Origin of the sequence: Amycolatopsis panacis, from assembly GCF_003600245.1 — a bacterium.
GTDB classification, from domain to species: domain Bacteria; phylum Actinomycetota; class Actinomycetes; order Mycobacteriales; family Pseudonocardiaceae; genus Amycolatopsis; species Amycolatopsis sulphurea.
Genome location: NZ_QZFV01000067.1, coordinates 57,002 through 100,439 on the forward strand (window position 1 = coordinate 57,002; position 43,438 = coordinate 100,439).

Below are 43,438 nucleotides of genomic sequence, written 5' to 3' on the forward strand. Positions count from 1 at the left end.
CGCCGCCTTCCCGGCCCGAGCCGGCCGCGGCCCGTTCGCCCGTACCTGGTGGGGCCGCGCGTGGGTCCAGGCAATGGAGGACACCGCGCTGGACCTGCGGCAGCTGCGCAAGGGACGGCGGTACGCCGCAGCCGGGCTCGTCGGCCCGATCACCGTCGGCCCCGGCCGGATCACCGCGACCACCGAGGACGCCGGCGAAGGCCCGTTCCGCACCGCGGTGCAGCTGGCCGAACTGTCCACTGCGGACTGGGAACTGCTGCTGGACCGAGCCGGCGCGCACGCCGGGCACCTGGCCGCGCTGCTCGATCGGCAGCTGCCCCCGGAGCTGGCCGAAGTGGTCCCGCTGCTGCCCGGCATCGGCGACCTCGACCCGGACTGCGACTGCCCAGGCTGGGAGCTGCCCTGCCGGCACGCCGCGGCCCTGTCCTTCCAGGTGGCCTGGCTGCTCGACGCGGATCCGTTCCTGCTGCTGCTCGCCCGCGGCCGCACCGAGACCGAGGTGCTCGACGACCTGGGCATGCGGACCAGGACCCGCACCGGGGTGCCCGCCGCCGAGGCCTACGCCCGGGTGGTGCCGCCACTGCCCGAACCGGCCGGGTTCGTGCCGCGGCGGCGCTGACGAACGGTCACACCGAGCGTGGCTTCCGCGCAGTGACATACGCCTGCGGCGTCGACTCGAAGTCGCCCTCCGGCTCCCGAACCAAAACCGACTGAATCACGAACCCCGCATCGGACAACACATCGCGCACGAAATCCACCGGCAGGCGATGCGCGTCCGCGGAGATGTCGTGGCCATAGGCGTGCTCCAGATGCCGGACCTCATCGCCGACCTGGAACGCGGTCAGCAGCAGGCCGCCGGGCGCCACCACCCGGTGCAGCTCGGCGGCCAGGACCGGCAGATCCGGCCGCGGCGTGTGGATCAGGGAGTACCACGCGAGCGCACCCGCCAGCGCACCGTCGGGGAGGTCCAGCGCGGCCATCGAACCCACGTCGAACCGCAGCCCCGGATGCGTCCGGCGGGCCACCTCGACCATGCCGGGGGAGAGGTCGACACCGAACACGTCCAGCCCCAGCTTCGCCAGATAACCGGTCAGCCGCCCGGGGCCGCACCCCAGATCCCCGACCAGCCCGTCGCCCACGAGTTCGGCGAATGCACCGAGCATCGCCCGGTCCCACGTGCTCTCTTCCAGCAATCCGCGCAACATTTCGGCGTAGGACTCGGCGACGGTGTCATAGGCGGTCCGGGTCTCGGACACGTAAACGGGCTCGGTCATGAGGCGTCACCCTAACGAGCAAGCGCACACCACGGCCGCAGCGACACGAGCTAGCCGCAAGCACGCGCGATGATCGCCGAGGTGTCCGTGCCCAGCGGCAAAGTACCGAACGCGACACCCCCGTCACCACCGAACCTGGTGGCACAGAAGGCATCCGAGACCGCGGCAGCCCCATGACGGACCAGCAGCGAACCCTGCAGGACCAGCGCCATCGACTCCACCACCCGCCGCGCACGAAACTCGATACCATCCACATCGGACAGTTCCTTCTTCAGCGCGCCGACCGCCTCGTCCAGCCGCCCATCCCCACCGGCCGCCTGCCCGGCCTCGGCGAAGAACGCCTCCACCGACTCCGGCTGCCGGACCATCGCCCGCAACGCATCCAGCGCGGCGACATTGCCCGAACCCTCCCAGATCGACATCAACGGCGCCTCCCGGTACAGCCGCGGCATCCCGGACTCCTCGACGTACCCGTTGCCCCCGAAGCACTCCAGCGCCTCCGCGGCATGCATCGGCGCCCGCTTGCACACCCAGTACTTCGTCACCGCCAGCCCCAACCGCCGGAACGCCCGCTCCTGCCCGTCACCCGGCCGGTCACCCGCGGCCGCCAGCCGCATCGCCACCGTGGTCGCCGCATCGGACTCGACCACCAGATCCGCCAGCACGTTCGCCATCAGCGGATGATCCACCAGCGCCCTGCCGAACGCGGACCGGTGTCTCGCGTGATGCACCGCCCGCACCGCACCCAGCCGCATCCCGGACGCACTGCCCAGCGCACAGTCCAGCCGGGTGCTGTTGACCATCTCGATGATCGTGCGGACACCCCGGCCCTCCTCGCCGACCATCCAGCCCACCGCATCGTCGTACTCGATCTCCGCCGACGCGTTCGACCGATTGCCCAGCTTGTCCTTCAACCGCTGCAACCGGATCCCATTACGGGCACCGTCCGGCAGCACGCGGGGGAGAAGGAAACAGGACAACCCACCAGGCGCCTGCGCCAGCGTCAGGAACACGTCGGACATCGGGGCACTCGTGAACCACTTGTGCCCGACCAGCCGATACGTGCCATCACCCCCCGGACGCGCCGCAGTGGTGTTCGCACGGACATCGGACCCGCCCTGCTTCTCCGTCATCGACATGCCCGCGATCAGACCGCGCTTGCCACTCGGCACACGCAACCCGAAGTCGTACTCCGTCGCCGCAAGCAGCGGCTCGTACTGCGCAGCCAGCTCGGGATTCGCCCGCAACGCAGGCACCGCCGCATACGTCATCGAAATCGGACAGGTGTGCCCAGCCTCCGCCTGACCCCACACGAACAACTTCGCCGCACGCGCCGCATGTACGCCCACACGCTCGTCCCGCCACGGCGCGGCCTGCAACCCGTGCGACACAGCAACGCGCATCAAGTCGTGCCAGCGCGGATGGAACTCAACCTCGTCGATCCGGTGCCCGTACCGATCATGCGTACGCAGCACGGGCTCATTCTCATTGACCAGCCGGCCCCAATCCTGGACCTGCTCGCTCCCCGCCAGCCGGCCCAGCTCATGCAGCTCCCCGGATGCCCACCCCGCATCCGCCCGCCCGAGCGCCGACAGCAGCGCCGGATCGTCCGCCACGTCGTACACCAGCGGCGGAACCTGATTGGTCACCTCATGCGTCGCACGCATCCGAACCTCCCAGCGACCGCACAACGACCGTGCGCAACTCGACGACCTCCACCGGTCCGCCCTCGGTGAGCGGACCGACCAGCACCTCCGCCCCCGCCCCGACCAGCGCGGCCGCAGTCACTCCGGCATCCTGCGCGGGCAACACCCCCGACTGCAAGCCGGTGGCCGAGCGTGGCACCCTCGAAGCCGACCTGCCGGCCCACAGGATGCCGCTTGCGATCTACGGTTACGGGACCAACACCGGGATCCGCGACGTCCGCCGCCGCTACCTCACCCCGAGGCCGCGCGCACCATCGCGGTGGAGATCGCCAACGCAACCTTCGCCGCCTGCTCGGCCACGGCGGCCTCTTCACCGATCCTGCAGGCGGCCGTGAACACTTTGACGGTCCAGGACGTGCTGGCCGAGCCGGAATGAGGGCCGGGCTGACCCCGCTGTTCTGGTCCCACGTCCTGCTCTAGGGGAGCCCAAGCTCACCATGGACGCCCGTCTCACCCTCAGCGACTGGTCGTCCGCCGAGATTCACAACTTCAGTCAACCGCGTGGTTCAACCGGGCCGCCTGACGCAGGAGATGATCACGCTCAGGCAGATTCGGCGCCTTCCGAGCCGCCTCCGCATACAGCCGCGCCGCCACCGCCACCTCACCATCGCGCTCGTGCAAATACGCCGACACCGCGGTATGCCGGGGGAGCGAAGCGTCCACCTCCGCAAGCGCGGCAAGACCCGCCCGCGGACCATCCGCCTCGCCGACCGCCACCGCGCGGTTCAGCCGCACCACCGGACTGTCCGTCAACGCGACCAGTTCGTCGTACCACTCGACGATCTGCACCCAGTCCGTCTCGCCGGCGGTGGGGGCGTCCGCATGCAACGCCGCGATCGCGGCCTGTGCCTGGAACTCACCCAGCCGGTCAAGCGCCAGCGCAGCCTGCAGGATCTCCACACCCTCCGCGATCAACGCGGTATCCCAGCGTGACCGATCCTGCTCGGCGAGCGGGACCAGGCTCCCGTCCGCCGCCGTCCGAGCCGCCCGCCGAGCGTGCTGCACCAACATCAACGCCAGCAGCCCGGCCACCTCGGGATGATCGGACACCGCCGCCAGCTGCCGGGTCAACCGGATCGCCTCGGCCGCCAGGTCGACGTCACCGGAATACCCCTCGTTGAACACGAGGTACAGCACCCTCAACACCGTCGCGACGTCCCCGGGCTGCTCGAACCGCACCCCGGACACGGTCCGCTTCGCCCGGCTGATCCGTTGCGCCATCGTCGCCTCCGGCACCAGATACGCCTCGGCGATTTGCCGCGTCGTCAACCCACCGACCGCCCGCAACGTCAGCGCCACCGCCGAAGACGGCGTCAACGACGGATGCGCACACAGGAAGTACAGCCGCAGCGAGTCGTCCACCGCAGCCGCCGGACCAGACGCAGGCTCTTCGTCGACGAGTTCTTCCCGCCGCCGCCGAGCCGCATCCGCCCGCGTCGCATCGAGGAACTTCCGCCATGCGACGGTGACCAGCCACGCCTTCGGATCACGCGGGGGAGCGGACGGCCACACCCGCAACGCCTCGACCAGCGCCTCCTGCACAGCGTCCTCGGCCGCCGCGAAATCCGCACCGCGGCGGACGAGGACGCCCAACACCTCCGGCGTCCGGCCACGGAGCACCGCCTCGTCCATCGATCACTCAGCCGTCGCGGAGTGATCGCCCAGGAACGGCCGCAACTCCAGCCACTCGTGGATCGGCTTCCCACCCGCGCCGGGCGCCGCGGACAGCTCACCGGCCACCGCCAGCGCCCGCTCGTAGGAGTCCACATCGATCACCATCCAGCCCGCGATCACGTCCTTCGTCTCCGCGAACGGACCGTCGGTCACCGGTGGCCGCCCGGCACCGTCGTACCGCACGAACGTGCCCTCCGGAGACAGCGCCTGACTGTCGACGTACTCACCGGTCTTCTCCAGCCGGGCCGCGAGATCGTTCATGTACTGCACGTGCGCCGAGATCTCCTCGGGCGTCCACTGGTCCATCGGTTCGGGATTCACCGAGGCCGGCGCGCCGCGGTAGTGCTTGAGCAACAGGTACTTCGCCATCGTGGTCCTCCTTGACGTGGTGGTTCTGAACTGGTGGTTCGCAGCAGGGACGGAGCCGGCCGCGGGTTCTCGACATCCGGCCCGGAGAAAGTTATCCCGACATCGCGGGTCCTGCCGTGGGGAGACGGCCGCCGGCGAGTTACTTGACATAATGTACATTATCGGCGTACGGCCGACCTGCCGATCGGGGCCAAGAGGGGCTCCTGATCAGCTGTGCAACCAGTGCTGGGAGCAGGCGAAGTCCTCGGTCGGAACGACATCGTTGTCTCCCTGGGCTCAAGGTTCAGACGGGCAACACCACCGCGACGTTCGCGCAAGTGCAGTTCCCGGCGCTGTCACCCGAACTTTTCCCGAGTTAGCCTCCCTGCACAGCAAAGGAAGGGTTTACTTTCCGTAGTTTTTCTATTGCTTTGAGGTGATCATGCGTTCAAGAACAAAGGTTGTCGGGGCTGCTGCCGCGGCAGCAGCGATGGTCTTCACGTTGACCGTGCCTACCGGAGTTTCATTCGCCATCAACGGGAAGCCTTGCAACACCGGAAGCGACTACCTGGAGGTTTGGTACCGAAAAGGAGATAATATCACTATACACGAGTGCTGGGCGAACGCCGGGAGAGTCGCTTTTGAAAAACGTGATTGGATCCACCGGATCAAGACGGGCAATAACAACGTTATCTATCAAGATCGAAACGGTGCGCCACCCATCAGAATCGGCCGCTGGCAGGATCGCTCATTCCCGAATCGCCCGGCGAACGTCGAGTACATCGCCATTGAATGATCTTCAGATCGGCGCGCGACAGTGTCATCGATGATGACGTCGGTGGTTTCCTGCCGAACTGCGCCACTTGGGGTCCCCAAGGTCCTGCACCCGGCCGGCCCCGGGCAATTCGTCACCGTGACGTAACAACCGAGACTGTCGGGACATGGAAGACGGGTGCTTGTCGGACCTTTCCGGCCCGTCGGAGGTCGCCGCGGATCGGAATATCACGCGGCAATCACCCGAATAGACGAACGGCTCCCGCTCCCCGTGAAGTTCTGCCTTCCGGAGTCGTGCATTCAGATCAAACACCCCGGCGACAGTGGAGCCGGATCGAGAACTGATCGCAGGAGTTCTTGTCCCCCAAGGGATCCCGCTCCTTCCAGGCCTTGTTTCATGCATAATTGCTATTATGCATGAAACAAGGCCTGAACCGGGCGGGTGGCGGAACTGTCGGTGCCGTGCGGTACAAGATCCTCATGCTGGTTTCCGAAGCGCAGCAAGCATTCTTCGCGGCACGACGGCCCCGTAAGGACTCGCCGCACACCACTGCCGCCTATCGACGGGATCTTGCCGGGATCACCACTCTCCTGGTGGCCGAGCTGAGCCGTACCGACTTCCGCGTCGACGAGCTGACCGCGCCGGTGCTGCGCGCGGCGTTCGGCGCGTTCGCGGACACGCACGCCAAGAGTTCGGTGCTGCGTGCGTGGTCGACGTGGAACCAGTTTCTCACCTTCTGTGTGTCGGACGGGCTGCTCGCGGGCAATCCGATGGGTGCGGTCGCGCGGCCCCGTACTCCCCCGCTGACGCCGAAACCGTTGCGTGGCGAGGAAACTCCGGAGCGGCTGCTCACCGCGGCCGCGGACGGTGCCCGGCGGGCGCGGGACCCGTGGCCGGAGCGGGACGTGCTGGTACTGGCACTTGGGCTGGTCGCGGGGTTGCGTGCGGCGGAGATGCGGGCGTTGACCCGGCGTTCGGTGGTGGGCCGGTCCGGAGAACTGCGGCTGCATGTCAACGGGAAAGGCAGTCGCGATCGTTCCATCCCGGTGCAGCCCGCGCTCGAACGGCTCATCGAGGAGTATCTCGCGTCGTGCCGGCGCAGGTTCCCCCAGCAGCGATTCCCGGCCGGCGAGCCGCTGCTGCGTGACCGTGGCGGGAATCCGATCGGGCGGGGTGCGCTGGAGTACCTGGTGAAGTCCTGTTACCGATGGGCGGGGCTGCACGACCGGGTGCCGTCGGGGGCGAATCTGCACGCGCTGCGCCATACGTTCGCCACGCGGCTGGCCGAAGACGGCGCGACCGCTTCGGAGATCATGGCGCTGCTGGGGCATGCCAGCCTCGCCACGAGTCAGAATTACATCGAGGCCACCGGCCGGGAGCAGCGGGCGGCGGTGGCGAGCAACCGTACGTACCGGGCTCTCGATGGACTAGTGCGGGAGGGGTGAGCGCTGTGCTTGCATGAGGGGATGGACGAGGAGATCCGGATAGTGCGGGCTGACCGGGTGATCGAGGCGGACGCGGCGTCGATCTTCGAGCTGATCGCGGATCCCGCGCGGCAGCCACGCTGGGACGGCAACGCGAATCTGGCCGAGGCGGAGCCCGGGCAGCGGGTGCACGCGATCGGCGAGGTGTTCCGCATGGTGCTGACGACCGGTGCCACGCGGGAGAATCATGTGGTGGAGTTCGCCGAGGGCCGCTGTATCGCGTGGCGGCCTTCGGAGCCGGGCAGCCGCCCGCCGGGGCATTTGTGGCGGTGGGAGCTGGAGCCGGTGGCAGGTGGTGGCACGCGGGTCACGCACACCTACGACTGGACCGGCCTGCCCGCGTCCGAAAGCACCCGGATCGAACGGGCCCGCGCGACGACGGCGGACCGCTTGCAGGCTTCGCTGGACAACCTGGCGGCGGTGGCCGAGGGCGGGTGATCGACCGTCCAGTGTGGACGGGATGCGGGGCTTGAGGGTGTGGTTTGCGGGTTGGGCAGGTGTGGGCGGTCGGTGACGATCGGGGAGGTCCGGCCCGGGTACGTCGGGTCCGGCCGGGGCCGGGCTGGAGAGACGCCGGGCGGACCCGGGTAGCTGCTTCGGTCAGCTACCCGGTTGGTCCGGGGCTGCTCTGTCCTGGACCCGGCATGTTCCCGGGCACGTCTGTGAAGGGTCCCTTCACGGATTCTGAGTCCGTGAAGGGACCCTTCACAGCTTGGCAGGGCTTCGGGACATCGGGACGACAGTGGGGGTCGATCGCGGGCGAGCCGGGCTCGTCACCGGAGTTGTTCGAGGTCCTTGGCCGCGTGTGCGATCTCTCCCGCCAGCTGGCGGAGTTCGGTGGCGTCGGCGCCGTCCGCGGCGGCGGTGACGATGTCCTCGGCGGCGCAGCGGAGCTGGAAGAGGCGGTCCTGGAGGGCGGCGATCTCGGTGTCGGAGAGCACGACCGCGTCTTCGGGCAGGCCGCTGCGTTGCAGGGCGGTGCGGCGTTCGTAGGCGCGTTGCCGGCAGGACTGGCCGCAGTAGCGCCGCCGCCGGCCGACGTTGCCGGCTTCGGGCAGGGGGCGGCCGCACCAGCCGCAGTGTTTCGGGGCGTTGGTGCGGCGCGGGACGACGCGTTCGTCGCCGGTCAGCGCGTGTTCGGCCAGTTCCCTCACCCGCCGGACTTTAGCCGTCCACCGTGATCTCACACCGGGGCCATGCCGAGCGGGCAGACTGGAAAGTATGCGTCCACCGTTTCCGTATCTCGCCGATCCGCTCCCCCGCGCCTTCGCCCACCGCGGGTGGCATCTCGGTGATCTGGCCGGGCTGGAGAATTCGCTGCCGGCGTTCCGGCAGGCGGTGGCGGAGGGGTACCGCTACGTGGAGACGGACGTGCACGCGACGGCGGACGGGGTGGTCGTGGTACACCATGACGACACGCTCGATCGTACGACCGACGGTCGCGGGTCGATTTCGGCGCAGACCTGGGCGCAGATCAAGCGCGTGAAGATCGGTGGCCGGGCGCCGGTTTCGCGGTTGGAGGACGTGCTGGAGGAGTTGCCGGAGGCGTGCTTCAACGTGGATGTGAAGGCCGGTTCGGCGGTGACGCCGTTCGTGCGGGTGCTGGAGCGGATGGGGGCGTTCGATCGGGTGGCCGCGGCGTCGTTCTCGGATGCGCGGCTGGCTCGGTTGCGGCGGCTGGCCGGGCCGAGGCTGGTGACGTCGATGGGGCCGGGTTCGGCGTTTCTGTTGTGGCTCAACGGCTGGGTGCCGCCGGTGCCGGTGGGCCGGCTGGCGCGGGGGTGGATGGCGCAGGTGCCGGTGCGGCAGGGGCCGTTGACTGTGGTGGACCGGGCTTTCGTGAAGTCCGCGGTGCGTCGCGGGTTCGAGGTGCACACGTGGACGATCGATGATCCGGCGCAGATGCGGGCGTTGCTGGACCTGGGTGTGCACGGGATCGTGACGGATCGTCCGGATCTGCTGCGTACGGTGCTGCGGGAGCGGGGCAGCTGGCCGCAGGGCGGCTGAGCGGGTCCGGCGTGCTGTACGCAGCAGATCCGCGGTGGTCAGCCGGCTTTCCGGCCGTCGAGGGTTTCGCGGATGATGTCCGCGTGGCCGGCGTGCTGGGCGGTTTCGGCGATGACGTGCAGCAGGACGCGGCGGACGCTGTGGGCTGCGCCGGGTTCGTGCCAGGGTGCGTCCGGTAGTGGGTGGGTTGCGGACAGGTCGGTGTGGGCGTTGATGATCTCTTCGCTGTGGGCGGCGACCTGTTTGTAGTGTTCGAGCACGTCGGCGAGGGTCTCCCCCGGCTGCATGCGGAATCGTTCGGCGTGTTCGATCATCCACTGTGGGAGTTCACGGGCGGTGCCGGCGGCGATGTCGCCCCAGGTGACGCCCTCGGGTAGCGCGTAGGTCAGGGCGGTGGGTCCTTCGACGGTGAAGCGCAGCCAGTTCTCCTCGACCTGCGCGACGTGTTTGATCAGTCCGCCGAGGCAGAGTTCGCTGACGGTCGGGGTTTCGCCCGCCTGCGCGTCGGTGAGGCCCTGGGCCGCGCCGGTGAGGGCGGTCCGGGCGGCGGCGAGTTCGGCGAGCAGGTCGGCTCGTTCGCCGTGGTGCGTGGCGGGTGCGGTGGTCACGGTGGTCGGTTCCTTCCGTTCCGGTGTCCGGTTCGGGACCACTGTGGCAGGGGTTGCGGTCAGGCTCTGTCCGCGTTAGCGGGGTGCTTTGCCCTCCCAGGCGGCTTTCCAGGTTTTCGGGCCGAGCCGGCCGGAGTCGTTGATGCCGTTGGCGTTCTGCAGGTCGAGCACGGCGGTGCGGGTTTTGTCGTAGTAGCAGCCGGTGCCGCTGAATCCGTAGCCGAAGGCGTTCATGCGGAGCTGGAAGGTGCGCAGTGCGGGGGCGCAGTCGCCGTAGGCGTAGACCAGGCCGGGCCAGTCCGGCATGCCACCGGAGGGTGGCGCGGGTGCTGGGCCTGGTTGCGTCGCGGGTGGGGCGGGCAGACCGCTGCCACCGATGTAGGCGGACTCGTCGTAGGAGGGGACGCGCTTGCTGCGGGCGTCGCGGTCGCCTGAGAGGCCGAGTTTGCCGCCGCATTCCCAGGGCTGCCAGCCGCGCATCCGGTACAGGTAGAGCGCGCGGTAGTCCTGTTCGCGGGGGCTGGCCTGGTCCGGTCGTCCCCCGCCGCCGACGCTGCGCCAGGTCGGCAGGTCGAACTGGTAGGCGCCGTAGTAGCCGTTGCCGGTGTTGATCGAGTACCGGCCGCTGGACTCGCACATGCGGAGCTTGATCCAGGAGGTGGAGCTCGGGTCCGCGGAAGCGGCGCCGGTGACGACGAGCTCCAGTCCCAGTACGGCGACCACGAGCAGCAGGGCTCGGGTGGCCGCGCGCCGGGCGGTGCGAACGCGGTTGGTCATGGGGGCACAGTAAGCACGCGACTCATTGACCACAACCGTCACAACACGCACTTCAGTCTCACATGAAACGCCGGACGGTCCGGGCAGCGACACGCCCGGGTGCGCATTGCGCGCGGTCCGGGAAAGCCCGCCGGAGCAGAAAGAAGTGACGAATCGGACACTGCCGGCGGACGGCCGGGCGGGTCGCGGGCCGACCCCGTAATGTGCGCGCCGACCTGGAGTTTCGGCACCGACGAGGAGCCTGGATGACGGTGGCGCGCCCGCGGGACGGTAAACGGGAACGGCGGGGCTGGTACTTCTACGACTGGGCGAATTCGCCGTTTTATTCTTCGACCACAACGGTGTTCGGGGCGCTCTATATGAGCACGGTCGCGGCGGCCGAGGCGAAGCAGAACATCACCCTTAACGGGGACAACCCCTGTGTGGACGCCGAGGGGCTCGACGACAAGCTGAACCGGTGCGACGTCTCGTTGCTGGGTCTGCACTTCCCCGCCGGTTCGCTGTGGGGCTATCTGCTCGCGGTCGCGACCGTGGTGCAGGTTCTGGTGCTGCCGATCGCCGGGGCGGTGGCCGACCGCAGCCGCAACAAGCGCCGGATCCTCGGCTGGTTCGCCGCGCTGGGGGCGCTGGCCTCGGCGCTGATGTTCTTCATGGCCGGTTCGAACTGGCAGCTGGGTGCGGCGTTGTTCGTGGTGGCCAACATCGGGTACGGCGGTTCGCTGGTCGTCTACTACTCGTTCCTGGTGGACATCGCCGGGCCGGACGAGCGGGACGAGGTGTCCGCGAAGGGCTGGGCGTTCGGTTACCTCGGCGGCGGGCTGGCGCTCGGGTTGCAGCTGGCTTTCTATCTCAGCCGCGACGCGCTCGGCGTGGACACGGCCACCGCGGTGCGGATCTGTTTCCTGACCTCCGGTCTGTGGTGGGCGCTGTTCACCATCCCGACGGTGCGGGCGCTCCCCCGCCGGCACGAGCCGGTGGCGACGGTCCCGGGCCAGGGTGTGCTGGGGGCCGGGTTCCGCGAGCTGGGACAGACGCTGGCCGCGGCCCGGCAGTTCCCGCTGACGCTGGCCTTCCTCGGCAGCTACCTGCTCTTCGCGGACGGGATCAACACCGTGGTGACGGTGTCCGCGCAGTACGGGAAGGACGAGCTGCGGTTCTCCGACGAGGTGCTGATCGTCACGGTGCTGGTGATCCAGTTCCTCGCCTACGCAGGCGGGGTGCTGCACGGGCAGGTCGCGCGACGGCTCGGGGCGAAACGGACCATTCTCGGCAGCCTGGTGCTGTGGGTGGTGGTGCTGGTCGGGGCGTATTTCGTGCAGCCCGCGCAGCCGGTGCAGTTCTACGCGGTCGCCGTCGGTATCGGGTTGGTGCTGGGCGGGACGAACGCGTTGTCGCGGTCGCTGTTCAGCCAGATGATCCCGGCGGGCAAGGACGCGCAGTACTACTCGCTCTACGTCGTGGGTGAGAAGGGCACGTCGTGGCTGGGGCCGCTGGTGTTCGCCGGGGTCGGGCAGGCGACCGGGTCGTTCCGGTTGGCGATCGTGGCGCTGGTGGCGTTCTTCGTGCTGGGGTTCGTGTTCGTCGCGCTGGTGCCGGTGCGGCGGGCGATCGTGGCGGCCGGGAACCGTCCGCCGGACGTGCTGTGAGGTCCCGCTAGGGTCGGGCGTCGTGACCGCACCCGACGAAACCGTGCCCGACGACCCCACCGACGCGCTCTCTGCGGCGCCGCCGGCGGGTGTCCGCCGCAACGGGGCCCCGCGGGGACGGCTGAAGTTCTGCTACGGCCCGATGGACTGCGGGAAGTCGACGCTCGCGTTGCAGATCGATCACAACCACGCGCGGCAGGGACGGCGCGGGCTGGTGCTGGTGCGGCACGACCGGTCCGGTGCGCCGCAGATCACCAGCCGGATCGGCATCGCGCGCCGGGCCACCGAGGTGGGCACCGGCACCGATGTGCGGGAGCTGGTGCGCGCCCGGTGGGCGCAGGGCGGGCACGTGGACTACGTGATCGTGGACGAGGCGCAGTTCCTCTCCCCCGCGCAGGTGGACCAGCTCGCCGAACTGGCCGACGAGGTCGGGGTGGATGTGTACTGCTTCGGCATCGCGACCGATTTCCGCAGCCGGCTCTTCCCCGGTGCCGGGCGGCTGTTCGAGCTGGCCGACGAGCTGCAGCCGGTGCAGGTGGAGGTGCTGTGCTGGTGCGGGCTGCCCGGCCGGTTCAACGCCCGGGTCCGCGACGGCGAGATTCTCCGGGAGGGCGACACGGTGGTGGTCGCCGACATCGTGTCGGACACGATCGTGGAGGACGCTGCGCCGACAAATGCCGAACAATCCGTAGTTGAATCTTCAGCTTCATCACGGTTCGGAGGGGATCCGGCTACCTTCCGTTATCAGGTACTGTGCCGACGACATTTCCGGATGGGGGACCTGGGGCCGGCTGCCGCGCAGCACGGTCAGTTACGGTTGTCCTAGTCGTGACCCGGATAGCCCAACTGGGGGATATCCGCACTAGGAAGGCGGTAACGGCGTCACGACGAACGGCACAACGTCTCCCACTGGAGGAAGCTGAAGACCTCGGGTGACGCACCTCATCGTGAGCAGCGACATGGTGAACCGGGAATCCCCCGGACGCCACGTTCGTTGCATAGGGTGAGCATCACCCTGGCTCCACCCGGAGCTGACTGAAAGGACCCATCATGGCCGACCGTGTTCTCCGTGGAAGCCGGCTGGGGGCGGTCAGCTACGAGACCGACCGCAATCACGATCTCGCCCCGCGCCGGACCGTGCGCTACGCCTGTCCCAAGAACCACGAGTTCGAGGTGCCGTTCTCCGACGACGCCGAGATCCCGACGGTGTGGGAATGCCGGCTGCACGGCAGCGAGTCCGAGATCGTCGACGGCGGGCAGCCCGAGCAGAAGAAGACCAAGCCGCCCCGGACGCACTGGGACATGCTGCTGGAGCGCCGCTCCATCCCCGAGCTCGAGGACCTGCTGAACGAACGTCTCGCCGAGCTCAAGGGACGCCGGACCAGCCGGTCCGCCTGAGCCTCGGCCCGTAGCTGGCTTCCTGACCGACGACCGATCCGCCGCTGCCCCCGCGCACTCGTGCACGGGGGCAGCGGTCTGTCCGGACTCCGCAGGCGCCGGTCAGCGGCCCAAGAGCCGCCGCAGCTGGGCCACCCGCCGCTGCGCACCCCATTCCGCGACGCGGAAGAACGCCTCGCGCATGATCGAGCCGCTCATCTTCGACTGACCGATCTCGCGGTCGGTGAAGGTGATCGGGACCTCGACGATCTCGAAGCCGGCGTCCGCGGTGCGGCGGGTGAGGTCGATCTGGAAGCAGTAGCCGTGCGAGGCGACCTCGTCCAGTTCCAGCTTCTCCAGGACCGGACGGCGGTAGACGCGGTAGCCGGCGGTCATGTCCGCGACCTTCAGCCCGAGGGCGAACCGGGAGTACAGGTTCGCGCCGCGCGAGAGCAGCTGACGGCGCAGCGGCCAGTTCACCGTGCTGCCGCCGGGCACGTAGCGCGAGCCGATCGAGAGGTCCGCGTCCTCTGCCGCGGCCAGGAGCCGGGGCAGGTCCTCGGGGGCGTGCGAGCCGTCCGCGTCCATCTCCACGAACGCGGCGTAGCCGCGGGAGAGGCCCCAGCGGAACCCGGCGATGTAGGCCTTGCCCAGGCCTGCCTTCGCGGTGCGGTGCAGCACGTGTACCCGCTCGTCCGCGGCGGCGCGCTCGTCGGCCAGCTCACCGGTGCCGTCCGGGCTGCCGTCGTCGACGACGAGCACGTGTGCCTCCGGGAGGGCCTGGTGGAGCCGGTCCAGCACCGGGCCGAGGTTGTCCCGCTCGTTGTAGGTCGGGACCACCACCAGCACCGGTTCGATCGTTTCGGCCCCCCGTGGCGCCTGCGCCATCCGTTTCCTCCGAATCCGGCGGTTCAGTCCGCCGTGTCCCCTGCTGTCCTGCCGGCGCGGCCGCGCCGGGTGCGAAAACGGAGCACGACCCCGCCGGCGACACCCGCGATCGCCAGTGCCAGCAGGGCGTACTCCGTCCACGCACCGAGTCGATCCGACAGCGTAGTCGCCGTGCGCAGCGGCACGCGCCCGACCAGGGCGTCCGCCGTGAAAAGTCCGGTTGAGCTGGTGATCGTTCCATCCGGGGCGATCAGCGCGCTGACCCCGGTGGTGGCCGACACCACAGCCGCACGGCCGTGCTCGACCGCGCGCAGCCGGGTCATCGCCAGCTGCTGGTAGCTCATCTCCCCCGGCCCGTACCAGGCGTTGTTGGTGGGCACCACCAGCAGTTCCCCGCCTTCGCGCACGGCGTCGCGGGCGGGGCCGTCGAACGCGGTCTCGTAGCAGATGAACACGCCGACCTTGGTGCCCGCGGCCGAGAGTGCCGCGTTCGTGCCGTCGCCGGCCCGCATCTCCGGGGTGTTGTCCACGAACGGCGTGACCAGCCGGGCAAGCGCGCGGGCGGGCACGTATTCGCCGAACGGGACCAGGTCCTGTTTGGTGTAGCGCTGTCCCGGCCCGGTGCGCGGGTCCCACACCACCGCGTCGTTCTCGTCCTGGCCGTCGGGGCGGCGGACGAGGGCGCCGATCACCGCGGGCACGCCGAACGCGGAGACCATCTGGTCCAGGGCCGGGTCGTCGCCGTAGATCGCGGTCGAGGTCTCCGGCCAGATCAGCAGGTCCGGCTTGGCGACCCGGCCGCTGCGGATGTCGGTGAGCAGACGGGCGCTTTCGGCGAGGCTGTTGTCCCGCAGGACGCCGCGTTGGCCCTGGAGTGCTATGCCGAGGTCCGGGGCGTTGCCCTGCACCGTGGCGACGGTGAGTGAGCCGTCTTGCGCGCCGGTGCCGATCGTGGGCCACACCGCGAGTCCGGCGAGGACGGGGACCAGAGTGAACGCCACCGGCCATACCAGCGCGCGGTCGCGTACGTGCCGTGTCTGCCACAGCCGGGCCAGTAGTGCGGCCAGCCCGAAGCCGGTGAGCACGACGGCGAAGCCGACCAGTGGTGCGCCGCCGATCGAGGCGAGGGACAGGAACGCGCCTTCGGGCTGGCTGAATCCGACCCGGCCCCACGGGAAGCCGCCGAGCGGGAACCAGGTACGCGGGGTTTCGAGCGCGATGAACGCCAGGGCGCCCCACAGCGGCGCCAGCGGCAGCCGGGACACCACCGTGATCAGAAACCCGCCGAGTCCGAAGTAGAGCGCCAGCGTGACGCTCAGGCCCAGCCAGGGCCACGGGCCGAACTCGCGGCCAAGGAAGTCCTGCAGCCACAGCAGGTGCGTGAGGAAGAACGCGACGCCGAAGACGAACCCATAGCCGAACCCGCCGCGGAACTTCCGTCCACGAAGGACCAACGCGAACGCGGCGAACGCGATCGGCGCGAGCCACCACAGTGGACGCGGCGCGAAGCTGAGGTAGTACAGCAGCCCGGCGGACGCGGCGACGGCGAGCCGGATCAGCCAGGCCCGCCATGCCCGTTTCGGCCGGCGGGGTTCTGCTTCGCGCGGAACGCCGGGTTCGGAGTCCGCCATTGTCACTGCCACGACAGAAACTCTAGGTGGCGGGGGTGAACTCGTCGTAGAGGACCGTCCCGCCGCGTACGGTGCGCAGGCAGCGCGGCAGCGGGCTGTCCGGATCCAGCCGCGGCAGCGGGGGTACGCCGGAGCGCAGATCGGTGGACCAGCGCTGCACGCGGCTGTCCGCGGTGGCGACGACGAGGTCGGTGGCGTCCCAGATCGCGTAGTGCGCCGGGGCGCCGGGAACGAGTGTGCCGGTGAGCCCGTCGTTGATCCCGGCGGCGCGGTGCCCGGCGCGGGTGTGCGCGGTGAACGCCGCGCGGGCGGACAGCCGGGCTTCAGGGGTCCGGTGGTGGATCGCGGCGCGTACGGTGGCCCACGGATCGAGGGCGGTCACGGGGGTGTCGCTGCCGAAGGCGAGCACGATCCCTTCCGCGGCGAGGGTGGCGAACGGGTTCAGCGCCGGCGCGCGATCCATGCCGAGCCGCTCGGCGTACATGCCCGCGGTGCCGCCCCAGGCGTGGTCGAACAGCGGCTGCACGGACGCGATGACGCCCCATCCGGCCAGTGCGCGGGCCTGGTCGGCGGTGACCATCTCCAGGTGTTCCAGCCGGTGGTGGCGGGCGGCCAGTGCCCGCTGCCCGACCTGTTTCTCGGCCAGCCGGAACCCTTCCAGCACCTCCGCGGCGGCGGCGTCGCCGATCACGTGGAAGCCCGCCTGCAGCCCTGCTTCGGTGCACGCGGCGAGGTGGTCGCCGATCGTGGCCGCGTCCGTGTACAGCGTGCCGGAGGTCGTCGGGTCGTCGGTGTAGGGGTTGGTCAGCGCAGCGGTGCGGGACCCGAGTGCGCCGTCGACGAACAGGTCGCCCGCGGCGCCGCGGGCACCGAGCGCGCGAGCTTTCCCGACGTCGGGTTCGCCCCAGTAGCCGACCACTTCGGGCAGGCCCGGTTCGTCCGCGAGGGCGAGCAGGTCGGAGAAGTCCTCGGCGCCGCCGATGTCCGGACCGCCGCATTCGTGGACCGAAACGATGCCGCGAGCGGCCGCAGTGGCGAGGAAGGTGCGGTGGGCGGCGCGGCGCTGGTCGCGGGTCACGACGGTCCGGGTGGCGGCGCGGACGCGGTGGTGCGCGTCGTGGGTGAGCGGCCCGTCGGCGGACCAGCCTGCGACCGCGTCGATGCCCGGGACGAGCGCGGTCAGCGCGGTCGACACCAGCGCGGAGTGCACGTCCACCCGGCTCAGGTAGACCGGCGTGCCGCCCGCGACGTCGTCCAGTTCGGCGCGGCTGGGCAGGCGGGGGTCGGTCCAGGTGGATTCGTCCCAGCCGTGCGCGAGCAGGATCCGGCCGGGTACGAGGGCGTCGCGTACGGCGGCGAGGAGCCCGGCGGCGCTGCGCACGGCGGTCAGGTCGAGCCCGTCGAAGTGCAGGCCGGTGGCGCCGGCGTGCACATGGCTGTCGACGAAGGCGGGGGCGACGAACGCGCCGCCGAGATCGAGGATCTCCGCGCCGGGGTGCAGGGCCCGGGCCGGCTCGTCCTGGCCGACCCACACGACCATGCCGCCGGAGACCGCCATCGCCGTCGCGTCGGGTGAGGACGGGGTGTAGATGCGACCGCCGAGCAGGAGCGTGGTGCTGTCGTTCGTCACCGTCCGAGTCTCCCCCGCGCGTTCCTGTGATCACACACCCACCCGCTGTGCGAGAAGATTTACGCCATGAGAACGTTGTGACAGGATATTTTTAGGTGAAACCGACGACTAGGAGTACAGATGACTGCGATCCAGGAACCTGTGCCGCCTGCCGCCGCACTGGACCAGCCGTATGAATACGCCCGCACCGAGCTTGTGGAGCCCGACTGGCGCCGGTTCCCCGGCTGGCGGGACGTCACCGCCGCCCAGTGGCGGGACCCGCAGTGGCAGCGGGTGCACTGCGTGCGCAATGTCAAGCAGCTGCGCGCGCTCATGGGCAACCTGCTCGACGAGCGCTTCTACGAGGATCTGGTCGCCGACCAGCACGAGATGGCCACGATGTCGATGCTCGTGCCGCCGCAGATGCTGAACACGATGGCGCCCTCCGCGGGCACCGATCCGGCGAAGGTGACCGAGGCGTTCTACGCCGACCCGATCCGCCGGTACATGATCCCGGTGCGCAGCGACCGCGACCCGGTGTGGCCGAGTCACCCGCACTCCGAGCGGGACTCGTTGCACGAGGCGGAGATGTGGGTGGTCGAGGGGCTCACCCACCGCTACCCCACCAAGGTGCTGGCCGAGCTGATCTCGACCTGCCCCCAGTACTGCGGGCACTGCACCCGGATGGACCTGGTCGGCAACTCCACCGAGCAGGTGCAGAAGCACAAGCTCGAACTCAAGCTGGTCGACCGGCAGGACGCGATGATCGGCTACCTCCAGCGCACCCCCGGTGTGCGGGACGTGGTCGTCTCCGGTGGCGACGTGGCGAACGTGCCGTGGCCGCAGCTGGAGTCGTTCCTGATGCGGCTGATGGACATCGAGACCGTGCGCGACATCCGCCTCGCCACCAAGGCGCTCGCCGCGCTGCCACAGCACTGGCTGCAGCCGAAGGTGACCGAAGGCCTGCAGCGGGTCGCGCTCACCGCGCAGGCCCGTGGCGTCAACCTGGCGATCCACACGCACGTGAACCACGCCCAGTCCGTCACCCCGCTGGTCGCCGAAGCCGCGCGTACGGCGCTGCAGCTTGGCGTACGCGACGTACGCAACCAGGGTGTGCTGATGCGCGGCGTGAACGCGACGCCGGCTCAGCTGCTCGATCTGTGCTTCGCGCTGCAGGGCGAGGCGAACATCCTGCCGTACTACTTCTATATGTGCGACATGATCCCGAACGCCGAGCATTGGCGGGTCTCGGTCGGGGAGGCGCAAGAGCTGCAGCACTCGATCATGGGCTACCTACCCGGGTACGCGACGCCGCGGATCGTGTGCGACGTGCCGTACGTCGGGAAGCGGTGGGTACACCAGCTGGCCGATTACGACCGGGAGCGCGGCATTTCGTACTGGACGAAGAACTACCGGACCGGGATCGAGCACGAGGACCCGGAGGCGTTGCAGCGGAAGTACCCGTACTACGACCCGATCCAGACGCTGCCGGAAGCCGGGCAGCAGTGGTGGCGGGAGCAGCCGCAGGGCTGATCCGGGCGCTGCCGGAGTCAGTACAGCCGGGTGGGGAATCGGTGGGTGTCAGGCCTGCTGGTTCCCCCACCCGGCTTCGTTCTGCCCTCTCGCGAGACAGCCTAATAGGTGTTACCTTAGGTAACAGTGAACCTCGGTAACGCCTAGTCGCCGTCCAGGGAGGACCGTATGACCAGCGCTGATGTGCACCCGTCCGAACGCGGGGACACCGCGCGGCGGCTGCTCGACTCGGCCGAGACGCTGTCCTACGACCCGGTGCGCGAGGTGGACTGGGAAACGCCGCTGGACAAGGATTTCCACGGGGCCAGCCCGGAGTGGAGCACGCTCTACGGCACGAGTTACTGGGCCGAGCTGACCCCGGCGCAGCATAAGGAGCTGACCCGCCAGGAGGCGGCGTCGGTCGCGAGCACGGGGATCTGGTTCGAGATGATCCTCCAGCAGATGGTGCTGCGTGACTTCTACGCCAAGGACCCGACCGATCCGGCGTTCCAGTGGGCGCTGACCGAGATCGCCGACGAATGCCGGCACTCGATCATGTTCGCCCGTGGCGCCGAGAAGCTCGGCGCTCCCCCGTACCGCCCGCGGAAGCTGGCTGTCGAACTGGGCCGGGTGTTCAAGGCGACGGCCGGTGGCGAAGCGGCGTACGCGGCGATCCTGGTCGCTGAAGAGGTCCTCGACGTGATGCAGCGCGACTGGATGCGCGACGAGCGTGTCGTGCCCTTTGTGCGCACCATCAACAACATCCACGTCGTGGAGGAATCGCGGCACATGAAGTTCGCCCGCGAAGAGACGCGGGAACGGCTCGAAGGCGCGGGGCGCCTGCGCCGTCAGTACAACGCGCTGGTGGTGTCGATCGCCTCGTACTTCATCGTCAGCAGCATGGTGAACCCGGCCGTGTACGCGAATGCCGGGCTCGACATGCGTCGCGCGGTCCGCGAAGCGAAGGCAAATGAGCACCACAAGTCGATGATGCGCACCAGCTGCGCGGGGCTGATGGAGTTCCTCGCTTCCTGTGGGCTGCTCACCCGCGCCGCGACCGTGTTCTACAAGCGGGCGAACTTGATCTGACATGGCCTTCGCGATCACCCAGACCTGCTGCAACGACGCGTCCTGCGTCGCGGTCTGCCCGGTCAACTGCATCCACCCGACGCCCAACGAGCCCGACTTCGGCACCACCGACATGCTCTACGTCGACCCCGAGGCGTGCATCGACTATCGACTGCGGGGCATGCGCCGACGCCTGCCCCGTGGACGCGATCCACCCGGTAGACCTGCTTACCGGACCACTTGAGGTGTACGCGGGCATCAACGCGGACTTCTTCACCGGCCGCGTCCCTGCCGCTATGGCCGACCCGGCGCCCAACTTCCATCGGTGGGGTCCGCCGTCGTTCGCCCACGCCGTGCCGAGCGACTTCGCCCCGCCGGACATCGCAGTGGTCGGGACCGGCCCTGCCGGCATGTACGCGGTGGAGGACCTGCTGCTGCACACGAACGCGCGGGTCACCCTCATCGACCGGCTGCCGGTCGCCGGCGGGCTCGTACGTTACGGCGTCGCCCCGGATCACCCGGCCACCAAACGAATCGGCGAGACCTTCTCCCGGTGCCACCGCCATCCCCGGCTGCGGCTCCGGCTCGGCGTCGAAGTCGGTCAGCACGTCACCGTGGCCGAGCTGACCGAGCGGCACGACGCGGTGCTGTACGCAGTCGGTGCGTCGTCCGCGCGCAGTCTCGGGTTGCCCGGCGAGCAGGTGCCCGGCAGCGTCGCCGCAACCACTGTGGTCGGCTGGTACAACGGCCACCCCGACGTACCCGCCGACGCGATCGGCCTGTCCGCGGAACGTGTCGTGGTGATCGGCACCGGCAACGTCGCGCTGGACGTCGCACGGATCCTCACCGCCGACCCGGACGACCTCGCCGGCACCACCATCGCCCCACACGCGCTCGAACGGCTGCGGTCGAGCAAGGTGCGGGAAGTCGTGCTGCTCGCCCGGCGCGGCCCCGAACACGCCGCGTACACCGCCCCAGAACTGCTGGCGCTCACGCAACGCACGAACGTGCCCCTCGTCGTGGACAGCGAGGATTCCCGTACCACCACAGCGATCGACGCCGGGCGCGGCAAAGCCGCCCTGCTGCGCGAGCTGGACCGCGAAGCCGTCGACTGGACGACGCCGACCGCCGAGGGGACACGCCGGATCGTGGTGCGGTTCCACTCCGCACCGTCTGCCGTCACCGGTAACGAGCAGGTGCGGGGACTGCGGGTGACCGGCGCGGGCGAGCCGGTCGAGATCGCCGCGGGACAGGTCGTACGCGCCGTCGGCTATCGCGGAACCCCGGTACCGGGGCTGCCGTTCGACGAGACGACCGGCACCATCCCGCACACCGCAGGCCGGGTCGACGGCCACGTCGGCGCGTACGTGGTCGGCTGGATCAAACGCGGCCCGTCCGGCGGAATCGGCGCGAACCGGACCTGTGCCAGGGAAACGGTGGGCACCCTGCTCGGTGACATCACGTCCGGTCGCCTCCCTGTGCGGCCGCGGAGCCGGACCAGACGGCTGCGGGAGCGGCTGGCCCGTACGTGAGTCAGGCGCCCCGAGCCAGCGCCTGCACCCGGCTGATCGGGCCGTTGTAGTAATTCTGGTCGCCGGGCAGCCCTCCAGCGCGAGCGAACTGCCAGATGCTCTGCTTGTCCCAGCCCGCAGGCAACTCCCCGATCGCCGGGGCGTACCGGGCCAGCCACAGTGGATTCGTGTCGCCGAACCGCGCTGTGTTGCCGGTGCAGCGTTTCCACCAGGACGTCGAGGTGTAGATGATCGCGCTGCGGTGCTGCTTCGCGAGGTAAGTGCTCGCGAAGTCGGCAATCCACGCGGTCATGTCCGCGGCGCTCTTGCCGTAGCAGGCGTCGCCGTACGGGTTGTACTCGATGTCCAGCGCACCCGGCAGCGTCGTGCCGCCCTTGCGCCAGGCACCGCCGTGCGCGATGAAGTACTCGGCCTGCGCGGCGCCGCTGGAAAGATCCGGCCGCGCGAAGTGATAGGCGCCGCGGATCAGGCCCGCCTTGTGCGCGCCGTCGTACTGCTGCGCGAAATGTGGGCTGACGTACCCGGTGCCCTCGGTGGCTTTGACGTACGCGAACTGAGCACCCGAAGCCGCCGCCTTCGCCCAATCCACCGGACCTTGGTGACCGCTCACATCGTGTCCGAGAGCCTGCCCGCCGGCGAGATCCGCGCGCGCCGGGCCGCCCTGCACGCCTTCGTGTACCGCGATCTGTGATCCCGCGGTGTCGTCCGCCGCTTTCGAGTAATCCGCGGCCGCGGCCGGTCCCGCGGTCACGATCGTCCACGGCAGTGCCATCGCGGCGACGGCGAGCGCCGTCCGCCAGGGCCGGCGTCCTCGTTCGATACGGCTCATCTCGCTCCCGTCGGCATCGGCGCGCTGATCCGCCCGTCATGGTGCCCGCCCATGCCTGGCCCCGCGAGGCCGCAGGTCACTCGTTCGTGGTCGGACGGGCACACCTGAGTGGTCCAGACAACCTGTTACGCCCTCGTGACCCGTGGTCCGTGCTCGCGCGGATACTTTCCGCTACTGCCAACCGATCCGGTGAATTCCGACCGCGGAGGTACCACATCGTGGAACCCGCTCTTCGCTCACCACGACGACGGCGCGGCCCGCTCGCCGCACTCGCACTGACCGCGTCGGCCGCATTGGCCGGGCTGGGACTCGGACTGCCCACCGCGCACGCGGCGAGCGTCGCGCACGCCGGCTGCGGGCAGCCCGCGCAACCCGACTTCGGGCCGAACGTGCGGATCTTCGACCCGGGCATGTCCCGCGACCGCATCCAGTCGCAGCTCGACAAGGACTTCGAAACGCAGAAGAGCACGCAGACCGCGCAGTTCGCGTCCGGGCGCGTCGCGCACCTGTTCAAACCCGGCAGCTACTCGGTGCACGACAACGTCGGCTTCTACACCTCCGTCGCCGGGCTGGGGCAGAACCCGGGCGACGTGCAGATCACCGGCGATGTCACGGTGGACGCGTTCAACGAGTCCGATCAGGGTTCGGCGCTGCAGAACTTCTGGCGCTCGGCGGAGAACATGGCGGTCACCCCGACGAGCGGCGACGATCGCTGGGCGGTTTCGCAGGCCGCGCCGTTCCGGCGGATGGACATCAAGGGCGGGCTCCAGCTGTTCCCCGCCAGCTACGGGTACTCCAGCGGCGGCTACATCGCCGACACCAAGGTGGCCGGCAAGACCGCCTCGGTCTCGCAGCAACAGTGGTACACCCGCGACTCCGCGCTGGGCAGCTGGGACGGCGGCGTGTGGAACATGGTGTTCTCCGGCACCCACGGCGCCCCGCCGAACACCTTCCCCACCCCGCCGGAGACCACGCTGGCCACCACTCCGGTCTCCCGCGACGTGCCGTACCTGTACGTGGACGGGGCCGGGAAGTTCCGCGTGTTCCGTCCCGCGCTGCGCACGAACGCCTCCGGCCCGAGCTGGGCCAACGGCGCCACGCCCGGTGATTCGGTGCCGATCAGCCGGTTCCGCGTGGCCAAGCCCGGTGACAAGGCCGCCGACCTCAACCGCTCGCTCGCGGCGGGCTGCAGCCTGTTCTTCACCCCGGGCATCTACCACCTCGACCAGACCCTCAACGTGACCAACCCGGACACCACCGTGCTCGGCATCGGCTACCCCACACTCGTCCCGGACAACGGTGTCGACGCCATGCACATCGCCGACACCGACGGAATGCGGGTGAAGGGCGTGCTGTTCGACGCGGGCACGCGGAACTCGAACGCGCTGCTGACCGTCGGCAAGAAGGGCGAGCACACCGACCACGCGAAGAACCCGATCTCCTTGCAGGACGTGTTCTTCCGCATCGGCGGCGACCTCGCGGGCAAGGCCACGAACAGCCTCGTGGTCAACAGCGACGACACCCTCGTCGACCATGTCTGGGCCTGGCGCGCCGACCACGGCAAGGCCGGCACGGTCGGCTGGACCACCAACACCGCCGACACCGGCGTCCTGGTCAACGGGGACGACGTGACCGCCACCGGCCTGTTCGTCGAGCACTACCAGAAGTTCCAGGTGCTCTGGAACGGCCGGCGCGGCAAGACGATCTTCTTCCAGAACGAGATGCCCTACGACGTGCCGAACCAGGGCTCGTGGAACTCCGCGCCGGGCACCGCCGGGTACGCCGCCTACAAGGTCGGCGACAAGGTCACCTCGCACGAGGCGTGGGGCCTGGGCAGTTACTGCTTCTTCGACACCAACCCGGCGGTCGCCGCCGAGCGCGCGTTCGAGGTGCCCAGAAACGGCGGGGTGAGGCTGCACAGCCTGCTCACCGTGTCCCTGAACCACCGGGGCACGATCAAGCACGTGATCAACGACGTCGGGGGCGTGACCCCGGACGGGACCAAGCCGGTGAACGTGCCGCACTACCCGTGACCGGGTGAGAGAGAGCCGGGCGGCAGTGGGCCGCCTTTCCCGTCATGGAGGGCGGCCCACTGCTTGGGGAACGCTGGGCCGGGCGACGATGCCAGGCCACGGAACCCGCTACCCCCGTCTTCAGCTCTTGCTGACCTTGACCGCGAACGAGTCGATGCTCATCCCCGCGCCCGAGGTGGTGTCCGCGGCCGGTGAGGTGCAGCCGCACACCTTGTTCGGGTAGGAACCGCCGATCGCGACGTCGAAGATCGCGAAGAAGCCGTGGTCCACGGCGGCTTTCCAGGTCTCGGCCGAGACCTGGTTCTGTGTGACCGCGAAGGTCTGCCGCCCGTCGAGGGAGAACTGCAGTTCCTCGGCCGCGGGATCACGGCGGTCGACCACCACCGAGTAGGTGTGGTAGCCGGTCTTGCAGCCGGCGCAGTCCTGCAGGTCGCTGGTGATGCCGTCCGGGTCGTGGCATTCGCCCTGCCACTGGCCGCAGTGGAACGTGCTGGAGTGCTTGTCCAGCGCGTTCACGTTCTCCATGATGTCCAGTTCGCCGATGCTGGGCCAGTTCGTCGCCCCGACCGGGCGGGCGTCGGCGCCCATCGCCCAGAACGCGGGCCAGTAGCCGAGCCCACGCTCGGGATCGGGCAGCTGCAGCGTCGCGCTCATCTCCATCCGGCCGCCCGCCGGAGCACCGAAGTCGGTCCGGGTGCTTTCGATCCGCCCGGAGGTCCACGCGCCGCCCGCGTCCCGGATCGGCTTGATCACCAGGTGCCCGGATCCGTCGTGGTAGACGTTGGCCGTCGAGTCGGTCGAGGTCTCCACCTCTCCGGTGCCCCAGTTCGCCGCCCCGCCGGGATAGCCGGTTCCCTTGTCGTAGAGCCAGTTCTGGAGGTTCAGGCCGGTACCGGCGGCACCGTCGAAATCGTCGGAGAAGACCGTGGTCCAGTCGTCGGCCGCGTGCGCGGGCACCGCGGCGAGCGGCAGGGCCGCCGCGGCGGCCAGCGCGAGGGCTGCCCGGCGCAACCGGGCTCGGCTCAATCGCATGATTCGCCTTTCGTGGGAGGGAGACCGGAGACTCGCGTACCAGGCTCGGACAGCGTGGCGGGCCGGTCAAAACACCGTGCCCCACCGGGACGGACCGCAGGCGCGGGCGGGCAGAACCACCGCCGGAAAGGTTTAAACCACTGCCGGTCCGGGTACGGCCGCGACAGGTCCGGCCACCGCGTCCGGGACCGTTCCGAAGGGTGGGTGCAGCCCACCCCTTTTGTGCCCCCCGAAGCGTGCTCCGCCGTTCTAACCTGGACACATGAGCGATGGCAACCTCCTCGGCGAGTTCCTGCGGGCACTGCGCGAGGTCACCGAACCGGCCGACGTGGATCTGCCGGCCGGGCCCCGGCGGCGGGTCAACGGCCTGCCACTTCACCCGGCAGAAGGGCGGGCACTTCGTCACTGTCGCCTCCATCGCCGCGCACGGGGTCGTCCCGACCGCCGCGGTGTACTGCGGCAGCAAGTACGCGGCCTGGGCGATCACCGAGGGCCTGCGCCAGGAGTCCGACCCGTCGATCCGGGTCACCACCATCTCGCCCGGTGTGGGCACCTCCGAGCTGGCGGACATCATCTCCGACCCGGACGCCCAGGAGGCGATGCGGATCTACCGCAAGGACGCGATCGAGCCGACGGCGATCGCGGACGCCATCGCCGACGCGTTGAGCCAGCCCGAGGGCGTCGACGTGAACGAGATGATCGTGCGCCCGGCGCGGCAGCGCTGAGGAACCACGTGCCGTCGGCCGCGCAGCCCGGCCGACGGCACGCCGTCCCGGCCGGGGACCCGACGGCGACGCTCCGGTCCCGGTGGGGTGCTCTCCACAGTGGACTGTGCAGTCCCGGAGCCGGGTGAGGGGGACCGGGCAGGTCGCGGGCTGGCTAGACTCGGGTGGCGATGCGAAGATTCCGGTGGTGGTGGGGGGCGCTGGTCCTCGCCTGCGTGGCCTTGCTGATCGCCTCGTTCGTGCTCTTCGGGGCGGAGAGCCTGCGGGGGCGGCCACAGCCCCGGCAGGGACCACCCGGCACTGGGCCGCTGACCGTGGTCGCGCTCGGCGACAGCACCGTCTCCGGGGAAGGCGCCGGGGACTACACCCCGGACACCGACGGCCGCAACGGCGACTGGTGCCACCGCTCCCCCAACGCGTTCGTGCAGAAGGTCCGCATCCCGGGGGTCACCGCGCGGGTCAACCTCGCCTGTTCTGGAGCGCCCTCGGCCCAGGTGGCCCTCGGCGGCGCCGACCAGTGGGGTGAGCGTTCACAGGCAGCGCGGCTGGCGGAGGTGGTCAAGAACCACCGGGTGAGCGTGGTCGTGATCGGGGTCGGCGCGAACGACGACCCGAAGTTCTCCGCGCAGGTCAACACCTGTTTCCAGGCCTGGTTCAGTTCCGGGCCGGCCGGCTGCAACGTCCCCTTACGGGAGACCTGGAAGTCCAAAGTGGACGCCATGGTGCCGAAGGTGGTCAACGCGGTCGGCGACGTGAAGAAGGTGCTCGCGCAGGCCGGCTATGTGCCCTCGGACTACCAGCTGGTGCTGCAGTCCTACGCCGCTCCGGTCGGGCCCGGCATCCCGGCCGATCTGCAGAGCCTCAACGGCTGCCCGTTCCGCACCGACGATCTCGACTGGATCGCCGGGCCCGGGATCAGCACCCTGTCGACCGGGCTGCGGCAGGTGGCCACGCAGTCCGGGGCCCGGTTCCTGGACCTGGCCCAAGCCGGAAAACAGCACGAGGCGTGCAGCGGCGGCGCCGATCAGGCCAAGGAGTGGTTCACCCGGCTCACCCTGCACCTCGACGACCTGACCCATCTCGACCGGGCCACGCACGCACTGCAGGAATCCTTCCACCCCAACGCCGCCGGGCACGCCGCGATCGCCGGCTGCCTCTCGGAGTTCCTCGCCACCCGCGACGCCGCCGCGGCCTGCGTCGACGGCCCCGGCGACACCCTGAACGCGAAGCCCGGAGGCTGAGCGGCACCGGCTCCCGGCCGCGTCAGAGGTCGAGCGCGGCACGCAGGGCGACGTCGATCTGCTCCTGCACGTCCGGGCCGATCTCCGCGATCCGCTCGTCGAACCACGGCCGGTACAGCCGGGTCAGGTTGAGCGTGGACACCCAGTAGCGGGCGTCGATGGCGACGCCGAGGATGTCCAGCGGATCGCGGTCGAGCAGTTCGGCGCCGAGCAGCCAGGGCCGCTCGGATTCGTTCACCCCGTCCGAGGAGAGCACGACCACGGTGCGTTGGCGGGCCGGATCGGTCGGCGGATGATAGGTCCAGACCTCACCCCTGCGCACGCAGATCCTTTTCCGCCGCGGCCCGTTCCGCCTCGTCCGCTTCCGCGGCCGCCCGGGCCGGCGCCCGCTGCGGGGTGTACCCGGTGCGCACCGCCTCGCGACGGGCTGCTTTCGACAGCCAGGACGAGACCGAGATGCCATGCGCCTTCGCGGCCCGCTCGGCGAACTCGAGCGCCGTACTGTCCAGCGAAAGAGTCACTTTACGTGTTGCCATACCTTTTATCGTACCACTCGCTGCACCTCTCCGGACCGGCCTGACTCACCAGGTCGAACTCCCCTTCCGTCGGGTGTACAACGCATAGACGGCGTGTACGGAAAGTGTCAAACAGGGCGTATTCCCTGCCCGTTTCTGCCTCACTGGTCTTCGCTTTAGTGCGTCAATATCTCATCCTGATGCAGAAACGACCACTGCGCGTAACGGGATGGATCCAGTGACCGAGACCAGTGCAAACGTCGCGTCCGTGCCAGGACGGTCGTCCCCGCAACGAGGCGTGCGGGCGCTGCTCAAGCACCCCGCGGTGAGTCCCTACGTGCGGCTCGGCGCGGCGGTGCTGGTGCTGAACGCGATCATCGCCGTCCTCGCAGGGCCGGATCTGACTCAGCCGGGCGCGGCCGATCTCGCGCTGGCCAACCTCGCGGCGGCGATCTTCCTCCGGCAGCGGCACGTGGTGAACATCGCCTTCCGGCTGGCCACGCGCATGCCCATGAGCTGGCCGTACGCCTTGCGGTGGGCGGCCGGGAAGGTGTCGCACTACGGCGGATTGCACGTTGGTGCGGCCACGTCAGGTGTCGTCTGGTACCTCGTATCCGTCGGGTTCCTGGTGCTGCGCGGCGAGCCGGTGGTCCTGCCGATCGTCATCGCCGCCGGGCTGGTCGTGCTGACGGCTCTGGCCGTCCGGCCGGTGCGGGAGCGGTGGCACGACTTGTTCGAACGCGCGCACCGCTGGGGCGGCTGGGCCTTGCTGGTCCTGGTGGTGGCCGACACGGTGCGTACATCGGACGGCGCGACCTGGCAGCCGTGGGTCGTGGGGCTCGTCGTACTGAGCGCGGCCTGGCCGTGGCTGCGGCTACGGCGGGTCCCGGTGGAGGTGACCCGGCATTCGCGGCACGCGGCTTCGGTGCGGTTCCCACATCCGCCGACGTTCCCGCCCGGCTCGGCTGTGACGTTGAGCCTCGCGCCGCTGCGGGAGTGGCATTCGTTCGCCGCGATCGGCACCGGCGAGGGTGGCTACGGTCGGGTGCTGATCTCCCGGGCCGGTGACTGGACCGGCCGGTTCATCGACGATCCGCCGTCGCACGTGTGGCTCAAAGGCGGCCCGATCGCCGGGATGGGCGGGGCGGCAGCGTTGTTCCCGCGGGTGCTGTTCGTGGCCACCGGCAGTGGGATCGGCCCGTTGATGAGCGTGATGACCCGCCGTGACCTGCCGTTCCGGCTGCTGTGGATCACCAGGGACCCGGTCGCCACCTACGGTGAGGAGCTGCTCGCGGAGGTGCGGCAGCTCGCCCCGGACTTCGTCGTCTGGAACACCGGCGAGCAGGGCAAGCCCGATGTCCTGGCCCTCACCGAGCAGCATTGCGCGGAGTCCGGCGCGGAAGCGGTGATCTGCGTGTCGAACAAACGGCTGACCTGGCAGGTCGTCACCGGGATGGAACAACGCGGAATCGCCTCGTACGGCGCGATCTGGGACTCGTAGGTGTGGTGTGCTCCCCGCCGGTGCGCAGCGGCGGGGAGCACACCACACGCCTCACAGGGTCGGTGAACGGCCTTCGAACGGTGTCGAGAGCACGACCGTGGTGCGGGTGGACACCTTCGCCGCCTCGCGGATCCGCCGCAGCAGATCCTCCAGTCCGAGCGGGGAGGCGACCCGGACCAGCAGGATGTAGGACTCGTCGCCGGCGACCGAGTAGCAGGACTCGATCTCGGTGATGTGCTGGATCCGTTGCGGGTAGTCGTCGGGTGCGGCGGGGTCGTTCGGGGTCAGCGAGATCAGCGCGGTGAGCGGCAGGCCGATCTGTTCGCCGTCCAGCTTCGCGGTGTAGCCGAGGATGACGCCGCGCTGTTCGAGGCGCCGCACCCGCTGGTGCACCGCCGAGACCGACAGCCCGACGCGTTCGGCGAGGTCGGTGAAGCTGCGCCGGCCGTCGGCCGCGAGCTCCTGCACGATCGCCTGGTCCAGGGGTTCCAGCGGGCTACTCATGCGTCCAGCACGACGAGCTCGTGCGGCCGCGTGTTCACCGCCTCCGCCCCGGTTCCGGTGACCACCACGATGTCCTCGATCCGGGCGCCCCAGCGGCCGGGCTGGTAGATGCCGGGCTCGATGCTGAAGGCCATGCCCGGTTCGAGCGGCAGGCTGTTGCCCGCGACGATGTAGGGCTCCTCGTGCACGTCGAGGCCGATGCCGTGGCCGGTGCGGTGGATGAAGTACTCGCCGAATCCGGCGGCCTCGATCACCTCGCGGGCGGCGGCGTCGATCGATTCCGCGGTGGCGCCCGGCCGGACCGCGTCGACCGCGGCCTGCTGCGCGCGCTGCAGCACCGCGTAGGTCCCGGCGACGTCGGCGTCGCGGGGTTCGCCGATCGCGTAGGTGCGGGTGGAGTCGGAGTTGTAGCCCTCGGCGATCGGGCCGCCGATGTCGATCACCACCACGTCGCCGCGTTCGATGACGCGGTCGGACACGTCGTGGTGCGGGCTCGCGCCGTTCGGGCCGGAGCCGACGATCACGAAGTCCGCGCGGGTGTGCCCCTCGGCCACGATCGCCTCGGCGATGTCGGCGCCCACCTCGGCCTCGGTGCGGCCGGCGCGCAGCCACTCCCCCATCCGCGCGTGTACGCGGTCGATCGCCGCGCCGGCCGCGCGCAGGGCGTCGATCTCGGTGACGTCCTTGCGCATCCTCAGCTCCCGCAGGACCGGGCCGGCCAGCGTCTGCTCGGCGTCGCCGAGGGCGGCGCGCAGCGCGAGGACGTGCAGCGCCGCGGTGAAGTCGCTGACCGCGACCCTGCCGGGTTTGCCGAGCCGGTCGGCGACCAGCCGGTACGGGTCCTCCCCGTCCACCCAGGTCAGGATCTCGACGCCGAGTTCGGCGGTGGGCACGTCGTGGTAGCCGGGGGCCTCCAGCTTCGGCACGACCAGCGCGGGCGGGCCGTCGGCGGGCACCACGAGGGTGGTCAGCCGCTCGAACGAGCCACCTGCCTGGCCGAGCAGGTAGCGCAGGTCGGAGCCGGGTGCGACGAGCAGGGCGTCGGTGTCCGCGGCGGACGCCGCTCGCGCGGCGCGGTCCAGCCGGGCACGAAGCACGGCGGCGTCGGGGGCAGGCGTATGGAGGGATCGGCTCGACATGCCGCCGAGCCTAGTCCGCGGCGCCCGTGCCGGAGTACTCGCCAGGCGGGTGCGTCGCGGCCGCCGAGTGGAGGCTGTGAAGGGTCCCTTCACGGACGCAGAGTCCGTGAAGGGACCCTTCACGGCTTCGGGTTTCGAGCATCGGGCGGGGCGTGGGAGGGTGTGCGGGTGACCGGACCACTCGCCCTGCTCGATTCCGCGAGCCTGTACTTCCGTTCGTTCTACGCACTGCCGGATTCGATGACCGCTCCCGACGGGACGCCGGTCAACGCGGTGCGCGGGTTCACCGACACGCTCGCGCGGATCCTCACCGATCGCCGCCCGTCGCGGCTGGTGGCCTGTCTGGACGCGGACTGGCGGCCGAAGTTCCGCACCGATCTGCTGCCGAGTTACAAGGCGCACCGCGTCGCCGAAATCGGCGACGGCGGGACCGATGTGGAGGAGGTGCCCGACACGCTCACCCCGCAGGTGCCGATCATCCTCGACGTGCTGGCCGCGTTCGGGTTCGCCACCGCGGAGGCGGCCGGGTACGAGGCGGACGATGTGATCGGTGCGCTGGCCACCCGGGAGCAGGTGGACGCGGTGGAGGTGATCACCGGGGATCGTGACCTGTTCCAGCTGGTGCGGACGGAGCCGACGCCGGCTTCGGTGGTGTACGTCGGCAAGGGCTGGGCCAAGGCGGAGGAACTCGGCCCGGTCGAGATCGCGGAGCGTTACGGTGTGCCTGTCGACCATGCCGGTCCGGCGTACGCGGATATGGCGGCGTTGCGCGGGGATCCGTCGGACGGGTTGCCCGGCGTCGCCGGGATCGGCGAGAAGACTGCCGCGAAGCTGATCACGCAGTTCGGGTCGCTGGCCGAGCTGGTGGCCGCCGCGTCGTCCGGGGATTCCCGGGTGCCGCTCAAGACCCGGCTGCGGCTCGCCGACGCCGCGGACTACCTGGCGGTCGCGCCGACCGTGGTGCGGGTCGCGGTGGACGCGCCGGTGACCCAGTCCGGCCCGGACGCGGTGCCTGCCGCACCCGCCGACCCGGACCGGGTCGCGCAGCTGGCCGAGCGCTGGAACCTGGGCCGTTCGGTGGAGCGGCTGCTGGCCGCGTTGCCGGGGTCGTGAGCACGGTCAGAAGTCCGTGCCACACCAGGGATTCTGCTCGGTGCGGAACAGAGTCTCGGTGCGGGCGAGGGTTTTCTCGTCCGCACCGGTGATCCGGCCGGCGAGGGCGAGCAGCGCCGGACGCCACTCGCCGAGGTAGAGCATGGCGAGGGTGTCCACGTCGAGTTCGAGGTCCGCGGTGGCGCCGGTCCGCTCCGCGCCGCCGGGTCCGGTCCGGTAGCGGCCGTTGTTGGCGGGCAGCATCCGGTCGTGAACTTCGATCACGACCGGATCGGCGTCGCTGTAGGTGCGGGCGGCGAGTGCGGCGGGCACGTCGACCAGCCGGAGCCACAGCTGGTCCTTGACGTCGGTCGTGCGAGCGCGGCGGGGATCCGTGAGCAGCACGCCGACTTCCTCGTCGACCGGCCGGCCCGATGCGTGCACAGTGGACACGAGGTCGATCGAGAGCAGGAACTGCCACAGCGCGGCCACGGTCGCGGCGTCGTTCGCGATCAGGTCTTCGACTTCCACCAGCGCACCGAGGAACGGCTCTGCGTGGGTGCGCTGCGGCACGGTGCGGTACAGGGCGAAGCCGTCGTCGCCGTCCGGTCCTGTGTGGACAGCGAGACGGTAGCCGTCCACTTCGATGCTGCGGCTGTAGGAGATCTCCCACCAATCGTCCGGGCGGGCGATCATGCCCGTCCGCCGGTACCCGATCCGGTCGTAGACGGTACGCGCGGCGACGAGGGCATCGTCGCCGTCGAGAATCCGTACGGTGCCGGAGACTCTGGCCCCTTCGCCCACCTGGGCGGGGTGCTTGACATCGATGGTGGCGGCGCGGATGGCGACGCCATAGCCGAACCGGCCGTAGATCGCCGTTTCGCTCGCATCGAGCCCGGCCACGGTGTAGCCGCGCTCGGTGAACTCCCGCAGCTGGGCGTCCATCATCGCGGTGAGGACACCACGGCGGGTCCAGTCCGCGCGGACCGCCACGCCGTTCACCGCGGCCATCGGCACGGAGGCGCCGCCGGGCACGGTCATCGCGGTGGGCAGTGAGCTGGCCAGCCCGATCGGCAGGTCCTCGGCGAACGCCCCGATCTTGCCGTCGGCGCGGACCGAGCCGGTGATCCTCGCCCACCGCTGGTCGGTGACCGGGCTCCGGTGCAGGGCCCGCTGGAGAACGTCGTACAGCGGCCGCCGTTCCGCGTCGGTGATCGGCCGCACCGTGAAGTCGCTCATGGTGGCGATCCAACCAAGCCGGGTGGGGTCGCGGCGAATGATTTACCTCGACACGTCAGAAGAACGTGCCGCACCAAGCCGGTTCCTCGGTGCGGAACAAGAGATCCGCGGCGGGAAGGGCGGCCGGGTGGAGAACGTCGACCCGGTTCGCGGTGGCGAGTGCGGACGTGTTCCACGCGCCGAAGTAGAGCATCGCCAGTACCTCCGCGTCGACGCGGAGCGCGGGTTCCGCGTCGGTCCTCTCGGCACCGCCTGGGCCGATCCGGTAGCGGCCGTTGTTGGCGGGCAGCATCGGGTCGTGAACTTCGATCACGACCGGATCGGTATCGCCGTAGCTGCGGGCCGCGAGCGCGGCGGGCACGTCGACCAGCCGGAGCCAGGTTTCGTCGCGCGTGGTTTCGATCTTCGCAATGTGCGGGTTGGTGAACAGCAGCGCCGTCGGTTCGCCGAGCGGCCGGTACATCAACGCGATTTCGTCGACGAGGTCGACCGAGAGCAGGAAGCGCCACAGCCCGGCGAACGCTTCGGGGCTGGTGTAGTGGAACCGGGGGACGTGCAGTTTGACGGGCGTGGTTTCACGGTCGACGTAGTAGACGAGGTAGCCGCCGATGCCTGCGGGACCGTGGTGCACGGCGGTGCGGGGGAACGGCGAGAGCCGGCGGACCTGGTTTTCGTGACCGCCCCAGAACACTGGCGGCCGGGTCATCGCGCCGGGGCGGGTGAAGCCGGTCGCGGCGTACAGCTCGGGCCACTGCGGCACGGCGTCGCCGAGATCCATCACGTGCACCTGGCCGCCGGGCAGGACTTCCGGGCGCAGCCTGGCCCGTTGCCGGTCGACCAGCACGTTCTGGGCATGAGTGGCGATGCCGTAGCCGTATCGGCCGTAGATGGCACCTTCGGTGGCCCGCAGTGTCGCGGCGACGATTCCGCGTTCGGTGAAGTCGGCCAGCTGCGTCTCGATCATGGAGGTGAGCACGCCGCGGCGGGTCCAGCCGGCGCGGACGCCGATGCCGGTGACCGCGGCGAGCGGGACTTTCGCTCCGCCGGGCACCAGCAGTTCGGCGTCGAAGGAGCGCGCCGTCCCGATGAGACCGGGACCGAACGCGCCGACGCTGCGCCGCTGCTGGTGCGACAGCGCGGCCCGGTCCCATTCCTCGTCACTGCCGGGCGGGACGTGCAGCGAGGCCCGGAACAGGTCCCAGGCCTCGCGGTGCTCGCCGGTCTCCAGCAGCCGGATGCGGTACTCGCTCATGCCCCGATGATCGCCGGCGACCCGCGTCCGGGGCCACCGGATTTCACCGGACGCGGACAAGGTTCACTGCCCGGACTTGGGCGGCGACACCTCGTAGTTGCCGTCGGTGCCCTTGACCACGATCGGCACCTGCTGCGGGGTGCCGTTGATGGTCGCGGTGCACTCGAACTTCTCGCCGTCGGAGACCTTCTGGTCGGCCGGGCAGGTGACCCCGCTGACACCCTGGATCTTGTAGGTGTCGGTGAGCAGCTTCGCGACGTCGGTCTGCATCTGGCTGTTGTTGAAGACCTCGGACTTGAAGAAGCCCGGCGCGACGAACCCGAGGATCGCCACCACCACGACCACCACGACGAGCGCGCCGATCCCGACGAACAGGCCCTTCTTCGACCCGCCCCCGGATTCCGGTTCCCCGCCGGGCTGCCCGTAGTCGTAAGGACCGGGCTGCGGTGGCTGCTGGGTGCCACCGGGCTGGTTGTAGCCCTGTTGCTGGTTGGGGTCGTAACCCTGCTGGCCCTGGTCGTAGCCCTGGCCGTACGGGGCCTGCTGCGGTGGTGGCTGCTGGCCCCACTGCGGGGTTTGTGGCGCCTGGGGTTGCTGCTGCGGGTAGCCGCCGTACTGCGGCTGTTGCTGCCCGTACTGCTGGGGATCGTACGGTTGCTGCTGCGGGCCGCTCGGCGGGTAGGCGCCACCCGGCTGCTGGCCGTACTGTGGCTGCTGCCCGTAAGGGGGCTGCTGCCGCGGGTCGTTGCCGCCATACGGCGTGCTCATCGTTCGCCTCCGCCTTTGTTCGCCTGCGTCCGTGCGCGATCAAACCACAGGTGGGGGCCGAGCACACGCGTCCACGCGCGGGATGTCCGGCCGGTCCCGGTACGGTGCCCTGCTCTCATGCGCCGCCTGCCGCGACGACGCCGCGGCGCAGGGCGCGGACCGCTTCGGCGGCGGTACCGCCGACCGGGTCGGCTTTGCCGAGCACGTCGCGGATCTGGTCGAGCAGGTCGATCACCTGGCGGCACCAGCGGACGAAGTCGCCCGCGGACAGTTCCTGGCCGTTGGTCTCCGCGGCGGTGAGGACTTTCTCCAGGGATTCGCCGCGGGCCCACCGGTAGACCGGCCAGGCGAAACCGGCGTCGGGTTCGCGGGTGCGGTCGAGGCGGTGCCGTCGTTCGTCCTCGGTCAGCTCGACCCACAGCTTGGCGGTCTCCTGCCAGGCGGCGGGGACCGCGCCGCCGGGCAGCCGGGGTTCGCCCGCGGTGTCGCGGCGAGCTTCGAACACGAGGGTGGACACCACCGCGGCGAGTTCGGCGGGGCCGAGCCCGGACCAGACGCCGTGGCGGATGCATTCGGCGGCCAGCAGGTCGGATTCGCTGTAGAGGCGGGCGAGGCGGCGGCCGGGTTCGGTGACCCGGTCCTCGCCGGTGCCGGGGCCGAGGTAGCCGCGTTCGCCGAGCAGCCGCAGGATCCGGTCGAACGCGCGGGCCAGGGAGTGGGTGGTCGCGGCGACCTTGCGTTCGAGCTGTTCGGTTTCGCCGGTCAGCCGCTGGTAGCGCTCGACCCAGCGGAGGTTGGCCTCGCGTTCGGCGAGGCCGTGGCAGGGGTGGGCACGCAGGGCGCGCTGCAGCGCGGCCAGCTCCGAGTCGGCGCCGGTGCCGGTGCGGCGGCGGGCGCGGCCGGGTGGCTCGATCCCGGCGCTGCGCAGCGAGGACGCGATGTCGCGGCGGGTTTTCGGGGAGCGCAGTTCGAGGTGCTTGGGCAGCCGGATCCGGCCGAGTGGTTCGACCGGGGCGGGGAAGTCCGCGACCGACAGCGGCCCGGACCAGCGGTCTTCGGTGACCACCACGGGGCGGGGCTCGCGGATCGGGTCGAGGCCGGGATCGACGACCACGGCCAATCCGGCGCGGCGGCCCGCGGGGACGGCGATGACGTCGCCCTTGCGGAGCTTTTCCAGCGATTCGGCGGTGTCCGCGCGCCGGGCGGCGGTGTTCTGCCGGGCCAGGGTCTTCTCGCGGGCGGAGATCTTCGCCCGCAGCTCGACGTAGTCGAGCATCTGGTCGAAGTCGCCGGTGACCGCGTCGGCGTAGCCCTTGAGGGCTTCTTTGTTGCGGTCGATGCGGCGGGCGGTGCCGACCACGGATCGGTCGGCCTGGAACTGGGCGAAGGACTGTTCCAGCAGGTCGCGGGCGGCGTCCGCGCCGACCTGGGCGACCAGGTTCACGGCCATGTTGTAGCCGGGCCGGAACGAGGAGCGCAGCGGGTAGGTGCGGGTGGAGGCGAGCCCGGCGACGGCTTTCGGGTCGACGCCGGGTTGCCAGGCGACCACGGCGTGGCCTTCGACGTCGATCCCGCGGCGCCCGGCGCGGCCGGTGAGCTGGGTGTATTCGCCGGGGGTGAGGTCGACGTGGGCTTCGCCGTTGTATTTGACCAGCCGTTCCAGCACGACGGTGCGGGCGGGCATGTTGATGCCGAGCGCGAGGGTTTCGGTGGCGAAGACGACCTTCACCAGCCCCTGCACGAACAGCTCTTCCACGGTCTCCTTGAACGCGGGCAGCAGCCCGGCGTGGTGCCCGGCGATGCCGCGTTCGAGGGCCTCGCGCCATTCCCAGTAGCCGAGCACGCCGAGGTCGCCTTCGGGCAGGTCGGCGGTGCGCTCGTCGACGATGCGGCGGACCTGCTCGATCTGTTCGGGGTCGTTGAGCCGCAGGCCGGAGCGCACGCACTGGGCGACCGCGGCGTCACAGCCGGCGCGGGAGAAGATGAACACGATCGCGGGCAGCAGCCCGGCGTTGTCGAGCCGTTCGACCACGTCGACCCGGGACGGCGGGCGGAACCGGGGCCCGCGCTGCGGGGCACCGCGTTTGCCGCCGCGTGGTCCGCGGAAGGCCGGGGCGTAGCGGCCGAGGTCCTCGGTGCGGCGCAGCAGGGTCGGGTTGATCCGCAGCTGCTCGCCCGGGTCGGCTTCGTTCTGGCCGGCGAACAGGTCGAGCAGGTGGTTCCCGACGAGCATGTGCTGCCACAGCGGGACCGGGCGGTGCTCGTCGACCACGACGGTGGTGTCGCCGCGGACCTCGACCAGCCATTCGCCGAACTCCTCGGCGTTGCTGACGGTGGCCGAGAGGCCGGCCACGCGTACGTGCTCGGGCAGGTGCAGGATGACCTCCTCCCAGACCGCGCCGCGGAACCGGTCGGCGAGGTAGTGCACCTCGTCCATCACCACGTAGCCGAGTTCGGGGATGGCGGAGCTGCCCGCGTAGAGCATGTTCCGCAGTACCTCGGTGGTCATGACGACGATCTGGGCGTCGCCGTTGATCGAGGTGTCGCCGGTGAGCAGGCCGACCGCGTCCGCACCGTGGCGGGCGGTGAGGTCGGCGTACTTCTGGTTGGACAGTGCCTTGATCGGGGTGGTGTAGAAGCATTTGCGGCCCTCGGCGAGCGCGAGGTGCACGGCGAATTCGCCGACCACCGTCTTGCCTGCGCCGGTCGGTGCGCAGACGAGCACGCCGTGGCCGTCTTCGAGGGCTTCGCAGCCGCGGACCTGGAAGTCGTCGAAGGTGAAGGAGACCTCGCCGGCGAACCGGGTCAGCTGGGGGTACTTGCTGCGGCGCCGCGAGACCGCGTAGGCCTCGGCCGGTGATGGTGAAGGGCTAGTGGCCACCTCGTCAGGGTTCCACACCACCCGGCGGGCGCGCACCCGGCTTATCCGGGCGCCGCCTCGATCGGGGTGATGACGGTGAGCGCGGCCGGGACGCAGGTCGCCTCGATCGGGGTGTGGCCTTGGTCCTCGCCGTCGGCGAAGACCGGCCAGCCGGGTGCGTCCAGGCGGAGGGTGCGGCTGCGCAGGGTGTGCACGGCGGGGTGGTCGAGGTGGGCGCCGGCGCGGAGGCCGGGCAGCAGGCGCAGCAGGTCGGCGCGCCCGGCGGAGCCGATGACGGTGAGGTCGAGGAGCCCGTCGCGGGGGCTGGCGGACGGGCAGATCGGAATGCCGCCGCCGTAATAGGGGGTGTTGCCGGCGACGAGGGTGGCTTCGAGGGCGAGGCGCCCTTCGTCGGTGTGCAGGACGATCGGGCGGGGCCGGAACGCAGCGAGTTCGGTGAGGATCGCCAGGTCGTAGCGGCGGGGTCCGGCCGGTCGGCGCAGCCGGTTGGCACGGGCGTTGACGGCAGCGTCGAATCCACTGCACAGCACCGTGGCGAACCAGGTGCCGCCGAACCGGCCGAGGTCGATGCGGCGGCGGTGACCGGCCTGGAGGGCGCGGGCGAGCGCGTCGGCGGCGGCGCGCGGGCCGGCCGGGATGCGGAGGGCACGGGCGAGGTCGTTGCCGGTGCCCGACGGGATCAGGCCGAGCGCGACCCGGTGTTCGGCGCAGAACTGCACGCCCTGGTGTGCGGCTCCGTCGCCGCCGAGCACGATCAGCACGTCGAGCCCTTCGGCGGGCGAGGACCGCATCAGCGCGCGGGACTGGGCGACGCTGCCGGCGGTGAGTACGTCCAGCCGGTCGACGGCGGGCCGCAGCCGCGCGGCGACCGCCTCGGCGACGTGGGCGGCGGCGCCGTGTCCGGAGGCGGGGTGCACGGCGAGCGCGGCGTGCAGGCCCATGGATCAGGTGATGTCGTCGGTCGAGCGGCCGGCCGGGCGGGAAGACGGTGCGGGCCGGTCCGGTTCGGCGGTGCTCGGGGTGTAGTCGAACGGGGCGGCCTCGTCGTCGGCGAGCTGGTCCCAGCCCTCGTCGGTGCGGGCCGCGTCGAGCTTGCGGTCGTGGAAGCGGGTGATCTGGATGGACAGCTCGAACAGCAGGGTGAGCGCGCCGGCCAGGCCGAGCATGGAGAACGGGTCGGAGCCGGGGGTGGCGAAGGCGGCGAACACGAACAGCCCGAACAGGATGCCGCGGCGCCACCGCTTCAGCTGGCGGTATTTGACCACGCCGACCCGGTTGAGCATCACCACCAGCAACGGCAGTTCGAAGCTGACCCCGAAGATCACCAGCAGGCTGAGGATGAACGAGATGTACTTGTCCGCGGTGAGCGCGGTGACGAACTGGTCCTGGCCGAACCCGGCGAGCAGGGCCAGCGCGTGCGGGACGAGCAGGTAGGCCAGCACCGCGCCGGCGGCGAAGAGCACCGAGGCGAAGCTGACGAAGATCATCGCGTAGCGGCGTTCCTTGGCGTACAGGCCGGGGGCGATGAACGCCCACAGCTGGTACAGCCAGGCCGGGGACAGGAGCACGGTGCCGGCCGCGATACCGACCTTCAGGCGCACCATGAACGCTTCGAAGGGGACGGTCTGCAGCAGCTTGCAGCCCGCGTTGCCGTCGAACCGCTGCTGGGCGGGGATCGCGCAGTACGGGCCGGTCATGATGTTGCCCAGGGACGGGATCGGGCCGAGGTGCTGTTCGAACCAGATGAACCCGAAGATGCCGCCGATGACGACGAACAGCAGCGCCCAGCCGAGCCTGCGGCGGAACTCGTAGATGTGCTCGATGAGCGTCATCGTCCCGTCGGGGTTGCTCCGGCGGCTGCGCCGGCGCCGGCGGGCGGATCGGCCGCCGTTGCTCGTGCCGTGGGCGGATTCCGCCACAGGTCGTTCCGTTCTCGTCGTAACCCGGCGGAGCGCGCCGGGAGGCGGCCCGCTCCACGGACCGGGAACCGGGGGTGGGGTTCGCTCAGCTCGCGTTCTTCTGCGGCTGGTCGTTCGCCTGCTGCTTCTTCAGCTCGTCGAGCTGGCGCTGCAGGTCGGCGACCTGCTGATCGTGCGCCGAGGGCGCGGGAGCCGGCGGGATCTGGCGGGTCTCGGCCGGTTCGGCGGGGGTCTCGCCCGCCTTGCCTTCGCCGCTGAGGTCCTTGGTCTCGGCCTTGAAGATCTTCATGGACTTGCCGATGGACCGGGCGGCGTCCGGCAGCCGCTTCGCTCCGAACAGCAGAACCACCACGAGCACCAGGATGATGATGTGCCACGGCTGCAGCGCGTTCATGGTCGTCTGCCCTCCTTGTCTGGGGTCACTGCTGATGGTACTGGGTGTGTGGGCGCCCGCGGCGCTCTGCCACGGCCACGCGCAGGGCCGCGGAACGGGCGCGGAGCAGCCCGGTCCGGTCCTGGGTGTCCCTGGTGACCATGCTCACCGTGTGGCGGAGCCGGCGCAAGAGTCTGAACGTCCGTACCAGCAGCAGGACCAGCAGGAGCAGGCCCGCGGCGAGCAGCACGAAAGTCGGCAGGTACGGCACGGCGTCACCTTAACGGTCCGAGGTGGACGCCGGGTGACGGGCTCGTGCCACCGCGTCGGCTGCGCGGCGGCGGACCGCTTCGGCCAGTTCCGGCGGGCGCTCGACCAGCGCTTCCCCGCCGAGGCTGAGCACCAGCCGCACCATCCAGGGCTCGTCGCTGTAGCGCATGCCGATGCGCAGCCGGCCGCCGTCGAGCTCGGCCAGCTCCTCACACGGGTAGTACTCGGCGACCCAGCGTGCGTCAGGGTCGAGCACCAGGTGCGCGGTCCGCTGGCCGGGGCGGGCGGAGAACACGCCTTCGGACAGGTCGGTGGGGTGCGCGTGCGCGGGTGGTGCGGCGGGTTCGTCCAGCAGGGTGAGGTCGTCGATCCGGTCGAGCCGGAACAGCCGGACGTCCTCCACCCGGCGGCACCAGGCTTCGAGGTAGCCGACGGCCTGCACGATGACCAGCCGCATCGGGTCGACGGTACGTTCGGTGATCTGGTCCTTGGACGCGGTGTAGTAGCGGATCCGCAGGGCGCGGCGTTGTTGCAGGGCACCGGCGACGGCTTCGCGAGTGCGGGCGGCTCGGGCGCCTTCGCGGACGCCGCCGCCGACGACCACCCCGGCCGGGCGGGACTGGCCGGCCGCGTCCTCGATCTTGGCGATGGCCCGGCGTACCGCGTCGCCGTCGGCCACGCCCGGGGTCTCGGCGAGCGCGCGCAGGGCGACCAGCATCGCGGTGGCCTCGCCGCCGGTCAGCCGCAGGGGGCGGCTCATCCCGGCGTCGTGGGTGACCACGATGGTGTCGCCCTCGAAGGACAGGTCGATCAGGTCGCCCGGGCCGTAGCCGGGCAGCCCGCACATCCACAGCAGTTCGAGGTCCTTGCGCAGCTGGCGCGGGGTGACGTCGAAGTCGTGCGCCGCCTCGTCGATCCGGATGCCGGGGCGGGCCAGCAGGTAGGGCACCAGCGCGAGCAGCCGGGGCATCCGCTCCCCCGAGCCGCTCACCGGGCACGCCCCTGTTCGGCGCGGGCGAGCACCGCCTCCTGCCGGTCCAGCACCGCTTTGGCCAGCACGTCCGGCTCCAGCACGAGCACGTCGGGCCCTTGCGCGGCGATCCAGTCCGCGGCCGATTCCGGGAAGTACAGGCCGATCTCGACCACGTCGCCCGGCTCGCCGCCGGCGGTGTCGCGGCCGACGATCTCGCCGCGGCGGCGCACACCGGCGGCGCGGCCGTCTGCCACCCACAGCCGGGCGGTGGTGACCGGGGACGGTTCGTCGCCGCCGGTGACCGACACCAGCTTCAGCAGGTTGACCCCGTCCGGGCGGGTGACGGCGCCGGCCGGGCCGAACGGGGTGACACGGCCGGTGACGCGGGAGAGCCGGAAGCAGCGGGGCGCGTCGCGGTCGCGGTCGTGCCCGACGGCGTACCAGCGGGCGCGCCAGGACACCACGCCCCACGGTTCGAGGGTGCGGATGCGGCGTTCCGGGGACCCGCTGCGGCGGTATTCGAAGCGCACCGCCCGCCCGGCCTGGACCGCGGCGAGCATCGGCGCGAACGACGGCTCGGCGCGGACCCGCGGTTCGATCACCGGCGGTGCCTGGTCGTCGACCTCGACCCCGGCGGCGCGCAGCTTGACCAGCGCGCCCTGGGCCTGCCCGGTCAGCTCGGGCGAGTCCCACAGCCGCGCGGCGAGCCCGACCGCGGCCGCCTCGTCCGGGGCCAGCTCGATCTCGCCGAGCTCGTAGTCGCGGCGGGCGATGCGGTAGCCCTCGACCGGGTCGAAGGCCGAGTTGCGGCCGGTCTCCAGCGGGATGCCCAGCTCCCGCAGCTCGGTCTTGTCGCGTTCGAACGTGCGGAAGAAGGCGTCGTCACTGGCCGCGTCGGCGTATCCGGGCACGATCCCGCGGATCCGCTCGGCGGTGAGGTATTGCCGGGTGGACAGCAGAGCCAGCACGAGGTTGACCAGCCGTTCGGCGCGTGCGGTGGACACCTGACGACTGTAGCTCGCATGTTCGGGCACGATCGTGAGGTCCGGGGTTGCGCGTCGTTCCGGCGTCCGGGGTGACTGTCGGTGAAGGGTCCCTTCACGGACTCAGCGGCCAGGGTTCCGGCAAAGTCGGTGTAGAGGTCTGTGAAGGGACCCTTCACGGACTCTGAGTCTGTGAAGGGTCCCTTCACAGACCCGAAACCGGTCCGGCGCACGCCACGAGGTGGTCGCACAC

40 protein-coding genes and 3 pseudogenes (1 of these 43 only partly in view) are annotated in these 43,438 nt (G+C 70.4%); 16 read left to right on the plus strand and 27 right to left on the minus strand.

The genetic code is table 11. The annotated features are described in order from the left end of the window. A protein-coding gene (locus D5S19_RS09000) for an SWIM zinc finger family protein (RefSeq protein ID WP_120022892.1) crosses the window boundary here: on the plus strand, positions 1–619 show its 3' portion. 23 nt of this gene lie to the left of the window's left edge; the window shows 619 of its 642 coding nt (coding positions 24–642); its start codon lies beyond the left edge, outside the window; the stop codon is at positions 617–619. Positions 620–626: 7 nt separating this feature from the next. Here the strand turns inward: D5S19_RS09000 and D5S19_RS09005 are convergent, their stop codons facing one another. From D5S19_RS09005 to D5S19_RS09025, 5 genes and pseudogenes are all read right to left on the minus strand, one after another. Further along, positions 627–1,274: a class I SAM-dependent DNA methyltransferase gene (locus tag D5S19_RS09005; protein ID WP_120022893.1), complete on the minus strand. Its 648-nt coding sequence runs from the start codon at positions 1,272–1,274 to the stop codon at positions 627–629. Positions 1,275–1,324: 50 nt separating this feature from the next. Beyond that, positions 1,325–2,941: an acyl-CoA dehydrogenase family protein gene (locus tag D5S19_RS09010; RefSeq protein WP_120022894.1), complete on the minus strand. Its 1,617-nt coding sequence runs from the start codon at positions 2,939–2,941 to the stop codon at positions 1,325–1,327. Then, positions 2,925–3,107 (minus strand): annotated as a pseudogene (locus tag D5S19_RS09015) (TetR/AcrR family transcriptional regulator); the annotation flags it as partial. The pseudogene D5S19_RS09015 and the gene D5S19_RS09010, both read right to left, overlap by 17 nt. A gap of 362 nt (positions 3,108–3,469) precedes the next feature. Next, positions 3,470–4,612, minus strand: a complete 1,143-nt coding sequence (locus D5S19_RS09020) for an RNA polymerase sigma factor (RefSeq protein ID WP_120022895.1) — start codon at positions 4,610–4,612, stop codon at positions 3,470–3,472. Between the two features lie 3 nt (positions 4,613–4,615). After that, on the minus strand, positions 4,616–5,023 hold the full coding sequence (locus D5S19_RS09025; protein ID WP_120022896.1) for a YciI family protein: 408 nt from the start codon (positions 5,021–5,023) through the stop codon (positions 4,616–4,618). 421 nt (positions 5,024–5,444) lie between these two features. Between D5S19_RS09025 and D5S19_RS09030 the strand changes: the two genes are divergently transcribed. The 3 genes from D5S19_RS09030 to D5S19_RS09040 all read left to right on the plus strand — a co-directional run bounded on the left by D5S19_RS09030 (position 5,445) and on the right by D5S19_RS09040 (position 7,699). Further along, positions 5,445–5,798 (plus strand): beta/gamma crystallin domain-containing protein, encoded by a 354-nt coding sequence (locus tag D5S19_RS09030; protein ID WP_120022931.1) that lies wholly within the window; start codon positions 5,445–5,447, stop codon positions 5,796–5,798. A 440-nt stretch (positions 5,799–6,238) separates the two neighbouring features. Beyond that, the gene (locus tag D5S19_RS09035) at positions 6,239–7,222 is read left to right on the plus strand and encodes a tyrosine-type recombinase/integrase (RefSeq protein ID WP_120022897.1); all 984 of its coding nucleotides are present in this window, start codon (positions 6,239–6,241) and stop codon (positions 7,220–7,222) included. Between the two features lie 21 nt (positions 7,223–7,243). Beyond that, on the plus strand, positions 7,244–7,699 hold the full coding sequence (locus tag D5S19_RS09040) for an SRPBCC family protein (protein ID WP_120022898.1): 456 nt from the start codon (positions 7,244–7,246) through the stop codon (positions 7,697–7,699). Between the two features lie 335 nt (positions 7,700–8,034). Here the strand turns inward: D5S19_RS09040 and D5S19_RS09045 are convergent, their stop codons facing one another. Beyond that, the gene (locus D5S19_RS09045; RefSeq protein WP_098510048.1) at positions 8,035–8,415 is read right to left on the minus strand and encodes a hypothetical protein; all 381 of its coding nucleotides are present in this window, start codon (positions 8,413–8,415) and stop codon (positions 8,035–8,037) included. Positions 8,416–8,482: 67 nt separating this feature from the next. Between D5S19_RS09045 and D5S19_RS09050 the strand changes: the two genes are divergently transcribed. After that, complete coding sequence (locus tag D5S19_RS09050) at positions 8,483–9,268, plus strand: glycerophosphodiester phosphodiesterase family protein (protein WP_120022899.1); 786 nt, start codon at positions 8,483–8,485, stop codon at positions 9,266–9,268. 38 nt (positions 9,269–9,306) lie between these two features. On the opposite strand, the gene D5S19_RS09055 is transcribed toward D5S19_RS09050, so the two are convergent. Beyond that, positions 9,307–9,876 carry a DinB family protein gene (locus D5S19_RS09055; protein WP_120022932.1) on the minus strand — a complete coding sequence of 190 codons (570 nt, stop codon included), beginning with the start codon at positions 9,874–9,876 and terminating at the stop codon, positions 9,307–9,309. A 75-nt stretch (positions 9,877–9,951) separates the two neighbouring features. Next, the gene (locus D5S19_RS09060) at positions 9,952–10,653 is read right to left on the minus strand and encodes a transglycosylase family protein (RefSeq protein ID WP_120022900.1); all 702 of its coding nucleotides are present in this window, start codon (positions 10,651–10,653) and stop codon (positions 9,952–9,954) included. 245 nt (positions 10,654–10,898) lie between these two features. Here D5S19_RS09060 and D5S19_RS09065 point away from each other — a divergent pair, with 245 nt between their 5' ends. From D5S19_RS09065 to D5S19_RS09075, 3 genes are all read left to right on the plus strand, one after another. Further along, positions 10,899–12,299, plus strand: coding sequence for an MFS transporter (locus D5S19_RS09065; RefSeq protein ID WP_120022901.1), 1,401 nt, complete (start codon positions 10,899–10,901; stop codon positions 12,297–12,299). 22 nt (positions 12,300–12,321) lie between these two features. Continuing rightward, positions 12,322–13,125 carry a thymidine kinase gene (locus D5S19_RS09070; RefSeq protein WP_120022902.1) on the plus strand — a complete coding sequence of 268 codons (804 nt, stop codon included), beginning with the start codon at positions 12,322–12,324 and terminating at the stop codon, positions 13,123–13,125. Positions 13,126–13,349: 224 nt separating this feature from the next. After that, a complete protein-coding gene (locus tag D5S19_RS09075; RefSeq protein ID WP_091613651.1) occupies positions 13,350–13,697 on the plus strand; it encodes an RNA polymerase-binding protein RbpA in 348 nt (115 codons plus the stop codon). 102 nt (positions 13,698–13,799) lie between these two features. On the opposite strand, the gene D5S19_RS09080 is transcribed toward D5S19_RS09075, so the two are convergent. Genes D5S19_RS09080 through D5S19_RS09090 form a run of 3 tightly spaced genes read right to left on the minus strand, consistent with a single transcriptional unit; the run spans position 13,800 to position 17,825 of the window. Then, positions 13,800–14,564 carry a polyprenol monophosphomannose synthase gene (locus D5S19_RS09080; protein ID WP_120022903.1) on the minus strand — a complete coding sequence of 255 codons (765 nt, stop codon included), beginning with the start codon at positions 14,562–14,564 and terminating at the stop codon, positions 13,800–13,802. Positions 14,565–14,587: 23 nt separating this feature from the next. Beyond that, the gene (gene lnt, locus D5S19_RS09085) at positions 14,588–16,207 is read right to left on the minus strand and encodes an apolipoprotein N-acyltransferase (RefSeq protein ID WP_407641734.1); all 1,620 of its coding nucleotides are present in this window, start codon (positions 16,205–16,207) and stop codon (positions 14,588–14,590) included. 10 nt (positions 16,208–16,217) lie between these two features. Beyond that, on the minus strand, positions 16,218–17,825 hold the full coding sequence (locus D5S19_RS09090; protein WP_120022905.1) for an amidohydrolase: 1,608 nt from the start codon (positions 17,823–17,825) through the stop codon (positions 16,218–16,220). Between the two features lie 120 nt (positions 17,826–17,945). Between D5S19_RS09090 and D5S19_RS09095 the strand changes: the two genes are divergently transcribed. The 3 genes and pseudogenes from D5S19_RS09095 (at position 17,946) to D5S19_RS09105 (ending at position 21,916) form a co-directional block, all read left to right on the plus strand. Beyond that, positions 17,946–19,337 carry a KamA family radical SAM protein gene (locus D5S19_RS09095; protein ID WP_199730411.1) on the plus strand — a complete coding sequence of 464 codons (1,392 nt, stop codon included), beginning with the start codon at positions 17,946–17,948 and terminating at the stop codon, positions 19,335–19,337. A 168-nt stretch (positions 19,338–19,505) separates the two neighbouring features. Next, positions 19,506–20,405: an AurF N-oxygenase family protein gene (locus D5S19_RS09100; RefSeq protein WP_120022906.1), complete on the plus strand. Its 900-nt coding sequence runs from the start codon at positions 19,506–19,508 to the stop codon at positions 20,403–20,405. A gap of 1 nt (position 20,406) precedes the next feature. Then, positions 20,407–21,916 (plus strand): annotated as a pseudogene (locus D5S19_RS09105) (FAD-dependent oxidoreductase). 1 nt (position 21,917) lies between these two features. Here D5S19_RS09105 and D5S19_RS09110 read toward each other — a convergent pair. Next, positions 21,918–22,745, minus strand: a complete 828-nt coding sequence (locus D5S19_RS09110) for a lysozyme (RefSeq protein WP_407641735.1) — start codon at positions 22,743–22,745, stop codon at positions 21,918–21,920. A 218-nt stretch (positions 22,746–22,963) separates the two neighbouring features. Between D5S19_RS09110 and D5S19_RS09115 the strand changes: the two genes are divergently transcribed. Next, positions 22,964–24,778 (plus strand): hypothetical protein, encoded by a 1,815-nt coding sequence (locus D5S19_RS09115; RefSeq protein WP_120022907.1) that lies wholly within the window; start codon positions 22,964–22,966, stop codon positions 24,776–24,778. A gap of 120 nt (positions 24,779–24,898) precedes the next feature. On the opposite strand, the gene D5S19_RS09120 is transcribed toward D5S19_RS09115, so the two are convergent. Beyond that, the gene (locus D5S19_RS09120; protein ID WP_120022908.1) at positions 24,899–25,810 is read right to left on the minus strand and encodes a glycoside hydrolase family 16 protein; all 912 of its coding nucleotides are present in this window, start codon (positions 25,808–25,810) and stop codon (positions 24,899–24,901) included. 371 nt (positions 25,811–26,181) lie between these two features. Here D5S19_RS09120 and D5S19_RS09130 point away from each other — a divergent pair. Both D5S19_RS09130 and D5S19_RS09135 read left to right on the plus strand, forming a co-directional pair. After that, positions 26,182–26,535: pseudogene (locus D5S19_RS09130) on the plus strand (SDR family oxidoreductase); the annotation flags it as partial. Between the two features lie 170 nt (positions 26,536–26,705). Next, positions 26,706–27,776 carry a GDSL-type esterase/lipase family protein gene (locus D5S19_RS09135; RefSeq protein ID WP_120022935.1) on the plus strand — a complete coding sequence of 357 codons (1,071 nt, stop codon included), beginning with the start codon at positions 26,706–26,708 and terminating at the stop codon, positions 27,774–27,776. 22 nt (positions 27,777–27,798) lie between these two features. On the opposite strand, the gene D5S19_RS09140 is transcribed toward D5S19_RS09135, so the two are convergent. Both D5S19_RS09140 and D5S19_RS09145 read right to left on the minus strand, forming a co-directional pair. Then, positions 27,799–28,098 (minus strand): hypothetical protein, encoded by a 300-nt coding sequence (locus D5S19_RS09140; RefSeq protein ID WP_120022909.1) that lies wholly within the window; start codon positions 28,096–28,098, stop codon positions 27,799–27,801. Beyond that, positions 28,085–28,312: a hypothetical protein gene (locus D5S19_RS09145; RefSeq protein WP_120022910.1), complete on the minus strand. Its 228-nt coding sequence runs from the start codon at positions 28,310–28,312 to the stop codon at positions 28,085–28,087. Before D5S19_RS09145 ends, D5S19_RS09140 begins: the two co-directional genes overlap by 14 nt. 217 nt (positions 28,313–28,529) lie before the next feature. Here D5S19_RS09145 and D5S19_RS09150 point away from each other — a divergent pair, with 217 nt between their 5' ends. Then, positions 28,530–29,792 (plus strand): ferredoxin reductase domain-containing protein, encoded by a 1,263-nt coding sequence (locus D5S19_RS09150; RefSeq protein ID WP_147397358.1) that lies wholly within the window; start codon positions 28,530–28,532, stop codon positions 29,790–29,792. A 51-nt stretch (positions 29,793–29,843) separates the two neighbouring features. On the opposite strand, the gene D5S19_RS09155 is transcribed toward D5S19_RS09150, so the two are convergent. Both D5S19_RS09155 and D5S19_RS09160 read right to left on the minus strand, forming a co-directional pair. Then, positions 29,844–30,296, minus strand: coding sequence for an Lrp/AsnC family transcriptional regulator (locus tag D5S19_RS09155; protein ID WP_098510034.1), 453 nt, complete (start codon positions 30,294–30,296; stop codon positions 29,844–29,846). Beyond that, on the minus strand, positions 30,293–31,435 hold the full coding sequence (locus D5S19_RS09160; RefSeq protein ID WP_120022912.1) for a M24 family metallopeptidase: 1,143 nt from the start codon (positions 31,433–31,435) through the stop codon (positions 30,293–30,295). The genes D5S19_RS09155 and D5S19_RS09160 overlap by 4 nt, the downstream gene beginning before the upstream one ends. Before the next feature lie 168 nt (positions 31,436–31,603). Here D5S19_RS09160 and D5S19_RS09165 point away from each other — a divergent pair, with 168 nt between their 5' ends. Continuing rightward, positions 31,604–32,548: a 5'-3' exonuclease gene (locus tag D5S19_RS09165; RefSeq protein ID WP_120022913.1), complete on the plus strand. Its 945-nt coding sequence runs from the start codon at positions 31,604–31,606 to the stop codon at positions 32,546–32,548. Between the two features lie 6 nt (positions 32,549–32,554). Here D5S19_RS09165 and D5S19_RS09170 read toward each other — a convergent pair whose 3' ends face one another. The 10 genes from D5S19_RS09170 to D5S19_RS09215 all read right to left on the minus strand — a co-directional run bounded on the left by D5S19_RS09170 (position 32,555) and on the right by D5S19_RS09215 (position 43,206). Next, positions 32,555–33,766, minus strand: a complete 1,212-nt coding sequence (locus D5S19_RS09170) for a GNAT family N-acetyltransferase (protein WP_120022914.1) — start codon at positions 33,764–33,766, stop codon at positions 32,555–32,557. Positions 33,767–33,821: 55 nt separating this feature from the next. After that, positions 33,822–35,018 (minus strand): GNAT family N-acetyltransferase, encoded by a 1,197-nt coding sequence (locus tag D5S19_RS09175; RefSeq protein WP_120022915.1) that lies wholly within the window; start codon positions 35,016–35,018, stop codon positions 33,822–33,824. Positions 35,019–35,081: 63 nt separating this feature from the next. Next, complete coding sequence (locus D5S19_RS09180; protein WP_120022916.1) at positions 35,082–35,786, minus strand: DUF4333 domain-containing protein; 705 nt, start codon at positions 35,784–35,786, stop codon at positions 35,082–35,084. Positions 35,787–35,901: 115 nt separating this feature from the next. Continuing rightward, positions 35,902–38,667: a DEAD/DEAH box helicase gene (locus tag D5S19_RS09185; RefSeq protein ID WP_120022936.1), complete on the minus strand. Its 2,766-nt coding sequence runs from the start codon at positions 38,665–38,667 to the stop codon at positions 35,902–35,904. Positions 38,668–38,708: 41 nt separating this feature from the next. Next, positions 38,709–39,608 (minus strand): diacylglycerol/lipid kinase family protein, encoded by a 900-nt coding sequence (locus D5S19_RS09190; protein ID WP_120022917.1) that lies wholly within the window; start codon positions 39,606–39,608, stop codon positions 38,709–38,711. Positions 39,609–39,611: 3 nt separating this feature from the next. Further along, positions 39,612–40,586: a twin-arginine translocase subunit TatC gene (gene tatC, locus D5S19_RS09195; protein WP_120022918.1), complete on the minus strand. Its 975-nt coding sequence runs from the start codon at positions 40,584–40,586 to the stop codon at positions 39,612–39,614. Between the two features lie 85 nt (positions 40,587–40,671). Then, entirely contained in the window at positions 40,672–40,980 is a 309-nt protein-coding gene (gene tatA / locus D5S19_RS09200; protein WP_098510028.1) for a Sec-independent protein translocase subunit TatA, read from the minus strand. 25 nt (positions 40,981–41,005) lie between these two features. Next, entirely contained in the window at positions 41,006–41,230 is a 225-nt protein-coding gene (locus D5S19_RS09205; RefSeq protein ID WP_120022919.1) for a bacteriophage holin, read from the minus strand. 9 nt (positions 41,231–41,239) lie between these two features. After that, entirely contained in the window at positions 41,240–42,220 is a 981-nt protein-coding gene (locus tag D5S19_RS09210; protein ID WP_120022920.1) for a helix-turn-helix transcriptional regulator, read from the minus strand. Next, entirely contained in the window at positions 42,217–43,206 is a 990-nt protein-coding gene (locus tag D5S19_RS09215) for a helix-turn-helix transcriptional regulator (RefSeq protein WP_120022937.1), read from the minus strand. The genes D5S19_RS09210 and D5S19_RS09215 overlap by 4 nt, the downstream gene beginning before the upstream one ends. Positions 43,207–43,438: the final 232 nt, after the last annotated feature.

Coding starts and splice junctions, on each gene's coding strand:
- D5S19_RS09005 (WP_120022893.1), bottom strand. CDS start 1,274: ATGACCGAGCCCGTTTACGTGTCCGAGACCCGGACCGCCTATGACACC.
- D5S19_RS09010 (WP_120022894.1), bottom strand. CDS start 2,941: ATGCGTGCGACGCATGAGGTGACCAATCAGGTTCCGCCGCTGGTGTAC.
- D5S19_RS09020 (WP_120022895.1), bottom strand. CDS start 4,612: ATGGACGAGGCGGTGCTCCGTGGCCGGACGCCGGAGGTGTTGGGCGTC.
- D5S19_RS09025 (WP_120022896.1), bottom strand. CDS start 5,023: ATGGCGAAGTACCTGTTGCTCAAGCACTACCGCGGCGCGCCGGCCTCG.
- D5S19_RS09030 (WP_120022931.1), top strand. CDS start 5,445: ATGCGTTCAAGAACAAAGGTTGTCGGGGCTGCTGCCGCGGCAGCAGCG.
- D5S19_RS09040 (WP_120022898.1), top strand. CDS start 7,244: ATGGACGAGGAGATCCGGATAGTGCGGGCTGACCGGGTGATCGAGGCG.
- D5S19_RS09050 (WP_120022899.1), top strand. CDS start 8,483: ATGCGTCCACCGTTTCCGTATCTCGCCGATCCGCTCCCCCGCGCCTTC.
- D5S19_RS09060 (WP_120022900.1), bottom strand. CDS start 10,653: ATGACCAACCGCGTTCGCACCGCCCGGCGCGCGGCCACCCGAGCCCTG.
- D5S19_RS09065 (WP_120022901.1), top strand. CDS start 10,899: ATGACGGTGGCGCGCCCGCGGGACGGTAAACGGGAACGGCGGGGCTGG.
- D5S19_RS09075 (WP_091613651.1), top strand. CDS start 13,350: ATGGCCGACCGTGTTCTCCGTGGAAGCCGGCTGGGGGCGGTCAGCTAC.
- D5S19_RS09080 (WP_120022903.1), bottom strand. CDS start 14,564: ATGGCGCAGGCGCCACGGGGGGCCGAAACGATCGAACCGGTGCTGGTG.
- D5S19_RS09095 (WP_199730411.1), top strand. CDS start 17,946: ATGACTGCGATCCAGGAACCTGTGCCGCCTGCCGCCGCACTGGACCAG.
- D5S19_RS09100 (WP_120022906.1), top strand. CDS start 19,506: ATGACCAGCGCTGATGTGCACCCGTCCGAACGCGGGGACACCGCGCGG.
- D5S19_RS09110 (WP_407641735.1), bottom strand. CDS start 22,745: ATGAGCCGTATCGAACGAGGACGCCGGCCCTGGCGGACGGCGCTCGCC.
- D5S19_RS09120 (WP_120022908.1), bottom strand. CDS start 25,810: ATGCGATTGAGCCGAGCCCGGTTGCGCCGGGCAGCCCTCGCGCTGGCC.
- D5S19_RS09135 (WP_120022935.1), top strand. CDS start 26,706: ATGCGAAGATTCCGGTGGTGGTGGGGGGCGCTGGTCCTCGCCTGCGTG.
- D5S19_RS09145 (WP_120022910.1), bottom strand. CDS start 28,312: ATGGCAACACGTAAAGTGACTCTTTCGCTGGACAGTACGGCGCTCGAG.
- D5S19_RS09155 (WP_098510034.1), bottom strand. CDS start 30,296: ATGAGTAGCCCGCTGGAACCCCTGGACCAGGCGATCGTGCAGGAGCTC.
- D5S19_RS09160 (WP_120022912.1), bottom strand. CDS start 31,435: ATGTCGAGCCGATCCCTCCATACGCCTGCCCCCGACGCCGCCGTGCTT.
- D5S19_RS09170 (WP_120022914.1), bottom strand. CDS start 33,766: ATGAGCGACTTCACGGTGCGGCCGATCACCGACGCGGAACGGCGGCCG.
- D5S19_RS09175 (WP_120022915.1), bottom strand. CDS start 35,018: ATGAGCGAGTACCGCATCCGGCTGCTGGAGACCGGCGAGCACCGCGAG.
- D5S19_RS09180 (WP_120022916.1), bottom strand. CDS start 35,786: ATGAGCACGCCGTATGGCGGCAACGACCCGCGGCAGCAGCCCCCTTAC.
- D5S19_RS09190 (WP_120022917.1), bottom strand. CDS start 39,608: ATGGGCCTGCACGCCGCGCTCGCCGTGCACCCCGCCTCCGGACACGGC.
- tatA (WP_098510028.1), bottom strand. CDS start 40,980: ATGAACGCGCTGCAGCCGTGGCACATCATCATCCTGGTGCTCGTGGTG.